The 57,671-nt window shown below is 49.1% G+C and carries 52 protein-coding genes and 1 riboswitch (1 of these 53 only partly in view); of the genes, 25 read left to right on the forward strand and 27 right to left on the reverse strand.

The annotated features are described in order from the left end of the window. Positions 1–60: 60 nt before the first annotated feature. Genes sufD through sufB form a run of 3 tightly spaced genes read right to left on the reverse strand, consistent with a single transcriptional unit; the run spans position 61 to position 3,623 of the window. Positions 61–1,362, reverse strand: coding sequence for a Fe-S cluster assembly protein SufD (gene sufD / locus ACFQRK_RS20325; protein WP_379009957.1), 1,302 nt, complete (start codon positions 1,360–1,362; stop codon positions 61–63). A 17-nt stretch (positions 1,363–1,379) separates the two neighbouring features. Next, positions 1,380–2,144, reverse strand: coding sequence for a Fe-S cluster assembly ATPase SufC (sufC, locus tag ACFQRK_RS20330; RefSeq protein ID WP_379009959.1), 765 nt, complete (start codon positions 2,142–2,144; stop codon positions 1,380–1,382). A gap of 27 nt (positions 2,145–2,171) precedes the next feature. Next, a complete protein-coding gene (gene sufB / locus ACFQRK_RS20335) occupies positions 2,172–3,623 on the reverse strand; it encodes a Fe-S cluster assembly protein SufB (protein WP_379009960.1) in 1,452 nt (483 codons plus the stop codon). A 231-nt stretch (positions 3,624–3,854) separates the two neighbouring features. Between sufB and ACFQRK_RS20340 the strand changes: the two genes are divergently transcribed. After that, positions 3,855–4,325 (forward strand): Lrp/AsnC family transcriptional regulator, encoded by a 471-nt coding sequence (locus ACFQRK_RS20340; RefSeq protein WP_090630636.1) that lies wholly within the window; start codon positions 3,855–3,857, stop codon positions 4,323–4,325. A 4-nt stretch (positions 4,326–4,329) separates the two neighbouring features. Here the strand turns inward: ACFQRK_RS20340 and ung are convergent, their stop codons facing one another. After that, the gene (ung, locus tag ACFQRK_RS20345) at positions 4,330–5,001 is read right to left on the reverse strand and encodes a uracil-DNA glycosylase (protein WP_379009961.1); all 672 of its coding nucleotides are present in this window, start codon (positions 4,999–5,001) and stop codon (positions 4,330–4,332) included. A gap of 186 nt (positions 5,002–5,187) precedes the next feature. Between ung and ACFQRK_RS20350 the strand changes: the two genes are divergently transcribed. Then, the gene (locus ACFQRK_RS20350; protein WP_379009962.1) at positions 5,188–5,724 is read left to right on the forward strand and encodes a DUF2892 domain-containing protein; all 537 of its coding nucleotides are present in this window, start codon (positions 5,188–5,190) and stop codon (positions 5,722–5,724) included. Between the two features lies 1 nt (position 5,725). Here the strand turns inward: ACFQRK_RS20350 and ACFQRK_RS20355 are convergent, their stop codons facing one another. Then, positions 5,726–6,217: a hypothetical protein gene (locus ACFQRK_RS20355; RefSeq protein WP_379009963.1), complete on the reverse strand. Its 492-nt coding sequence runs from the start codon at positions 6,215–6,217 to the stop codon at positions 5,726–5,728. Next, a complete protein-coding gene (locus ACFQRK_RS20360) occupies positions 6,214–6,687 on the reverse strand; it encodes a DUF4293 domain-containing protein (protein WP_379009964.1) in 474 nt (157 codons plus the stop codon). The genes ACFQRK_RS20355 and ACFQRK_RS20360 overlap by 4 nt, the downstream gene beginning before the upstream one ends. 217 nt (positions 6,688–6,904) lie before the next feature. Here ACFQRK_RS20360 and ACFQRK_RS20365 point away from each other — a divergent pair, with 217 nt between their 5' ends. From ACFQRK_RS20365 to aat, 3 genes are all read left to right on the forward strand, one after another. Then, complete coding sequence (locus tag ACFQRK_RS20365; protein WP_379009965.1) at positions 6,905–8,371, forward strand: Na+/H+ antiporter; 1,467 nt, start codon at positions 6,905–6,907, stop codon at positions 8,369–8,371. Positions 8,372–8,447: 76 nt separating this feature from the next. After that, entirely contained in the window at positions 8,448–8,819 is a 372-nt protein-coding gene (gene rbfA / locus ACFQRK_RS20370; RefSeq protein ID WP_379009967.1) for a 30S ribosome-binding factor RbfA, read from the forward strand. 5 nt (positions 8,820–8,824) lie between these two features. Further along, on the forward strand, positions 8,825–9,460 hold the full coding sequence (gene aat, locus ACFQRK_RS20375; RefSeq protein ID WP_379009969.1) for a leucyl/phenylalanyl-tRNA--protein transferase: 636 nt from the start codon (positions 8,825–8,827) through the stop codon (positions 9,458–9,460). A 6-nt stretch (positions 9,461–9,466) separates the two neighbouring features. On the opposite strand, the gene ACFQRK_RS20380 is transcribed toward aat, so the two are convergent. The 3 genes from ACFQRK_RS20380 to ACFQRK_RS20390 are packed head-to-tail and all read right to left on the reverse strand — an operon-like array spanning position 9,467 to position 12,115. Next, positions 9,467–10,741, reverse strand: a complete 1,275-nt coding sequence (locus ACFQRK_RS20380; RefSeq protein ID WP_379009971.1) for an alpha-hydroxy-acid oxidizing protein — start codon at positions 10,739–10,741, stop codon at positions 9,467–9,469. A 41-nt stretch (positions 10,742–10,782) separates the two neighbouring features. After that, positions 10,783–11,535: a segregation and condensation protein A gene (locus ACFQRK_RS20385; RefSeq protein WP_379009972.1), complete on the reverse strand. Its 753-nt coding sequence runs from the start codon at positions 11,533–11,535 to the stop codon at positions 10,783–10,785. A gap of 19 nt (positions 11,536–11,554) precedes the next feature. Continuing rightward, entirely contained in the window at positions 11,555–12,115 is a 561-nt protein-coding gene (locus tag ACFQRK_RS20390) for a DUF5683 domain-containing protein (RefSeq protein WP_379009973.1), read from the reverse strand. A gap of 270 nt (positions 12,116–12,385) precedes the next feature. On the opposite strand from ACFQRK_RS20390, the gene dxs reads away from it, so the two are divergent. The 11 genes from dxs to ACFQRK_RS20445 all read left to right on the forward strand — a co-directional run bounded on the left by dxs (position 12,386) and on the right by ACFQRK_RS20445 (position 33,463). Then, positions 12,386–14,314 carry a 1-deoxy-D-xylulose-5-phosphate synthase gene (gene dxs / locus ACFQRK_RS20395; RefSeq protein WP_379009974.1) on the forward strand — a complete coding sequence of 643 codons (1,929 nt, stop codon included), beginning with the start codon at positions 12,386–12,388 and terminating at the stop codon, positions 14,312–14,314. 16 nt (positions 14,315–14,330) lie between these two features. Next, entirely contained in the window at positions 14,331–15,464 is a 1,134-nt protein-coding gene (locus ACFQRK_RS20400) for an acyloxyacyl hydrolase (RefSeq protein ID WP_379009976.1), read from the forward strand. An 87-nt stretch (positions 15,465–15,551) separates the two neighbouring features. Further along, positions 15,552–17,192 carry an alkaline phosphatase PafA gene (pafA, locus tag ACFQRK_RS20405; RefSeq protein ID WP_379009978.1) on the forward strand — a complete coding sequence of 547 codons (1,641 nt, stop codon included), beginning with the start codon at positions 15,552–15,554 and terminating at the stop codon, positions 17,190–17,192. Positions 17,193–17,274: 82 nt separating this feature from the next. After that, positions 17,275–21,396, forward strand: coding sequence for a two-component regulator propeller domain-containing protein (locus ACFQRK_RS20410; protein ID WP_379009979.1), 4,122 nt, complete (start codon positions 17,275–17,277; stop codon positions 21,394–21,396). A 121-nt stretch (positions 21,397–21,517) separates the two neighbouring features. Continuing rightward, complete coding sequence (locus tag ACFQRK_RS20415; RefSeq protein ID WP_379009980.1) at positions 21,518–24,601, forward strand: SusC/RagA family TonB-linked outer membrane protein; 3,084 nt, start codon at positions 21,518–21,520, stop codon at positions 24,599–24,601. 11 nt (positions 24,602–24,612) lie between these two features. Then, positions 24,613–26,130 (forward strand): RagB/SusD family nutrient uptake outer membrane protein, encoded by a 1,518-nt coding sequence (locus ACFQRK_RS20420; RefSeq protein WP_379009981.1) that lies wholly within the window; start codon positions 24,613–24,615, stop codon positions 26,128–26,130. Between the two features lie 3 nt (positions 26,131–26,133). Continuing rightward, complete coding sequence (locus ACFQRK_RS20425) at positions 26,134–27,186, forward strand: glycoside hydrolase family 130 protein (protein WP_379009982.1); 1,053 nt, start codon at positions 26,134–26,136, stop codon at positions 27,184–27,186. Between the two features lie 16 nt (positions 27,187–27,202). Continuing rightward, positions 27,203–28,465, forward strand: a complete 1,263-nt coding sequence (locus ACFQRK_RS20430; protein WP_379009983.1) for an MFS transporter — start codon at positions 27,203–27,205, stop codon at positions 28,463–28,465. Positions 28,466–28,467: 2 nt separating this feature from the next. Next, positions 28,468–30,213: a hypothetical protein gene (locus ACFQRK_RS20435; RefSeq protein WP_379009984.1), complete on the forward strand. Its 1,746-nt coding sequence runs from the start codon at positions 28,468–28,470 to the stop codon at positions 30,211–30,213. 107 nt (positions 30,214–30,320) lie between these two features. Continuing rightward, positions 30,321–33,017, forward strand: a complete 2,697-nt coding sequence (gene ligD / locus ACFQRK_RS20440; protein WP_379009985.1) for a DNA ligase D — start codon at positions 30,321–30,323, stop codon at positions 33,015–33,017. Beyond that, entirely contained in the window at positions 33,017–33,463 is a 447-nt protein-coding gene (locus ACFQRK_RS20445; RefSeq protein ID WP_379009986.1) for a methyltransferase family protein, read from the forward strand. Before ligD ends, ACFQRK_RS20445 begins: the two co-directional genes overlap by 1 nt. A 3-nt stretch (positions 33,464–33,466) precedes the next feature. On the opposite strand, the gene bla is transcribed toward ACFQRK_RS20445, so the two are convergent. Both bla and ACFQRK_RS20455 read right to left on the reverse strand, forming a co-directional pair. Continuing rightward, positions 33,467–34,222, reverse strand: a complete 756-nt coding sequence (bla, locus tag ACFQRK_RS20450) for a subclass B1 metallo-beta-lactamase (protein ID WP_379009987.1) — start codon at positions 34,220–34,222, stop codon at positions 33,467–33,469. 61 nt (positions 34,223–34,283) lie between these two features. Then, on the reverse strand, positions 34,284–34,607 hold the full coding sequence (locus tag ACFQRK_RS20455) for an MmcQ/YjbR family DNA-binding protein (RefSeq protein ID WP_379009988.1): 324 nt from the start codon (positions 34,605–34,607) through the stop codon (positions 34,284–34,286). A 520-nt stretch (positions 34,608–35,127) separates the two neighbouring features. On the opposite strand from ACFQRK_RS20455, the gene ACFQRK_RS20460 reads away from it, so the two are divergent. Next, a complete protein-coding gene (locus ACFQRK_RS20460) occupies positions 35,128–37,440 on the forward strand; it encodes a hypothetical protein (protein ID WP_379009989.1) in 2,313 nt (770 codons plus the stop codon). Between the two features lie 150 nt (positions 37,441–37,590). Continuing rightward, positions 37,591–38,163: a hypothetical protein gene (locus ACFQRK_RS20465; RefSeq protein ID WP_379009991.1), complete on the forward strand. Its 573-nt coding sequence runs from the start codon at positions 37,591–37,593 to the stop codon at positions 38,161–38,163. Between the two features lie 12 nt (positions 38,164–38,175). Here the strand turns inward: ACFQRK_RS20465 and ACFQRK_RS20470 are convergent, their stop codons facing one another. After that, positions 38,176–39,351: an amidohydrolase family protein gene (locus tag ACFQRK_RS20470; RefSeq protein WP_379009992.1), complete on the reverse strand. Its 1,176-nt coding sequence runs from the start codon at positions 39,349–39,351 to the stop codon at positions 38,176–38,178. A gap of 183 nt (positions 39,352–39,534) precedes the next feature. Here ACFQRK_RS20470 and rlmN point away from each other — a divergent pair, with 183 nt between their 5' ends. Beyond that, positions 39,535–40,599: a 23S rRNA (adenine(2503)-C(2))-methyltransferase RlmN gene (gene rlmN, locus ACFQRK_RS20475; RefSeq protein ID WP_379009994.1), complete on the forward strand. Its 1,065-nt coding sequence runs from the start codon at positions 39,535–39,537 to the stop codon at positions 40,597–40,599. Between the two features lie 30 nt (positions 40,600–40,629). Next, positions 40,630–41,295, forward strand: a complete 666-nt coding sequence (locus ACFQRK_RS20480) for a ComF family protein (protein WP_379009996.1) — start codon at positions 40,630–40,632, stop codon at positions 41,293–41,295. Here the strand turns inward: ACFQRK_RS20480 and ACFQRK_RS20485 are convergent. Further along, a complete protein-coding gene (locus tag ACFQRK_RS20485; RefSeq protein ID WP_379009997.1) occupies positions 41,182–41,880 on the reverse strand; it encodes a VanZ family protein in 699 nt (232 codons plus the stop codon). The genes ACFQRK_RS20480 and ACFQRK_RS20485 overlap by 114 nt on opposite strands. Positions 41,881–41,991: 111 nt before the next feature. Beyond that, on the reverse strand, positions 41,992–42,372 hold the full coding sequence (gene gcvH, locus ACFQRK_RS20490; protein WP_379009999.1) for a glycine cleavage system protein GcvH: 381 nt from the start codon (positions 42,370–42,372) through the stop codon (positions 41,992–41,994). A gap of 67 nt (positions 42,373–42,439) precedes the next feature. Here gcvH and ACFQRK_RS20495 point away from each other — a divergent pair, with 67 nt between their 5' ends. After that, the gene (locus ACFQRK_RS20495; protein WP_379010000.1) at positions 42,440–43,669 is read left to right on the forward strand and encodes an anhydro-N-acetylmuramic acid kinase; all 1,230 of its coding nucleotides are present in this window, start codon (positions 42,440–42,442) and stop codon (positions 43,667–43,669) included. Between the two features lie 18 nt (positions 43,670–43,687). On the opposite strand, the gene ACFQRK_RS20500 is transcribed toward ACFQRK_RS20495, so the two are convergent. From ACFQRK_RS20500 to ACFQRK_RS20515, 4 genes are read right to left on the reverse strand one after another with little or no spacing between them, the layout of a single operon-like run. Beyond that, a complete protein-coding gene (locus ACFQRK_RS20500; RefSeq protein ID WP_379010001.1) occupies positions 43,688–44,362 on the reverse strand; it encodes a DUF2461 domain-containing protein in 675 nt (224 codons plus the stop codon). A 48-nt stretch (positions 44,363–44,410) separates the two neighbouring features. Next, positions 44,411–45,220, reverse strand: a complete 810-nt coding sequence (locus ACFQRK_RS20505) for a phosphatidate cytidylyltransferase (RefSeq protein ID WP_379010002.1) — start codon at positions 45,218–45,220, stop codon at positions 44,411–44,413. A gap of 6 nt (positions 45,221–45,226) precedes the next feature. Further along, on the reverse strand, positions 45,227–45,448 hold the full coding sequence (locus ACFQRK_RS20510) for a DUF2007 domain-containing protein (protein ID WP_379010003.1): 222 nt from the start codon (positions 45,446–45,448) through the stop codon (positions 45,227–45,229). After that, entirely contained in the window at positions 45,429–46,388 is a 960-nt protein-coding gene (locus ACFQRK_RS20515) for a CPBP family intramembrane glutamic endopeptidase (RefSeq protein WP_379010005.1), read from the reverse strand. The genes ACFQRK_RS20510 and ACFQRK_RS20515 overlap by 20 nt, the downstream gene beginning before the upstream one ends. 124 nt (positions 46,389–46,512) lie before the next feature. Here ACFQRK_RS20515 and ACFQRK_RS20520 point away from each other — a divergent pair, with 124 nt between their 5' ends. Together ACFQRK_RS20520 and ACFQRK_RS20525 are read left to right on the forward strand one after the other, a co-directional pair. After that, positions 46,513–47,703 carry an aspartyl protease family protein gene (locus ACFQRK_RS20520; RefSeq protein ID WP_379010007.1) on the forward strand — a complete coding sequence of 397 codons (1,191 nt, stop codon included), beginning with the start codon at positions 46,513–46,515 and terminating at the stop codon, positions 47,701–47,703. Between the two features lie 19 nt (positions 47,704–47,722). Next, the gene (locus ACFQRK_RS20525) at positions 47,723–48,817 is read left to right on the forward strand and encodes a DUF2157 domain-containing protein (RefSeq protein ID WP_379010008.1); all 1,095 of its coding nucleotides are present in this window, start codon (positions 47,723–47,725) and stop codon (positions 48,815–48,817) included. A 10-nt stretch (positions 48,818–48,827) separates the two neighbouring features. On the opposite strand, the gene ACFQRK_RS20530 is transcribed toward ACFQRK_RS20525, so the two are convergent. The 6 genes from ACFQRK_RS20530 to mqnB form a co-directional block, all read right to left on the reverse strand. Then, entirely contained in the window at positions 48,828–49,358 is a 531-nt protein-coding gene (locus ACFQRK_RS20530) for a YceI family protein (protein ID WP_379010010.1), read from the reverse strand. Positions 49,359–49,475: 117 nt separating this feature from the next. Then, entirely contained in the window at positions 49,476–49,892 is a 417-nt protein-coding gene (locus ACFQRK_RS20535) for an OsmC family protein (protein ID WP_379010012.1), read from the reverse strand. Positions 49,893–49,909: 17 nt separating this feature from the next. Next, entirely contained in the window at positions 49,910–51,076 is a 1,167-nt protein-coding gene (locus tag ACFQRK_RS20540; protein WP_379010014.1) for a trans-sulfuration enzyme family protein, read from the reverse strand. 79 nt (positions 51,077–51,155) lie between these two features. After that, positions 51,156–51,596: a DoxX family protein gene (locus ACFQRK_RS20545; protein ID WP_379010015.1), complete on the reverse strand. Its 441-nt coding sequence runs from the start codon at positions 51,594–51,596 to the stop codon at positions 51,156–51,158. A 174-nt stretch (positions 51,597–51,770) separates the two neighbouring features. After that, positions 51,771–52,757, reverse strand: coding sequence for a pyruvate dehydrogenase complex E1 component subunit beta (locus ACFQRK_RS20550; protein ID WP_379010016.1), 987 nt, complete (start codon positions 52,755–52,757; stop codon positions 51,771–51,773). 100 nt (positions 52,758–52,857) lie between these two features. Then, a complete protein-coding gene (gene mqnB / locus ACFQRK_RS20555; protein ID WP_379010017.1) occupies positions 52,858–53,640 on the reverse strand; it encodes a futalosine hydrolase in 783 nt (260 codons plus the stop codon). On the opposite strand from mqnB, the gene lpxK reads away from it, so the two are divergent. Further along, entirely contained in the window at positions 53,604–54,668 is a 1,065-nt protein-coding gene (lpxK, locus tag ACFQRK_RS20560; protein WP_379010018.1) for a tetraacyldisaccharide 4'-kinase, read from the forward strand. The genes mqnB and lpxK overlap by 37 nt on opposite strands. A gap of 41 nt (positions 54,669–54,709) precedes the next feature. Continuing rightward, positions 54,710–55,249, forward strand: coding sequence for a 5'(3')-deoxyribonucleotidase (locus tag ACFQRK_RS20565; RefSeq protein ID WP_379010020.1), 540 nt, complete (start codon positions 54,710–54,712; stop codon positions 55,247–55,249). Between the two features lie 85 nt (positions 55,250–55,334). Here the strand turns inward: ACFQRK_RS20565 and dnaA are convergent, their stop codons facing one another. From dnaA to gcvP, 3 genes are all read right to left on the reverse strand, one after another. Continuing rightward, entirely contained in the window at positions 55,335–56,762 is a 1,428-nt protein-coding gene (dnaA, locus tag ACFQRK_RS20570) for a chromosomal replication initiator protein DnaA (RefSeq protein WP_379010022.1), read from the reverse strand. A gap of 235 nt (positions 56,763–56,997) precedes the next feature. Further along, the gene (locus ACFQRK_RS20575; RefSeq protein WP_379010024.1) at positions 56,998–57,390 is read right to left on the reverse strand and encodes a transmembrane 220 family protein; all 393 of its coding nucleotides are present in this window, start codon (positions 57,388–57,390) and stop codon (positions 56,998–57,000) included. A 79-nt stretch (positions 57,391–57,469) separates the two neighbouring features. After that, positions 57,470–57,565: riboswitch (TPP riboswitch) on the forward strand. 53 nt (positions 57,566–57,618) lie between these two features. Continuing rightward, a protein-coding gene (gene gcvP, locus ACFQRK_RS20580) for an aminomethyl-transferring glycine dehydrogenase (protein WP_379010025.1) crosses the window boundary here: on the reverse strand, positions 57,619–57,671 show its end. Its footprint extends 2,824 nt past the window's final position; 53 of the gene's 2,877 nt are visible here — the last part of the coding sequence; the start codon falls outside the window, past its right edge; the stop codon is at positions 57,619–57,621.

Consider the following 57,671-nt stretch of genomic DNA (forward strand, 5'->3'; position numbering starts at 1 on the left):
TAGTGATTGACCGACGGAATGTCCGATAGCAGGTATATGCAATGTGCTGCTAACAATCGGTTAAAGCCCCTCCTCCACCAGATGCTCCACGTACTCACGCACCGCCGTATTGGCAAAACGGCTGGTTACATCAAACGCAAATGCATGCACCAGGAGGATTCTCGCCTGCGCTTCGCTGATGCCCCTTGCCTGAAGGTAGAATAAAGCTTCGTTGTCAAACTGCCCGATGGTGCAGCCGTGGCTGCATTTGACGTCGTCTGCGAAAATCTCCAACTGGGGTTTCGTATACACAGCGGACTTCTCACCGATGAGCATGTTGTTGTTCTGTTGAAAGGCATTCGTTTTTTGCGCATCGGGGCGCACGAAAATCTTGCCATTGAAGACCGCCGTTGAAGTATCCTGTGTAATGTTTTTATACCATTCGTAACTTTCACAATGTGGGCGGAGATGATCGACGATCGTATGGTTATCCACAAATTGATTGCCGGCGGTAAGCGTTACACCGTATAGGTGGCTTTCTACATCCGTATCACCCAGCCTTACGTTGATGTTATTGCGGACAAACGCAGGCCCCGGAAACGTACAATTGTAATTATTATAGAGGCTGTGCTTTTCCTGATGTATCTCGGTATGATTAAGGTAATTGCTCTGGGAAGCCGCTGTTTGCAAATAATAATGCTGCATCTTGGCCCCTTCCCGCACCACGATTTCGGTTACCAGATTATTCAGGCTCCGCTCCGCTCCGTCGTCGGTGACGAACGATTCCACGATTTCAGCTTCTGCAAATGCACCAACTACGTAGAGATTCCGCACCTGATTAAACACCGGTTGACGTGCAGCAGAGACATGGATGATATGGATAGGTTTCTGGACCTGGCTGTTTTTGCCGGCCTCAATGAACAGTCCCGAGGTAAAGAGGGCGGTATTGAGCGCAACAAACGGGTTGTCGGTTTTGTCGGCAAATTCAGCAAAATATTTGGCGAAGCACAACCGCTCAAACGCCTGGTCTATGGGTAGAATCGTTAATCCCGGTACGCCTGACACGTCATCGGATAGCCCGGCATGGTATTTACCGTCTATCAGTACCACACGGTAGGCATCCAACTGCGGAAGATTGGCTTTGTCCAAATCGAACGCTCCTAAAGGTGGTTCCGCATCCAGCTCGTAATGCTGACTAACGAGCGGCTGGATATTGGTGTATTTCCAGTCTTCGTTTTTAACCGTAGGAAATCCTGTGCTTTTGAAGCGCTCAAACGCCTGTTTACGGATTTCGTCCAACGAGCGGGGTTCAGCCGAGGGCAGATTTCCGCCGTAGGTCTTAATCAATTGACTGTATAATGAATCGCTTACTTGTGTAATCATGATGTTTATGTGGTGGTTCAGACCGCTCCTTCGGCATCCACCGTATCCTTAATCCAATCGTACCCTTTCTCTTCCAACTCCAATGCCAATTCCTTTGTGCCCGAGCGAACAATGCGCCCCTTGTACAGTACGTGCACAAAATCGGGAACAATGTATTCCAATAGGCGCTGGTAATGGGTAATTACAATAAAGGCATTGTTGGAAGATCTCAGCTGGTTTACCCCCCGCGCAACGATACGCAGCGCATCGATATCCAATCCTGAATCGGTCTCATCCAAAATGCCCAATTTCGGTTCCAGCATGGCCAATTGGAAAATTTCGTTACGTTTCTTTTCGCCTCCGGAGAACCCTTCATTCAGGGACCGATTGGCTAATTTGGCATCAAACTCGACCAATTTCTGCTTTTCTTTGACCCGATTCAGAAATTCGCGGGCCTCTAACGGCGGAAGTCCTTTATAAGCCCGTATTTCATTCAGTGCGGTCTTGAGGAAATTAATGTTGGAAACGCCCGGTATTTCCACCGGATATTGGAACGCGAGGAACACGCCTTCGCGCGCCCGGTCCTCAGGCGAAAGCTCCAACAAGTCTTTGTCGTCCAGCCACACTTCTCCCGCGGTTACCTCGTAAGCGTCCCTTCCGGCCAGTACGTTGCCCAACGTACTCTTTCCCGAACCATTGGGTCCCATAATGGCGTGTACCTCTCCTGCTTTTACTTCGAAATCCAGTCCCTTCAGTATTTCTTTATTGTCTATTGATGCGTGTAAATTCTTTATACGTAACATGGGTTTTTTTTCGCTCTTTATTATTCACTATCCTACACTTCCTTCAAGGGAAATGGCCAATAATTTCTGTGCCTCCACGGCAAACTCCATGGGCAATTGGTTCAGCACCTCCTTGGCGTAACCGTTGACAATCAACCCGACGGCCTTTTCCGGATCAATTCCCCGTTGGGTGAGGTAAAACAATTGATCCTCGCCTATTTTTGAAGTGGTAGCTTCGTGTTCCAACTTGGCGGTTTTATTCCGGTTCTCAATGTAGGGAAACGTATGTGCCCCACAGCGGTCTCCGATCAGCAACGAATCACACTGCGTAAAGTTACGTGAGTTTTCCGCGCCCGGGCCAATCTTAACCAACCCCCGGTAACTATTGTGACTTACACCGGCTGAAATCCCCTTGGATACAATTTTACTGCGCGTATTTTTACCCAGGTGAATCATCTTGGTTCCTGTATCCGCCAGTTGTTTATTACGGGTCAGCGCTACCGAATAAAATTCCCCCACGGAGTGATCTCCCTTTAAGATGACACCGGGGTATTTCCAGGTAATTGCCGAGCCGGTTTCAACCTGTGTCCATGATATTTTGCTGTTGTCGCCCTTGCAAATACCACGTTTGGTTACAAAATTGTAGATCCCGCCCTTTCCGTCCTTATCGCCGGGATACCAATTCTGCACCGTAGAATATTTGATTTCAGCGTCTTTGAGGGCAATTAATTCCACGACAGCGGCATGTAACTGATTTTCATCGCGCATGGGAGCGGTACAGCCTTCCAGATAACTTACATACGCACCTTCATCCGCAATGATCAATGTCCGTTCAAACTGGCCTGTATTTTCGGCGTTGATACGGAAATAGGTAGAAAGCTCCATGGGGCAATGGACGCCTTTGGGGATATACACAAAGGAACCGTCCGAAAACACCGCTGAATTTAACGCGGCATAAATGTTATCCGTTTGCGGTACAACCGAACCCAAATATTGCTTAACCAATTCCGGATGTTCCTGAACCGCCTCACCAAACGAACAGAATATAACGCCCTGCTCCTTCAACTTTTCACGGAAGGTGGTTTTGACCGATACGCTGTCAAATACGGCATCTACGGCAACTACACCGGCCAATATTTTCTGCTCGTTCAACGGGATACCCAATTTTTCAAACGTGGAAATCAGCTCGGGATCCACCTCGTCCATGCTATTTAGCTGAGGTTTTGCCTTGGGCGCAGCATAATAGGAGATGTCCTGAAAATCCACATCGGGATGTTCAAAATTTTGCCAGCGAGGCATCTCCATCTGCAGGAAATGACGCAATGCCTTAAGCCGCCATTCCAACAACCACTCGGGCTCGTTTTTCTTGGCAGAGATTAATCGAACGGTATCTTCGGTAAGCCCCTTGGGGGCAATATCCATTTCAATATCCGTCGTAAATCCGTATTTATATTCTTCGAGCGCTAGCTCTTTTAACAATTCATCATCTTTTGTACTCATAACACACCTTTCTCGATGATTAAAATCAGGCAGACCAGCAGCTGCTGAACTTTCGAACTGCAAAGTTACAATTTAAGTGGCAATAAACCTTACATAGAGGTGCCTTCATTTAGGTCGTTGTCCGTTCCTGTCTACATTTTTACAAATCGGTGATAATGAACCGCATTTGATTGGAATCCGATAATCTGGAAAATAAATTGTATTATTGCCAAATATAATTTGGTTACAAACATGCCTTTCCAACCGGACAAAACAGATTTCAAAATCCTGAAGCTTTTGCAGGAAAATGGCCGGATTACCAACCTGCAGTTAGCGTCCAGTATCGGGCTTTCACCTGCTCCGACCTTGGAGCGCGTGCGGAAACTCGAAAATTCGGGTTATATCAAAAGCTATCACGCGTTTGTCGATGAAGAAAAACTCGGGTTGGGTATCAAATCGTTCATTCAGGTGTCGCTTGATTTCCATACACACAATGCCATTCCTGAATTTGTGGAAGCTGTCAAAAACATCAAAGAAGTAACGGAATGCCATCACGTAACCGGTCAATGCGATTTCATCCTGAAGGTTTACGTGAAAGACATTAAGGCTTACGAAGCCGTTATCATGGAAAAAATAAGCAAGATTCCGTATGTGAAGACGTTCCAGACGATGATGATCATGTCCACCAGCAAAAAAGAGCCCATCGTACCGATGGAATACTAACGCATCAAAGCTGCCAGTCAATAGGCTCCAATCCCTGTTCGGTCAAGAACTCATTCGCCTTGGAAAAATGCTTACATCCAAAAAACCCATTGTACGCCGAAAACGGGGAAGGGTGTGCAGCCGTCAAAATGTGGTGTTTACGATAGTCTATCAATGCGGCCTTATCCTTTGCGTACCGGCCCCATAGCAAAAACACGATTCCGCTCCGCCGTGCGGATAGTTCGGCTATGGCTTTATCGGTAAATGCCTCCCATCCTTTTCCTTGGTGTGAACCTGCGGTGTGTGCACGCACGGTCAGGGTTGCATTGAGCAACAGGACGCCACGGTTGGCCCAGGCCGTCAGATCTCCATGGGTCGGAATCTGGAATCCGGGAATATCGGTGCTCAGCTCCTGATACATGTTTCGAAGTGAAGGAGGGATACCCACGCCGCGCGGAACCGAGAAAGATAAACCGTGTGCCTGTCCGACATTGTGATACGGGTCCTGCCCCAAAATGACCACCTTGACCTGATCGAAGGGCGTATGACTGAAGGCGTTGAAGATCAGATTGCTGGGAGGAAATACTGTATGTTCTTTTTTTTCCGATTGAAGAAAACTTTTGAGTTCATGCATGTAAGGTTTTTCGAATTCAGGTTCCAGTACAGCCTTCCAACTGCTTTCTAATTGTACGCTCATATCGCAAAAATACAGTTATTTGTAAAAAGTTTACGCTTCCTTGTTAAAGCGCCCGAATAAACGGATATTTCCGCAGAGTTGTTTCTCAGAGGCGGCGGAGAGAGCGATAAATTTGCTTTAATATGAACGCAAATTTACCTAAGTTTGCACGATTATTGAGCGCATTAAGAATTAAATCAGATCAACATGTCTAATATCGTCCGTATTATCATATCTTCCCTTCTCTTGATCGGCACTATCGCCCTATTCGTGCTCGGGCAATGGGGATGGGGCATATTGGGTGTTTTTATCACGATTCTGGCTTTTGTGACGGTATTTTTCAACGAAAACATGTTGATCGCACAGTTTTACCTGCGCAAGGAAAATATGGCGAAGGCAAACCAATGGCTAAATCGCATCACCCGCTACGAAAAGCAGTTGATCCGCGCTCAGCATGGATACTATCACCTGCTTTTGGGCCTTATGGAATCGCAGAAATCGCCCATGCAATCCGAGAAGTACTTTAAAAAAGCCCTGGCTTTAGGGCTGCACATGGGGCATAATGTGGCCCTGGCCAAGCTAAGCCTTGCCGGTATCGCCATGGCAAAACGCAACAAGCGTGAAGCTACCAAGTATTTGCAAGAGGCCAAGCGAGCCGATAAAAACAAGCTATTAGCCGATCAGATTAAAATGATGAAAGAGCAGATGGGCATGATGGACCGGCAGCAGATCCGATATCGGTAATTTATTCTTCCTTCGCGGATGCTCCGATATAGGCATCCAGAAACCTGCCTTCTTCCCGGCTATCTTCGAACACTATTTTCATTACCTGAATGGCTTCTACCTGGGGTGGAATTGCCTCCGCGGTAACGGTCAGCTTCACGGGTACCTTGGGCTGTAACAGGTAGTGCAGGTAGTTTTGTTTGCCCTCGAAACGCATGAGCACGCGTCCTAACGCAATCGACGAAAAGTAATAGGCATTCCGTGCATTGTCTACCAGCTGCATTCCATAAACATTGATTTTCAGTTCACGCGGTTTGTCTTTCAGGCTGGTAAGTGTTAATGTCACGGTTGCGGTATGGGTAGCAGTGTCAATGAGGAACTGTTCGGCTTCAAACCGGATATCGTCCAGGATCACCACGCTGGAATCCTGCCCCGTGACTTTCGTGGGCCTACTCTGCGCCGACGCAACCCAGAGAGGAAGCATCCACATTCCGATCAATAAGAACCGTTTCATCTTAGTCGATCTGCCGATTTAATCAATTTTTCATCTTTCCGAATGCCACCCATGGCCATAAACAGGAAAATAATGCTGATGGGCAGCAGAAAAAAACCCACGCCGATGTTCCGGGCCGAAAGAAACTGATTCGCCTCCGTCAAAGCCGCGCTCGCAGCCCCATACAGCCAGGCACCGAATAACAAAATAAGCACAATTTCCAGTACAATCAATTGAATTTGCTGCTTGCGGTTCCGGAACTTAAAGAGGATATAAAGGGGAATTATCCCCAATAGAACAGCAGCAATGGTTTGCAGAATAAAAAACTCTTCACGTATCACCTGCCCGCCCATGCCATGATATACCCCGGTTATCTTCAGCGCTTTGCCCACTCCGCTGACGTCCGAATACTGGAGATAAGGAAAAAGGAATAACGCAAACAGCGTGGCCGAAGCCAAAAATAACCAAATACTTTGGATACGTTGAATCATAACATTCTTGATTTACTGGAAGGCAAACTTAGCCAAACTTGCCTATAAATACAACAGCGGAAAAATGTACTTTTACTTCCATGATTGAACATCAACTGCTGCTCGTCCTTGCGCTTTTTTTTGCCATGGCACTGCTATACCTCCTCAGTCAGCGGATCAACATATCGTATCCGATATTTTAGTCATCGGCGGACTAGGAATCAGTTTTATCCCGGGAGTGCCCAATATTACGGTCGATCCGGACCTCATCTTACTTATCTTCTTGCCCCCGCTCTTGTTTGAGGCGGCCTGGTATACATCGTGGAATAATTTTTGGCGTTGGAGACGGTCCATTCTGATGATGGGCTTTGGGCTGGTGTTTTTCACCTCCTTGGCGATTGCCTATTTTTCGGTCAACATCATCCCCGGTTTCACGCTGGCATTGGGCTTTTTGTTGGGTGGAATCATCTCACCTCCTGATGCCGTCGCTGCGACGTCGGTTCTCAAAGGGGTTAGCATGCCCCGTAGGGGACTTACCATCCTGGAAGGCGAAAGCCTTATCAATGACGCAGCCTCACTGACGATTTTCCGTTTTGCCGTGGCAACGATACTTACCGGTCAATTCGTTCTCCAGGAGGCTGTCACCGACTTCTTTGTCTTGGCTGTGATGGGCGTGTTTGTCGGGTTAGTCATCGGCCATCTTCTCTACCTTATTCTTCGCTATTGGGCCAAGTCCTCCAGCATTACGACGCCAATCACGCTGATTGCGCCCTACATTATGTACGTGGTGGCCGAAGAGCTGGAATGGTCCGGAGTACTCGCAGTGGTCAGCGGTGGACTATTCCTATCCTTCCGATCCAAGGACTACCTCAACTACCACACGCGTATGCAAACCAAGGAGGTCTGGGAAACCGTGGGCTTTCTGCTCAATGGGTTTGTCTTTATTCTCATTGGATTGGAACTGCCGGTCATTGTCGAAGGCTTGGGTAACTACTCACTGGAAGAAGCCATACGGTATAGTCTATTGATATCGGCTATGGTCATCGTCATCCGGATTGTCCTTGTATACATCACAGCATTCGTTCCCCGATGGCTGAGCCCACGGGTAAGAGCAAAGGAACGTAGCCCGGGATGGAAACTGCCTTTTATCATCGGCTGGGCCGGCATGCGCGGAGTCGTATCGTTGGCTTCAGCGCTTGCGATTCCGCTAGCACTCCAAAATGGAGATGCCTTTCCCCAGCGCAACCTCATCTTATTCATCACCTTTGTGGTAATTTTGATTACGCTCGTTTTTCAGGGACTTACATTGCCTATCTTTCTCCGCCTGCTGAAAGTCGAGGAAATCGATGACATAGTACCTATCGAAGAACAGATGGAATCTATCCGGTTGCGACTGGCCAAAGATGCGATCGCACATCTGGACAGCAAATACCAAGAAGAAATGGCGGCGTATGAGACCATAGCACGGATCAAAGAGCAATTTGTTAGGAGCGTCCAAGCTACTGAACTAGCCCTTAATGAAGACGGCAAAAAAGAAGAGATTACTTCCGTAAGGAAATTGCAGAAGAAAATCGCATTGGAGCTGATCGAGTTAAGGCGCGCGGCATTACATCATATCGGCGAAGAAAAAAGGTATGACGACGAGGTCATCCGCGATCTGGAGCATAATCTGGACCTCGAAGAAGCCCGGTTGAACAAACAGTAGCCCGGTATCATTAAAAATCCGTACCTTTGTAATTGAGTATTGTTCACCTCTTTTTTAACAGATAGCACCTACAACCATGAGCACAGAAAGTAAAAGACAGCAGCGGTTTGCTGGCGTCATCCAGCAGGACTTGGGGGAGCTCTTCCAACGGGAGGGCGGCGCATGGGCTCCTGGAGCCTTCATTACCGTTACCCGTGTACGGGTCACTCCCGACCTCGCCATCGCGCGGGTCTATCTGAGTTTCCTCAATACCAAGCAGGCAAAGGAAGACATGGCAAATATCAAATCCCACGCCAGTGAAATCCGCTACAAGTTGGGAGCCCGCATCAAAAATCAGGCGCGCATTGTTCCCAATCTCGAGTTTTTCCTTGACGATACCAACGAATATGTGGAGCACATGGATAAACTCTTTGATGAGATAAGCAAAGAACCAAGGCAACCGGAATAAGCCGGATGATCTTCCGATTGGACGAGCACGATCTCTGTTTCCCAAGCCCGGCGCTTGCCGAGCCGGATGGATTGCTGGCCATTGGTGGTGACCTGCGTCCTGAGCGCCTGCTGGAAGCCTATCGCCAGGGTATTTTCCCTTGGTATAGCAATGATACCCCTATCCTTTGGTATTCACCGCACGAGCGGTTTGTTCTCTTTCCTGAGGAGTTAAAAATCAGCAAAAGCATGCGGCAAGTATTGCGATCGGGTCGGTTTACGGTCACTGTTGACCATGCTTTCGATCAAGTAATTTCGGCCTGTGCCGTGCAACCCCGAGTCGGCCAGAATGGCACGTGGATCACTGCTGATATGCAAGAAGCATACATGCGGCTCCACGCCCTGGGTCATGCGCATTCTGTCGAAACGTGGCGCAACGGCAAACTGGTGGGCGGGCTCTACGGTGTGGCTGTGGGCGGGGTGTTCTGTGGTGAAAGCATGTTTAGTCGCGAGGCCAACGCCTCCAAAACAGCGCTGGCGGCACTTTGCCAATCCAATACCTACCGGTTGATTGACTGTCAGGTGTATACCGACCATCTGGCCACCTTGGGTGCCCGGATGGTATCACGAGCGATTTATATGTCGCTACTCATCCAAACCTAAGCGCCCTTACGTGCGCAATACCATATCCGTATCGATTTCACTCACCTTTGAGCAGCCGGCTAAGCGCGCCGTGAGTTCAAAATCATTGAGCAGGTTTTGTATAACAGTCTCCACGCCTTGCTGCCCGGCTATCGCCAGACCGTAAGCATAAGGTCTCCCCAACAGCACCGCGTCAGCACCAAGGGCCAGCGCCTTGAATAGATCGCTGCCGCTACGGATACCGCTGTCAAGAAGCACCGGATAAGGTTTGGAGACCGCTTTTCGGATAGCCGCCAAGGCATCGAGGGCGGGTATCGCGCCGTCCACCTGCCTTCCGCCATGGTTAGACACGACGATGCCATCGGCTCCTGCATCCACGGCCTTATGGGCATCATCTGCACGCAAGATCCCTTTGATGAGAATAGGTAGCGTGGTTTGCTGACGCAGCCAACGAACCTGCTCCCAACTCAATGCAGGATTGGAATAAATATTAACAAACAAACGCACCGCTTCCAACGGCGTCTTGCGAAGGAGGTTTTTAAAAATTCCGCCCGGATAATTCGCCTTGAGCCGCAGCAAATTGCCGATCGTATGCAAGGTCACCCCAGGTCTGGGTGTTCCCGATATTGCGGCGCCTTCTCCTTTGTCGAGCAGCGCTGTAAATACCGGATCGGAAGTATACTGTGCTATTCCCATACCCCGCAAAAAGGGTAAATAGCCTAATTTCAGATCGCGGTTACGCCATCCCAGCAAGGTGGTATCGACCGTGAGAACGATCGCGCCGCAACCGCAAGCCTCGGCCCGCCGTACCAACGAAAGCACCAGCTCATCCGACTTACTCCAATAAAGCTGGAACCAACGCTGTGCAGGGCCCATGTCTTGTGCGCAAATCTCCATCGGTGTACCCGCTTGGTTAGAGAAGATAAAGGGAACTCCTACATTCCGGCAGGCCCGGGCTACTACACGATCCGCCTCGGGGCAGACCAGATCGAGGACCCCGATGGGGGCCAGCAATAAGGGAAACACCAAATTTTGTCCAAATAACTGGGTCGAAAAATCAATCGATGCATCGCCCCGCATTACATGGGGCAAGATGGCGACTTTTGAAAACGCATCCCGATTGGCGGCCATCGTTAGCTCGTCACCCGCCCCTCCCGCTAGATATGCCCATGCTTGCTTGGATAAGCGTTTTTTTGCCGCCTCGCGCAGTTCGTTCGCGTGAAAGGGCACCACGGCACGCCTCCCCGACATGCCCGTTAAGAAAATGGCCTTCTGCCGTCGCGTAGCTTCGATATAGCCCATCTGTCCACCTTCGGTTTAACTGGACTTAAAGGTAGGCAAATTCATGAGGTTTTCCGCTCAGATACCCAAAAATTATTGAAGCCCAACCCGCTCTGCAATTCCAAAAGCTGCTGTTGGAGCATTTCCAGAATGGCTAGGAAGTTGTAAACAAACTGCACCTTATTTTCGGAATTTTTAACGATGGTGCCGAAATCGAGCTTTTTATTGATGGCCACCAACGAGGCAATTGCCTTTTTTTGCTGTTCGATCGTATAAGGGTATTTGACCACCGTGTGCCGTACTTCATTATTCCGTGAGGTGTAGTTGTACATCAGTTTCTCATACACCAGCATCAGCTTGTACAGGTCGAAGGTCGTCAACTCCTCTCCTTGGCCCGCATGTTCGCCTGCCCGGTGCAGATCAGCGGCAATATTGCCCCGCTTGAACTGCATGAGCCGCTGTTCTTCGAGCAAACGCAGTTCTTCCGAGATTTCCTTGAACTGTTTATAAAGCACCAGCTTCTGCACCAGGTCTTGCTTGGGGTCGATTTCATTACCTTCCTCGTCCAATTCCGGCCGGGGCAACAGCATCTTGGCCTTAATACGCATCAATGTGGCTGCGACAAATATAAATTCGCTGGCCAGCTCGATATTAAGTGCCTGCATATGCAGGATGTAATCTAAGAAATCGTTGGTAATCTTGGCAATGGGGATGTCGTGTATATTCAATTCATCGCGTTCGATGAAAAAAAGCAACAAATCAAACGGCCCCTCAAATTGCGGCAGCTTTATTTCATATCCTTCAACTTCCGTCATACGGTCCCAAAGATAAGAACTAGGGCAACATTACTGCAACCCGGAGTCCAACCGCCGTTTGGTTCCATACCGATTGGGTTGCCGGTGATATGCGGACCGAAACATCGTTGTCGACATTCCACTTGTATTTAAACATGGAATGGACATACGCTTCTACTGCGTTCAATGCATACCAACCCACGGTGGTTAACATCATCAGGTCCCTGTTACGCCGGTAGTAATCCTTTCCGTTGACGAAAGCCTGTGTCGTTTGTGCGTCTGCACGCGGATAGCGGGTGCCGACAGGGTAAGCGTCGTTGTATCTGATCCGATATCGTGCCTCGTCGAGGTACATCCGGTAGTAACCGTTATTTTGATTGACAGCCCATATCGCTGCGGCAAGCCCGCCATAGATTACAGGAACCTTCAGCCACCACAGCCCACCGTTCGTATATTGTCCCCAGCCCGGTAAAATCAATGACCGTTTCCAGGTTTTGGCAATTTTGATCTCGGTGATTTTCCGCGTGGAATCCTTGAAAACTTCATGCGTCATCAAACCGGTTTTCCCCGGTTGGGCAAACGCATGAGTTCCCGTCGTCATGACAACTGTTAACCCTAAAAAAACCGGTTTAAGAAAGAATGGCATAATCCTTGGTTTCATAACGATAAAATTGCATTAATTTTTATAAATAGGCAAGAGAAATCCCTTCCTTGATAGCTCAAAAATATTCAGGCAACCGGGCGAGCAACAATTTCTCAAATCGGTTGTTCCTAATTATGACTTGGCAATTATTAAGGGTGTAAGAAATTTACGACACGGGGTCTCAATAATTATTACTTAATTTGTATCGATTTTTCCAAACCGGGCGCTATGGAGATTGAAGCCGGAGAACTGCTTAAAAAAATAAACACCCCTGCGGACCTAAAACAGCTCAGCCAAGCCGAGTTGATTAGGTTGTGCAATGAATTGCGTCAATACATCATTGACACCGTCTCCGTACACGGGGGCCATTTTGCCGCGAGCTTGGGGGTTGTGGAATTGACCGTGGCGTTGCACTACGTTCTCAATACGCCCTACGATCAGCTGGTCTGGGATGTGGGGCATCAAGCTTACGGCCATAAAATTCTGACAGGCAGGCGTGAAGTATTCCATACAAATCGCGTATTGGGAGGCATCAGCGGATTTCCGAAACGGGGAGAGAGTGAATATGACACCTTTGGTGTGGGCCATTCTTCCACGTCCATTTCGGCGGCATTGGGTATGGCGGTGGCTTCCAACTATAAAGGGGAAACGGATCGGCAGCACGTGGCTGTTATCGGCGATGGCGCGATGACCGCAGGAATGGCTTTTGAAGCACTTAACCACGCCGGTATTGAGAAATCCAATCTGCTGGTTATCCTGAATGATAATTGCATGTCCATTGACCCGAATGTCGGTGCACTTAAGGATTACCTGACGAGCATTACCACTTCAAGGTCGTGGAACCGCTTCCGGGATGACATTGCCCATGTACTTACCAAAATCTCTGAAATAGGTCCCGATGCCTTGGGCATCGCCAAAAAGATCGAGAAGAGCATCAAAGGTACACTACTAAAAAACAGCAACCTATTTGAGTCACTCAATTTCCGCTATTTCGGCCCAGTAGACGGGCATGATGTCAAACGACTTATCCAGACCTTGGATGACCTTCGCGGCATTCCGGGGCCGAAACTCCTTCACTGCATCACCGTAAAAGGCAAAGGCTACGCACTGGCTGAAAAAGACCAGACCACTTGGCACGCTCCCGGTCTGTTTGACAAGATTACGGGCGAAATCAAGAAATCAAAGAGCGACAAACCCGTTGCGCCGAAATATCAGGATGTATTTGGTCATACGTTGGTGGAACTGGCGGAGAAAAATGACAAAATCATCGGTATCACACCCGCTATGCCGTCGGGATCTTCCATGAACATCATGATGAAAGCTATGCCAAATCGGGCTTTCGATGTGGGCATTGCCGAACAGCATGCGGTCACCTTTTCCGCAGGTTTAGCCACGCAAGGAATGGTGCCGTTTTGCAATATCTATTCCAGTTTCATGCAGCGAGCATACGACCAAGTGATACACGATGTAGCCATTCAGAATCTCCATGTGGTGTTTTGCCTGGATCGTGCCGGAATAGCCGGTGCCGATGGCCCGACACATCATGGCGCCTATGACCTGGCGTATATGCGGTGTGTCCCCAACTTGACGGTGGCCGCCCCGATGAACGAGGCAGAATTGCGCAATCTGATGTACACGGCACAGCAAGAAGGCATGGGTCCGTTCGTTATTCGGTATCCCCGTGGACAGGGCGTTATGCCCGATTGGAGAAGACCGCTTGACGCTATCGAGGTTGGCAAAGGCCGTAAAATATGCGACGGGGAAGAACTCGCCCTTATCAGCATTGGCCACATCGGCAACGAAGCGGTCAAAGCTTGCATCACGCTCAATCAAGAAGGTATATACCCGGCACATTATGATCTACGTTTCGTAAAACCGTTAGACGAAGATCTTTTGCATGAAATTTTCGGCAAATTCAAAAAAGTAATCACCATCGAGGACGGTTGTGTCCAAGGAGGGATGGGCAGTGCGGTTCTGGAATTCATGGCAGACCACGGCTATCAAGCTACTGTGGTGCGCTTGGGTATTCCGGACGCTGTCATTGAACACGGCGAGCAGCAAGAGCTTTGGGCGTTTTGTGGGTATGATAGCAAGGCCATTGCCCACACCGTTCGAAATATGGCAGTGAGCCGCAAAACAAACACAATGGTGAGTTAGAAACCATTTTACTACCATGAAAACCAATTACGGGGGGTACTTGCGATTCTCGGCGACCGCGATCCTTTGGTTGGCTTTATACCCGGTTCATCTTCGGGCACAGAAAACTTCGTCAATACACGCGATTTCGATTAAACCGACAGTTGGCGCCGATATGGCCCATGCGGTAAAAGGCCCGCGTAATTACCTATATGGATTTCATGTCGGTTACGATCGCGACTTATCTGGAAACAACCGACCTTGGGTAGACCTACTCAACGTCAAGGGGTTATCATTCGGATTTTTGTGGCATAACATGGCCCACATGCGGGAAATGATCGGTGGACAGTCGTACGCACATGGTATGGCTATTGGCATGCTAAGCGAAGTGGATTTCCAACTGGTACAAATTGGATCGCTGAAGTTTCTGTTTACGCCGGGCGTAGGTTTGACATACATTACCGAAACCATTGATACCCAGCCAGAGACCACTACAGTCGGGAGTCACCTGAACCTCGCACTGACCGCTGAGCTGGGACTTGAATTGCCGATAAATGACCGTACCAGCTTTTTGGCTGCGGCCAGCATACTCCACTATTCCAATGGTGGATTAAAAATCCCTAATGGCGGAATTAATACGGTCAATGGTTCAATCGGTATCAAAGCCTCGTTGGGCCATGCGCAGCCTGCAACATCGCCGATTGACCATAGCGATTTCCAACCGATAACCGACGGCAGCGCTGAACTCGTTGTCGGTGCAGGCCGAAGGGGTAAATATCGCACCGACGACGGCTTCTGGCGTACTGGGATTTATGGAGGTTACAATTATTTCTTGAACCAAGGTTTTGGTTTCAAAGCGGGTTTAGACCTCGTATATTACCACCAAGTATTCGATCTGGAAAACTTTGACGCAACCTTTCAGTATTATGGATCGTCGTACGACCGTATTCGCCTGGGGGCTAGCGCCGGTGCGGAGGTAAGACTGGGCCGCTTTGCCGTAAATGGAATGTTGGGCAAGTACCTCCATTACCGCAGTTTCCATGGCATCCAATGGTATTGGACGTCTGCGCTGCGCTACTACCTAACCCCGAATGTCGGGTTGCAAAGCACCCTTTATATGCACCGGATGCAGGCCGATTACCTTAACTGGGCACTGGTTTTCCGAATATAGCTGTATGCAACAGGCTTGTTACCTGTTGCTTTTTATTTCGTATCAGGATTTATTAACTTAGCCGCCCATACCCTAACAGTGAAATCAATGAAATTACGTATAGCAATTTTGGCCTTAGGCCTCTTTGCTTTGCATGCACAGGCACAGCAATCCGTTCCGCGCCCCAAACTGGTCGTCGGTATTATGGTCGATCAAATGCGTTGGGACTATCTTTACCGTTTTTATGACCGTTATGGCGAAGGCGGATTCAAACGCTTATTGAACGAAGGTTTTTCCTGTGAGAATACCTATATCCCCTATGTCCCTACGTATACAGCGATCGGCCATAGCTGCGTGTACACGGGCAGTGTCCCCGCCATTCATGGAATTGCAGGCAACGATTTCATCATCCAGCAAACGGGGCAGCGCATGTACTGCACCCAGGATGATAACGTAAACGGCGTTGGAACGGATCAGGCCGAAGGAAAGCAGTCGCCAAGAAATCTACTCGTATCGACCATTACCGACCAGCTCAAGCTGGCAACCAATTTCCGCGCTAAGGTCATTGGCATCGCCATTAAAGATCGTGGCGGCATCTTGCCTGCGGGGCATTTTGCTGATGCAGCGTATTGGTTTGAGGGAAAATCGGGTAATTGGATCTCGAGCACATTCTATATGCAGGAACTTCCCGGGTGGGTAAAAAAGTTCAATGCGCAGAAGCTGGCCGAAAAATACCTCCAACAGGATTGGAATACACTCTATCCGATCGAAACGTATACACAGAGTATCGAAGACGACAATGCTTACGAGGCGACTTATCGGGGTGAAGAGGCGCCGGTTTTTCCCAAAAAACTGCGCGCCTTGGTCAAAGATAATGGCTTGGGCCTGATCCGTACGACCCCTTTTGGCAATACGCTTACACTAGATTTGGCCAAGGCGGCCATCGACAACGAGCAGATGGGCCGGAATCCGGCAGGCTTTACGGACTTTCTAGCCGTTAGCCTTTCCTCCACAGACTACATCGGCCATCAGTTTTCGGTCAACGCCATTGAGATAGAGGACACTTACCTCCGGTTGGACAAGGAACTAGCTGCTTTCTTCTCCTACCTGGATGCACACGTGGGCAAAGACGATTATACGGTATTTCTTACCGCTGATCACGGAGCTTCCCACAACCCGCTATTTTTTATGGATAAGCGCGGTAATGCGGGTTATTTTGATGAGCGTAACGCCCTGACAGGCCTCAATGCCTTACTGGCCGAAAAATTCGGACCCGAAAAGATCGTCCGTAGCCTCATGAATTACCAGGTACACTTGGATTACGACGCCATTCAAGCGGCTGACCTGGATGAAGAAGACATCAAGGAAACGGCAATTAAATACCTCCGGACACTGGAGGGCGTAGCGTTTGTAACGGATATGGAAAAGGCAGGCTCGTCCAGTATTCCCGAACGCATCCGCGAGCGGATTGCGAACGGATACAATCCCAAACGAAGCGGTTGCATCCAAATCATCCTCGAGCCCCAATGGTACAGTGGATCGCCGCGGGCAAGAGGTACAACCCACGGCACCTGGGCTTCTTATGATGCGCATATTCCCTTCGTAATGATGGGCTGGGGGATTAAACACGGCAGTACCAACCGCGAAACTCACATGACCGATATTGCTCCTACTGTGGCCGCACTGCTCCATATCGAAGAACCGAACGGGAATATCGGGCAACCGGTAGTTGAACTATTGAATAAGTAGCAGTCGAGAAGCAAGCGTAGCGACCGGCTGAAGCGCGGAGCTTGTATACATGTGGATTTAGGAGGAATGTGTAACTTTGACTATGCATTTCCGTTGGATGGTAACCTTCGTCTTGGCTTACGTACTTGCTTTGGCAAGTTGGTTACCCAGCTATGCCCAGTCCAGTGAACCGGCGTACAGCTTATTGCAGCTGGACAACCGCTTTGGTCTGTCCAACAGTGCGGTTAACTGCCTGCTGCAAGACAGCGACGGAATGCTTTGGATCGGTACTTGGGATGGTCTTAATCGATATGATGGGCAGGAGTTTCACGTCTTCAATGTGGGCGGCAGCGATGTCCAACGAGGACTCATCAGCAACATTGTCCGGGGACTGCTCGAAGATCAGGATCATCGCATTTGGATCAGTACGGTCGAAGGCATTTCCCGTTATGATAAGGCAACCGGCACGTTCAGACATTATTTCTATGATGCAAGTCCGAAGCAGGGTATTGGCGAAAATGGCTTTAGCTTAATCGCCGATACGAGCGGTCACTTATTTGCCCGTACACCGACCGAGACATTGATGCGTTACGACGCCGCACGCGACACATTTGTGAACTGCTCGCTGCCCGGGGTTTCCGGCAGCCTTTCGGATTTCTGTGTCGACGCGGCCAATCGGCTCTGGATACGTTCGGAAGATGGCGAAATAGCCGCCTACCTGCCCACCCCTAGGGGCTTTCGTTTGGCCCGTCGCCTTGAAACAGCCGAAATATCTGTGTCAGGCCTGCACACAGCCAATGGCTTCTTATTTTTAAGCAGTTCTGAAGGTTCGCTTTTCCGAATCAATCCACGAACATTGGACCTGGAACAAATTGCCGACCTGGGAAGTGCCATGAGTGCCATCACATGGTATGGCGGTCGCTATTACATCGCGCTGGTTGCGCAAGGCTTACGGACATTCGATGCATCCTTTGCATCCCAGCCCCTGGCTATGGGCTTACAACCGCTGGAAGGGATGAAAATACGCGGATGGGCAGCATCCGGGCAGGAACCGCTGCTTTGGGTTGCGACCGACGGCAACGGCTTTGTACGGGTTTCACAGTACAATACGCCCTTCCGCACGTTATCTCCTTCCAACGCATCGTCTCGCCCCCCGGTACGGGCTTTTGCCGAGGTCGACGGGAATCTCTGGATAGGCACAAAGGGAGGTGGCATATCCGTCCTGTCCGACTTTGTTCCCCAAAACAGCGGCGAAGCCGCTTGGGACAACCGCCTGACCGAAAAGCTGGCCAACCGGGATGTATTCGCCATTGTGCGCGGCATACAGAGCGATCTCGTGTACATTGGTACAGACGGAAGTGGCCTCAGTATATACGACCGGCGCAGGAAACAATTAATCAACTGGACACAGCTGGATGGACATGCCGATTTTCCGCTATTTGGTTCGGTGTATGCCATTCTTGAAGATTCCGACGGCACACTTTGGGTGGGCACCAGCGGCTACGGGTTGCTGCATCTGCGGATTGTCCGGTCGGCACATGGCCGTCTCCGTGCGCAGTTCATCCAACAATACCGGTATCAAAACCCGGGTCAGGGATTGGCTAATGACATTGTCTATTCGTTGTGTTTCGGCCGGGGCAATCAACTTTGGGTAGCCTGTCGCTACGGAGGGTTATCGTTATTAGACAAAACAAGCGGCCGGATTACCAACTTCAAGGCTTTCACCTACGAAGGCAGCCTTAGCAACAACGACGTCCTCTCGCTTTACCGCGATACCCATGATCGCCTTTGGGTCGGTACCAGCTACGGATTGAATGGACTGTCACTTACCGAAGACATCGACCCCGAGCCGGTCTTTCAACGCATGACGTCGACCGAAGGGCTACCCAACAATACCATTCACGCTATCACCTCCGATGGGCTGGGCCAGATCTGGGTCAGTACTAACCGGGGGTTGGCCCGGATCGATCCCGCTAACGGCCAGGTTGTTCAGTTCCAGGAGAACGATGGCTTGCATCGGGCGGAATTCAGCGATGGTGCGGTATGGAAAGATCCACTTGGATTTCTTTACTTCGGCGGAATCTATGGCTTCAGCTATTTCCATCCCCAGCAGATCCCCCAGGATACCTTGCTTCCCAATGCAATCGTTCGGAGTCTGCGGCTCGGTAACCAAGGACTCGCCGACGGCCAATATTTCGTGTTGCACCCCAAAGAAGGGCTGGAACACCAATTTACATTATCGCGCAAAGACAATTATTTTTCGGCAGAAGTCCATGCCCTCAGTTATCTGTACGCGGACAGATGCCAGTTTGCGTGGATGCTGGAAGGGCACGATCAAACGTGGCAATACGACCGTTCAGACGGCCACCTCAGTTATAGCAACGTTCCACCGGGTACATACCGGTTGTTGATCAAGTGGTCCAATGGCAGTGGCATGTGGACCGAAGCTACGCCGGTAATGACCCTGCAAATAAATCCCTATTGGTGGCAGACCTGGCCCTTCCTGTTGACCGCCTTGTTTACGCTGGCTGGCTTTGCCTATTGGTGGTATCTAGGCCGAAAAAACAAACTCAACATCCGGCACCGGTTACAATTGGAGCAAAGCCTACGCGAAAAAGATGAAGCCCTGCACGAGAACCAACTGACCTTTTTCACCCACATCGCCCATGAGCTGCAGACACCGCTCACCCTGCTTGTGGGTGTGGCCGAACAGATGGAGAGCCTGCAGGGAGACCCGGCACCCCGTCCTACCAAGTCGCAGCCCTTGGTTGCACTGCTGAAACAACAAACTTCGCGGCTCACTTATCTGGTACACCAGCTGCTTGAATTTCGTAAGGCCCAGGCCGGACACCTCGCCGCCGATTACCAGCTACAGGATGTTTCAGCACTTCTGCTTCGGCTGGGGGAGGTATTCAGACCCTTAAGCGCACGGCAACAGAATACATACGAATTGCATATACCCGATGGCATGCAGTTCGCCGTGGATAATGACAAACTTGAAAAAATTGTTTTCAATCTCTTATCCAACGCTTTTAAACACGGCGGGATGTTTGAACACGTTACGTTCAACGCGCGTTGGGATACCCGTTTGTCGAGGTTACACCTGCAGGTTTCAAACTCGGGATGCCGCTTGGCGCCGGACGACAATGAGCGCATTTTCGAGCAATTCCAAAGCAGACGTTCCGGAGTTTCGGGCACCCATAGCACCGGCATTGGCTTGGCCTTTACCCGGGAGCTCGTCGGTGTACTGGGGGGCACGATCCGTGCCACCATCGAAGAAGGCTGGATCACCTTCGATGTCACACTGCCCATTCCCGCCAGCGAGCAATCACTCCTCGCGACTGCACCCCATCCGGCCATTGCGCCGATTTATACAGAAATGGCCACACCGGCTACCCACTCGCTCGATTCATCCGCCTACAATAAGGTGGCCTTGCTGGAAAAGCTCACCGAAGCCCATAAAAAATCCGTACTGGTAGTCGAGGACGAGCAAGACATTCGGTTCCTGATCCGAGAAGTACTTAAGGCACACTACATCGTTTACGAAGCCGCTGATGGCGTGGAAGCCATTGGCGTGCTCCAGCAACATCCGCCAGACCTGATTATCAGCGACGTAATGATGCCGGGCATGGATGGTCTTACCCTTTGTGACAAAGTAAAAAACGCGCCCGCTACCTGCCACATCCCCTTTATCATCCTTTCTGCAAAGGGTACGCTGGAACAGCGCAACGAAGGCTACCAGGTGGGTGCCGATGCTTATATCGCCAAGCCCTTCCATGCCAGCCATCTGCTGATCCGCGTGAAAAATCTTTTTGAGCAGCAAGCACGGCTACATAAACGATTCCGGCAAGCCGATTCCATCGAAGGAGTCATCCGTACCGGCAACCCCGAAGAAGAAAGCTTCCTAGAGCCATTGGTTGCTCAAATTATGAACCACCTCGAAGACCCCGAATTGAATGCCAGCGTATTAGAGCAAGCGTTGTCGATGAGCAAAATGCAGCTCTATCGGAAGCTCAAGACCATCAGCGGCATGACGCCTTCCGAATTTATCCGCCACATCCGGCTCAAGCAAGCCACGCAGCTTTTGGCCACCACTACGCTCACCGTCAACGAGATCTTTTATCAAACCGGATTCAACAATCAATCTTACTTCTTCCGCGAATTCAAGAAACATTACGGGTGTTCGCCGAACGAGTATCGATCTCGCATGCAGATTAATGCCTAATCCACTCATTTACAATTGATTTGTTAAGCTGTACATAAAATTGAAACCATAGTACAGCGGCTACTCCAGCCATAGGGTTACATTTGCCGTTACCAATTGTACTGTATTAAATTTATGACGAATGGAACCAATTAATCAACTCCTTAACAAGCTGTCCATGTCACTGTTCGTACTGGTAGTTACGCTGGGTTTTACCTATGCGGCACAGCAACCTATCAATGGGCGTGTGATGGATGAACAGGGCCTTCCACTAGCCGGAGCTACCGTGGAACTAAAGGGGGGCACACAAAAAACGAGTACGGATAATGACGGAGTATTTACCATACCGGCTTCGCCGGGAGACATCCTGCTGGTAAGCTTCATCGGTTATGTTCCTCAAGAGATAACCGTTGGCAACGCGACTACGGTTTCCGTGACTCTGCAGCCCTCGGCAAACGACCTGGATGAAGTGGTCGTGGTGGGTTACACCAGCCAACGCCGCACGGATATTTCCGGTGCAGTGGGCAGCGTGGATATGGCAGCCGCGGCAAAGCGGCGGGTACCCGATATCGGACAGATACTGCAGGGCCAGGTGGCCGGCGTGCAGGTGAGCCAAGCCACCGGTGCTCCGGGTGATCCCATCGATATTCGCATCCGTGGTATAGGTACCATCGGCAGCAATGACCCATTGTATATTATCGACGGTGTACCTTCCACCAATTTCACGTTCATCAATCCGCAGGATATCGAGTCAATGAATGTCTTGAAAGATGCCTCTGCGGCGGCAATGTACGGTGCACGTGCGGCGGCCGGGGTCGTGGTGATTACCACGAAGCAGGGTAAGTCAGGCAAAACGAGCTTAGATATTAACTACTTCAACGGCGTGCAGCGTGTAGCAGATCTTCCCCAGATGCTGAACACCCAGCAATACCTAGCCAAGTTGGAAGAGGCTTGGAATAACGCCGGCTACAGTGGCACCAACCCCTATACCGCCGACAAAAGCCGGACGGATCTCGCCAACACCGATTGGCTGGATGAGCTTTTTGAGACCGGCCATTCACAGAACGTACAGCTTACCGCCAGCGGCGGAACCGATAAAGCAAGATATCTGCTTTCCGGCGGGTATTACCGGCAGAACGGCATCGTCGTATATGACAACGACAAATACGAGCGGGTCAACTTCCGGTCCAACGTCAATAGCGACCTTACGGACCGCCTGCGGGTCGGAACCAACTTGCAGTTATCTTATGAACAGCGCAATCCGCTTTCGTCCCGCGGTGATGCGCCGGGAATTATCCGGCATGCCCTGCTGCGACCTCCGGTGCTGAGCGTCTATAAAGATCCCTCGGATCCAACCTACACAGCGGAAGATCCATTTACCGATCTGCCCTTTTACCAGGGAGTGGGCGCCGACCAGCGAAGCAAATACGAGTTGACATCGAACCCAATCGCTCTAGCATACTTTACCGATAACACCCGTTCGCAGTTTAAGACCTTCGGAAACGTGTTTGCCGAATTCGACGTGCTGCGCGATAAGTCGTTAACTTTCAAAACCAATTTCGGTGTCGACCTCAACTTCAACCACAATAAAGCCTTTTTCCGTAATTTCGGCGATGACGATGGCGGCGGAAATGAGGTCGACAAAGGGTTGGGCCGCCAGAACCGGCCTAATACGCTCAATGAGGACCGTGGCGACGATTTCACATTCACCTGGAATAACACACTTAGCTACGACAAGATCTTCGGCGGCAAACATTCCCTCAATGCCCTGGCAGGGACGGAATTTATCCGATTTACGGGCTCTTCCCTCAATGCCTCGCGATCACGCTTCGAATACGAAGACGATGATTTCCGCTACATCGACCTCGGTGGCACGGAACTCGACTTATGGAACGGTGGCATTGGTTCCGAGTGGGCATTGTTTTCGTTATTTGGCACAGCTACGTACGTGTACGACGGACGTTACCTCCTGACCGCTAACCTCCGCGCCGATGCGTCATCGCGTTTCGGGCAAAATAACAAATGGGGGTATTTCCCTTCCGTATCGGCGGGGTGGGTCATTTCACGCGAAGCATTCATGCAACAGGTAGATTGGCTATCCAACCTGAAATTGCGTGTGAGCACCGGATCGCTGGGAAATCAGGCATCGTTGGGAAATTACGACTATCTGACCCTGTATCGCAAAGATGGCGACAACTTTGTCGTGTCCCGTTACGGTAACCCCGACCTGCGGTGGGAAACCACCATCCAGCACAACATCGGGTTGGATGTGGGATTCTTTAACCATGCATTCAGTCTTTCGGCTGACTATTTCATCAAGCAGACCAAAGATATCTTGCTGCCCATTGACCTGCCGGGTCTGGCGGGCGACGTAGACCCTACCGTAGTCAATGCCGGCGAGGTACGAAATGCAGGATTTGAGCTAGGGATCGGATACCGCAACACTACTTCCGGAGGATTTGGATATGCCGTCAATGCCAACCTGGCCACGTTGACCAATGAGGTTAAAAAATTACACGCGAATCGGCCGAATATACCGGGACGCGTGAGCAACACTACCCTTGGCCAGCCGCTGAATGCCTATTACGGTTACCTGATGGAGGGCATTTACCAAAATACCACGGAAATCGCCCAACACCTCCACGGCACCCCAAATCCAGCTGCGATGCCGGGTGATATCCGTTTTAAGGACCTTAATGAAGACGGCGTGATTAACGACCTCGACCGCACGTTCATCGGCAGCCCCATTCCGGACCTTACCTACGGCGTTAATCTATCGGCCGCATGGAAGGGGTTTGATCTGGCGGTATTGGTTCAAGGTGTTTCGGGAATCGATCGTTATAACGACGCCAAAAAAATCCTGGACTATGACACGCGCCCCTTTAACTACACTACGGCGGTATTAGGGAGCTGGAACGGCGAAGGCAGCACCAACCGCATTCCGCGGGTCAGCTTTACCGACAATGGCAGCAGTCACGTGTCCAGCATTTTTGTGGAAGATGCCTCTTATCTGCGACTGAAAAACGTGGAGCTGGGGTATTCATTCGGCGGCTTATTACAACAAACCGGATGGGGTATTCAGAACATCCGGTTATATGCGTCGGGGCAAAACCTGTTTACGCAGACCAAGTACACCGGACTGGACCCGGAATCGACTGATTTGATGGATATGGGTACGTATCCCCTTTCCCGGGCCTTTCTTTTTGGTATACATGTTACGTTTTAATCAGAAAAACCATGAAAACGATAAAAAAGACTTTCCCGATAAATGCCGCTCTGGCTGGTGTGGCTCTTCTTTTTGTGGCCCTTCTATTGAGCAGTTGCGACAAGTACCTGGACCGTCCGCCCATTGGACTGATCGACGAAGGTATGATTACGACCGATCCATCCATTACTACCGTCAGTTCATTAGCTGATGCGGCTTACATTCCGTTATCGTCCACGTTGAACATCCTCGGCAACTGGGATTGGGACAACGGTCTGGTCATCCGCAACGATTTCGTTATGGAAGATATTGCTTCGGGCGATATGCTCAAAAAGTGGGCGCCAGACGGGGATCAGGTGTGGATGGATCAGATCAGCACGTTCAATTTCACTGCGGTGAATCCGGCGTTCAACGGCACATGGATGTATGCGTTTGAGGGAATCGCGCGGGCCAATCGTGCCATCGCCCAGTTGGAAAATGAAGCATTGATGACCCAGATCGGCATGAACATGGCATTGCGAAACCGGTTATTGGGCGAAATGTACTTTATACGGGCTTTCAACTACTTCGGATTGGTTGTCAACTACGGCGACGTTCCGCTGTTATTGAAACCGTTTACGGATTTCAACGAAATTTATGAAGCGGCCAAACGGGCGCCCAAGGACGAGGTATGGCGACAAATAACCGTTGACCTTGACAACGCCGAGGGCCTGCTTCCTGCGGGTAAATACTCCGATACCGACGCTCGGTGGCGCGTCTCGCACGGCGCCGTACTGGCGTTGCAGGCGAAAGCTGCACTTTATAATCAACAATGGCAAACCGTAATAGACAAAGTAAATGCGTTAGACCAATCAGGTTACTATCAACTGAATGTCAACTATTTCGATGCATTCGACGTCAGCAAAGAATTTTCCGAAAATGAGGTGATTTTTGCGTATGACCACCGACCGGGAGTGGTTCCCCGCCGGGGCAACGGTCTTACGGCGCTGATGGGCTGGGGATTTATTGCACCTTCTGAAGATTTCCTTTCGGAATTTGAAGCCAACGATCCGCGACTGGCCTACACCGTGGATACCGAAAACCGAAACGTCTATAAGTTGCTGGGCGCCACCAACGATGGAAACAAAGGCAACGAGGACGCACCCAATAACCGGATTTATATCCGGTGGGCCGACGTTTTACTGTGGAAAGCCGAAGCTTATAATGAACTCGGCGACTACACGGAAGCTATCGGTATTATCAACGAGATCCGTGCACGGGCGCGTACTACACCGGTCCTTGGTGGAGGTACCGTACCGGCCGGTACACTGCCTGATCGCAACGTGGCCGTAACCGACAAAGCACAGATACAGCAGTGGATTGACCATGAGCGCCGCGTGGAGCTGGGTTTTGAAGGTCATCGGTTCAGCGATCTCCGCCGTTGGGGCACAGCCAAGGCGGTGCTGACCGCCCTGGGCAAAAATTTTCAGGATCGCAATTATCTCTATCCCATCCCGCAGGGCGAAATAGATAAATCGGCGGGCACCATCACGCAAAACCAAGGTTACTAGAAAATGCTGACGAATTCCGATATTTCTATCCGTTTTGAACAAAATCCTCTGTTATCTCCAGCAGATCTTCAGCCCTCTACACCGGGGCTGGAGATTGCCTGCCTACTCAATCCTGGCGTATTCCGGTATCAAGGTAAGACCTGGCTCATCGTCCGGGTTGCCGAGCGCCCTCCTCAGCGGGAGGGTACACTCTCCTTCCCGGTGTTGAAACCCGAAGGCGGTATCGAAATCATTACCCTTCCGGCCAATGATCCCGACTTGGATGCTTCGGATCCTCGGGTAATTAACTTCCGGGGCGTTGATTACCTCACCACACTTTCGCATTTCCGGTTATTGAGTAGCCAAGACGGCATTACGTTCCGCGAAGAACCTGGCTATGGTCCGTTGTGGGGCAAAGGAATTTATGAAACCTTCGGCATTGAAGATTGCCGCGTAAGCCAGTTGGACACCGGGTATTACCTGACCTTTACCGCGGTATCGCCGAATGGCGTGGCTGTGGGGCTGAGCACCACCCAAAACTGGCAGGATTTTATGAGCCACGGACTGATTTTCCCGCCCCACAATAAGGATTGTGCCTTGTTCGAGGCTAAAATCGACGGCTACTATTACGCTTTCCACCGTCCCAGCAGCGTCGACCTCGGCGGCAACTACATCTGGCTCGCCCGTTCGCCTAACGGCATTCATTGGGGCGAACATAAGCTCATCGCGCGTACGCGGAGTGGATATTGGGACAGTCGACGGGTGGGTGCGGGTGCTGCTCCCATCCGTACCGATCGGGGATGGTTAGCCATCTACCACGGTGCCGATGCCAATCACCGCTATTGTCTGGGGGCACTGCTGCTCGACCTCGAAGATCCATCGATCGTCCTCGGCCGTAGCGAGCAGCCCATTATGGAGCCCACTGCGCCTTATGAGACGACCGGCTTTTTTGGGCACGTGGTGTTTACCAATGGGCATGTGGTCGATGGGGATCGGCTGACGATCTACTATGGCGCCGCAGACGAACATGTTTGCGGTGCCCATTTTTCCATTCGTGAGATTCTCGATACCCTCTGACTTAATCCGCTGCAATATGTTCAATAAACTTCGGGCAGAGGCCGCCCATTTCCGGCAGCAACCGCGTAACTTCCGGGTGCTGGTGTTAACCAACCTCATTTATGCATTTGTCCTGCCGGTCATCGATATCTTCGTCGCTGCATACGTAATGCGCAATTCCAACGACCCGGTCAAGGTGGTGGTTTATCAATTGACCATCTATACCGGTATTCCACTCACATTCCTGCTCAACGGGTATTTGCTCAACCGCATCAACATCAAAACGCTGTATTCAGTTGGGATGATGCTCAGCGCGGTGTCCATGACGATTATGATGTCACTGAAAACCTTGGACATTGCCGGTATCGCGGTCGCCGGACTGACCATGGGCATGTCTTTTGGATTTTACTGGGCCAATCGGGATTACCTGGCTCTGGCTATTACGCATGACGGGAACCGCAATTACTACTATGGACTGGAAACCTTTTTCTATACCCTTATCGCCGTATTGGTTCCCATTGGGATCGGATGGTTCATTGAATGGGTGGGCCATACGGGCGGCGAGGCTAATGCGGCCTACCGCATCGTAACACTGGCGGTGTTCATCACAACGGTGATCGCGTCGGTCATGTGTTTCCGCGGCACGTTCAGCAATCCAGCCCGGCAGCGTTTCATTTATTTCAAATTTCACCCGCAATGGTACCGTTTGCTGTTACTCGCATCCCTGAAAGGACTCGCTCAGGGGTTTCTGGTTACGGCACCGGCCATGTTGATTATGCGGTTGGTGGGACAGGAAGGTGCTCTCGGTACCGCGCAATCCGTGGGAGCCATTGTCGCCGCGATCACTATGTATATCCTCGGTCGCCGAACCCAACCGTCACACCGCTTACTCATCTTCGGCATCGGATTGGGGTGTTTCACATTGGCCGCCCTGATCAACGGTCTGCTTTTTAATGCCTTCGGCGTACTGCTGTTCATGCTATTTTTGCTGATCGCCAAACCCTTGCTGGATCTGGCCTATTTCCCGATTCAATTCCGTGTAATCGACATCCTCAAACGCATTGAAAACCGGCATGAATTTGCCTACATTCTCAACCACGAAGCCGGGCTCTATACCGGCAGGCTGCTTGGGGCATTTACCTTCATCGCACTGGCTGTCTACATAAGTGAAGAAGCAGCCCTCCGGTACGCCATTATCCTGATCGCATTGTTACAATTATGTTCTATTTTTGTTGCCAAACGCCTTTTGCGCGGCAACACCGAGCTGAGCAAGCAGTTGCCGGCCGATAAACCCTATTGATTATGTTTCGAAATTCCATCTTTTTATTCATCGCCGGTCTTTGGCTGGTGTCCTGCTTCAAATCTCCGGCGATCCAAGGCACGGCCGTCGCACAACGGCGGCTGCCGCGTATCGACTCCATGGCGCAACTTCCGCAGCCACTCAATGTCATCGATTGGCGAATGATGGCCGAGGCTTATGACAGTACCGTATATGATTTTAAGGCTCAAGGCGAATATTGGCCCTTGATTTGGATGGATAGTACAAACAAGAATTTCGATCAGCCCACGTTGGGATTATACACCGCCATGGGCGATGCACGCCAGGGTTTACAAAACAACAAGGGTATGTTTCATGAATCGCTGGCGACGATGGGCGGCGTGCTGGGAGCGACGTTGGTTGGCATCGATAAACAAAACCAGGATGGCATGAACTACGTGGGCATGCTTCGCAATTACTTCAATAAAGACAACGGGTGGAACATCATGATGAACAACACCGCTCCGGAAGTTGCGCTGCTGGGCGGCGGCTATGGGCGCGACTGGTGGTATGATGTGTATCCCAATATGCTGTTTTACGCAATCTGCGACCGTTACCCCGACGAAGCGGGTTTCGATACGTTAGCATATCGGATTGCCGAACAGTTTTACCGGGCCGATTCGGTACTTGCAGGTAATTACAGCCATACATTCTTCGATTATGCACGGTTGAAGCCGGAATCCAATTGGATCTGTGCGCAGGAAGATGCCGCCGCCGGACATGCGTGGGTATTGTACGCAGCCTACCGGAAGTTCGGCGATCGCCGCTACCTGGAAGCCGCACAACGGGCCCAACGGGCACTCGAATCGCAACCCGAAAACCGCTTTTACGAAATTCTGATGCCGTATGGGGCCTATACCGCTGCACGGATGAACGCCGAACAGAGTACAGATTTTGACGTTCAAAAGATTCTGGAATGGACATTTAACGGCACATCGGTATGCCGCAAGGGATGGGGTGTTTTGGTGGGACAATGGAACGGGTTTGACATCTCCGGCATTGTAGGTAGCACCGTAGACCACGGCGGATATGGGTTTTTGATGAACACCTTTGACACCGCAATCCCGCTGGTGCCGATGGTCCGGTATGACCAGTCTTATGCCACGGCCATCGGCAAATGGATGCTTCATGCCGCCAATGCCGCCCGCCTCTTCTATCCGCAATACATTCCGGCCGGGCATCAGACCATTCCCCAGCTTGCCTCCGTGACCAAAGGTGTCATCGGATATGAAGGACTGGTAAAGGAATCGACATTTGACCGCTATAAACACATTCCGGCTCCTCTCGCCCAAGGCGATGGCCCCAACTGGGTGCCTGGCAAAAACCCCGACGTATCCCAGTTCAGTGTATATGGCAGCGCCCATGCCGGCGTATTCGGAAGCATCATCCACCGTACCGATGTCGAAGGCATCCTACAGCTCGACCTGTTGGCTACTGATTTTTTCAGGGATCGGGCCTACCCCACTTACCTCTGTTATAATCCCTACGGTGAAAACCGGGAGGTAACCCTTTCGTTGCCCCCCGAAAGTGGCGCGGTAGACCTTTACGATGCAGTACAGGCCCGTTTCATCGCCCATAACGTATCCGGCAAGGCAAAAGTGAGACTTCTCCCTGAAGGGGCGGCCGTCTTAGTAGTGGTGCCTACGGGAGCCGAACTCCGACAGGAAAATGGCAAGTTATTGGCCGGTGATGTGGTAATCGATTACCGATTTGGCGAGGCCCTTCAATAGCGGCCTCCCGGTTTATGCATAAGACGAGCTCTTATGGCGAGACGCTGAAGAATACCCGATCCACTTTTCTTAAAACTGAATCGTCCTACTTCTGTTATTAAGAGGCTATGACGCTCGATCAGTACCGGAAAAAGAGGGATTTTAAAAAAACCAGCGAACCAAGGGCAGGTAAAAGTCCCGACAGGAAGCTACTTACCTTTGTCGTGCAAAAACACGACGCTTCAAGGTTGCACTATGACTTCCGCCTCGAAATGGGCGGTGTGTTGAAAAGCTGGGCAGTACCTAAAGGTCCTTCTACGGATCCACAGACCAAAAGGCTAGCCATGCAGGTGGAAGATCATCCCATGGATTATCGGTTATTTGAGGGCATTATCCCCAAAGGCGAATATGGTGGAGGCACGGTCATCGTATGGGATGAGGGCACGTATGAACCGATTGAGCCATTGAAGACCAAGAAAGCGCAGGAAAAACACTTGCTGGAACAACTTCACAAAGGTTCGCTAAAAATCCGGCTGCACGGCCAAAAGCTGAAAGGGGAATATGCGCTGGTCAAGACATCGGGCATGGGCGAAAATGGCTGGCTGCTGATCAAGCACAAAGACGAGTACGCTCACAAATCTGATGTCACGAAAAAGGACAAATCAGTGCTTTCCGGAAAAACCATCGCTGCCGTGGAAAAAAGCAGTGACAAGGTATGGCTAAATGGACGTGAAACGGATGCTAAAAAGCCCAGAACAAACAGGAAAACCGTTAAGAAAACCACGAAGGATGCCGACGAGCATCTTGCGGAGGATGTCGACGAAAGCACCGTACCGAAAAAACTCGATGTGGCTGCCTTATTAAAAAACGCACCGAAATCCTCCGCTCCCGAAAACGTCAAACCCATGAAGGCCACCCTTATTGACGAACCTTTTGATGATCCAGATTGGGTATACGAGGTGAAATGGGATGGTTACCGGGCGATTGCCCGGGTTACGAAAACCGGCGTAAAGCTGGTCTCACGGAATAGCATTCCATTTGACAAATATTACCCCATTCTTGATCTGCTGAAAACATGGCGCATCAATGCCGTAATTGACGGTGAAATCGTCGTATTGGATGACAAAGGGCTATCAGACTTCGGTGCGTTGCAGAACTGGCGGAGTGAAGCGGATGGAAACTTGGTGTACTATGTTTTTGACATCCTGTGGTACGAAGGAAAAAATCTGATGGATTTGCCTCTTTTTGAACGGCAGGCCATTCTGCAGGACATTTTGCCCACCGACGATAAGCGCATGCGTCTGAGCAAGGTGTTTGCCGCACGCGGCATTGAGTTTTTCGACGCTGCTGAACAGGTAGGGTTGGAGGGGATCATGGCCAAAAAAGCCGATAGCAGGTACACCTCCGATCTCCGGTCGAAAGAGTGGTTGAAAATAAAAGTACAGCGGCGTCAGGAAGTCGTGATCGCAGGATTCACACGAAACGAAGGTACCTCCAAGGCATTCAGCGCCCTGGTATTAGGCGTGTACGACGGAAAGACGCTACGCTATGCGGGTAAAGTGGGAACTGGATTTTCAGACAAACAGCAGCAGGATATGATGAAGCTATTCAAGCCGCTGATCACACCTGAAAGTCCTTTCGATACCGTACCGGACGTGGACAAGCCTTCCCGTTTCCGACCCCGCCGCCTGGGTGCCAAGCCAACCTGGTTGAAACCCAAACTGGTGTGCGAGGTCAATTATGCCGAGGTGACCAGCGAAGGGGTGTTCCGCCAGGCTTCCTTCAAGGGCATGCGCGAAGATAAAGATGCCGATAAGGTGGTATTGGAAAAACCGGCTGATGCCGATAAGACTGTGGCAGAGGCAGAAAGCAAGGCACCAACGGACCGACGCACTCTTTTGAACCCGCGGGAAGAAACGCAAACCCGTAAAATCAATGGCAAGGAGCTGAAGTTTACCCACCTGAGTAAGGTATACTGGCCCGGCGAAGGCATCACCAAGCGCGACCTGTTCAACTACTATTACCGCATGGCGGAATACATCCTGCCTTACCTGAAAGACCGCCCGATGTCATTAAACCGCTTTCCAAATGGCATCAACGGGCCTAGCTTCTATCAAAAAGATGTGAAGGGAAAGGCTCCGGAATGGGTTACCAAGACGTTCCCCTATGTGACCAGTGAAGGCGAACACAAAGAATACCTCGTAGGCGATGATGAGGCCACGTTACTGTGGATGGCTTCCTTGGCCTGCATCGAGATGAATCCTTGGTTCAGCCGCATCCAGTCGCCGGACAATCCGGACTATTGCGTAATCGACCTTGATCCCGACAAAAACACCTTTGAGCAGGTAATCCAAGCTGCACAGGAAGTCAAAAAAGTGCTGGACGCCTTGGAAGTGCCCGGATATGCAAAAACATCCGGTTCCACGGGCATCCACGTCTATATTCCACTGGGCGCGAAATATACATACGATCAATCTCAGCTTTTTGCCAAGATAATCGTTAACCTTGTACACGAACAGCTGCCCGACTTCACTACGCTGGAGCGAAAAGTGAGCAGCCGCAAAGGTAAAATGTACCTGGATTTTTTGCAGAATAGACCGGGGGCTACCATTGCCGGGCCGTATTCGTTACGCCCGAAGCCGGGCGCTACGGTTTCCATGCCGTTGGCATGGGATGAGGTAAAGCCGGGCCTGAAAATGAAAGATTTTACCATTCACAATGCCCACGATCGCATGAAGGAAACCGGCGATCTTTTTAGCGGGGTACTGGAAAAAGGAATCGATTTGAAAAAGACGATTAAGAAAGCGCAATCGGCTCTTGAGTGATGAAATCCAAACTAACACCCGACATCTACTTTATCGGTTCAATTGCGCTATCCATTTTTTTTGATTCGATTATCCCTATATGGGAACTCATTCCTGATCGGTATGCCTGGGTAGGCGTCTTACTGATCGCCGCCGGAGCCTTACTAGTTTATGCGACCAATTTTGTCTTGCTGAAAAAGAAGACGTCCACACGACCTTTCGGCAGACCAACCGTATTGATCACCACGGGGCCCTTCAAATGGAGCCGCAATCCGATATACATGGGGATGACCGTTGTCCTGATTGGCATAGCTACGGTATTGGGATCGTTATCGGCCTTTATTTTTCCGATAATTTTTACGGTTTTGGTACATCGGCGCGTTATTCCGGTCGAAGAGTACTACCTTCAAAAACGGTTCGGCGAAGCGTATCTCACCTATAAAACGCGGGTGAAGCGCTGGATTTGATGATCAATCGTCGCGATAACGCTTAAACAGCTCGATGGTGTAATCCAAAAGAGAGGTTCCTCCGGGAGTACCGTGGCCGGGAATGATAAGCTTAGCGTCCGGATATTTAGCCTTCACCTTAATACCGGTCAGTGCCCAGTGACTGACTGTTGCATCTTCCAAATTTCCCTCCGAAGCGCCGAGTTCCTTGACCAAACAGCCTCCAAAGAGGACACGCGCCGCCGGGAAGTAACCGACTACATTATCTTTGGTGTGCCCTTCGCCGATAAAATCCGCCACTACGTTCTCATCCCCGATTTTTAGTTCAAGCTGTCCGGTAAACCCATGTTGGGGAACGGGCGATTGACTTGCCCGAGCGAGTTGTATCGTCAGCTTATTAGCATAAGAAGGAATGCCTTGGCGGTGAAATTCCTCCAATCCACCCAAACAATCCCAGTGAAAATGGGTCGCAACCACCGCCTTGATGTGGCATTCTAACTGATTTTGCACCCATCGAATCAGCACCGCCGATACGCTGTCGGTGGTGGGCGTGTCAAAGATTACGGCTTCACCCATATGCATCGCGATCATGCCATTGCAGGGTACCTTGCCGAAGTCGTTGGTCTCCAGAAAACAGGTATGCATATAGACACCGTCGGCAACCTTCCGGATAATCAGGTCATCGGATACCAGGCTGTCTTTGCTTGTCTCCGCCTGGGCATCTTGTCCACAGAACAGGAATATGCTGAGAAAAAAGGAAAATATGTGCAGCTTTCGCATGATCGTTACTTGAATGTATGCTAGGTTGGGCATGGTCCGCCAATGGCCACAAATCGCTATCTTACTTCTTTTGCCGGAGCACGTCTTCGTAAGCGGACATCAGCGCTTCCATTACCACCTCCCTGGCGACATCGTTCAGATTGAATGTAGTGGCACCTTTTTCGCCCCACTTATTGGGAACGGGATAGATGTTAACCGTATCCATCGAACAAAATAAAGCTTGCTCACTGGGCGTAAGGAAGATATTGGCCGTATTGTCCGCAGCCAGATAGCTGGCAAACATACGCTTTCCGATGACACGGAATCCGGTCCGTTCAAAATGAGGCCGCTGCTCCGTCCCAGGGAAAGACAACGCCATTTTGGTAAATGCATCTCCGCTGATCATGTCGTTTGGTATCTTTTTCCGGCTGATAGCCGTCGTTTATTTCAATTATCTAACGCCGTCTACGCGTTATCCGTGTAGTAACGTGCTGTTTTTCACCCTGACAGTCGCGACACGAAACGTAGAATTGATCAAGAATCCTTTTCTTGGGCGAGCGGCGGTAACCACCCTATCTCTCACTAGACAAACTTAATCATATTCGTTTTTAACAGAAAATTTTATTCACCGTTGCTGGGGTCAGGCCTGGCAGTTGGCTTCTAAAATCGCCTCTCAAATACCGATTTTTAGGTATTGCTTTTTTGTCTCTTATCCCCGAATTTTATTTTGATTTTAAAGTAATCTTCTTGATCACTAAGCGTTTGTTGGTTTGCGAGACCCAGAAATGGGTAAACCCACTGGTCGGTACGTGTACCGGCCAGTTCTTGACGAACCTCTGACCAAAGACTAAGCCGGGATCGGCATATAAACCGACGGCATATCACCCCATGCAGTAATGATAAGTGGGTAATGAATCCAAATTAAAATGAACAGGTTATATAAATTCCTACTGAAATTATACAACACCATCAAGCTTAACCTATTTTATGTTTTGCTGTCGCTCCTAGTGCCAGTCATCCTATGGAAGGTTCAGGTGGGCAGGGATATTGTCGTGAGTTTGGCGGAGCCTCCGCAACACGGCTATGTTAATCTCCCGCTGCTGATCGCCTCGTTTTCGCTATTGGCGCTGAGCAATTGGGCAATCCCCGTGTTGGCAATCGACATCTGGCGGATCCTAACCCGGAGGCATGCCAACCCACAATCGTTGTACAGCGGCCTCATCGCACTGTACAATGGCGACTCGGTAGAAGGTAAGCAACAATTCCCAATACGCTATTTTGCTAGTCTTCCCTGGGTAATTTTTCTCTACGTAACCGTTGTATCTTTTTTTCCTACCCGGCCCTTTATTGGAATAGGGGTCCTTGTCCTGTTGATGGCTGGAATTTTTCTATTGGATTGGCGATACCGGAATAAACGGGTACCGCGTGTCTTTCAACGTCTTTGGGATAATGCGACGGATGGAAATGTTAGGGCGGCCCGTAGCAAGGCGCGCCAATACGTCGCGTCAATGGCGCTGCTTTTTTTGCTTTTCCTTTTTTTGATCGGCTTTATTGGTTATGGACTGCGTTCCAGCCGGATGGGATCGACAGCCTTAATTGTAGGTGCCAACTTCATCGGTATCCTGCTAAACTATGCGTATATGAAATTCGCGGAAAATGTGGATGTAAAAACCATCAGTTTGTCCTACTATGTAAGCAAATACATCCATATCTGTTCGTTGTCCTGCATGCTGTTGCTGGCTGTGCTGCTGCAATCCAGCAATAGTCGCGGGTGGCCGGTCGAAATCGGCTTTTTTTCCCCTATCTTTATTTTGATCACGGCAATCTCCCTATTCCTCTTTTTTGCAGATATCTTCATTACAGCACAACTTAATCTCACTTGGATTCACAATGGGCAACCGTCAGGCCGTCCCGTATGGATCTGGTACAGCCCCCTGATTCGGATCGTTGCGCTGGGTTTCATATTCCTGTTCTTCTTTAACTCCGTTAATTCACATCGCATCCGCAAACAGTTCATCCATTCCGGTCAGGTGTTCACTACAGATGTCAGACCTTCTCTGACCGCATACTTCGACCAGTGGTTGCAAGATCGAGCGGCCCGTGCCGGGGACACGCTGGACGTATACCTTGTATCCGGACAAGGGGGTGGGTCGCGCGCTGCCGTGTGGCTTTTTATGGCCATGAACTACCTAGACAGCTTAAAAAGCACGCCTTCCCATCGGTTTGCCGAAAATGTGTTTTCCATATCTACTGTCTCCGGATCAACGTCCGGTGCGGCGATGTACCTGGCCGATCGTTACCTGAACGTACCCGCAAGGCCAGCATCCGTAGCCCCGCGTATGAAAACTCTGTACGCCCGGAATTACCTGAGCAGCTCCTTTTGGGGCGCATTGATCGGCGATGGTTTCGAGGGAATCAAATACGAGGTTTCACGCCGATTATGGGGGAGTCAACAAGCATTTCCAAAAGACCGAAATTACTTTTTCCAGCAAGAGGAGATACGGGGCTATACAGAAGCCACGCCCGCATTGGATGCGGACCAAGCTAACGCCTTTTTCAAAAGCGACTATCTCTCGCCCTACCTGACTAGAAAGAACACACCATCAGGGTTGATGAGCGACTCGATGAAATTCGACACGGCCTTGCCGCTCTTTTTTATCAATTGCGCTATCGTGGAAACCGGACAACGCGGTGTATTCGCTCCGGTAAATCTGGAGAGCTTCAGTCTGGGAACGGACCTATATGCGCTATTTAGACAATATCATCCTGACTATCAAATTCCTCTGATCGCCTGTGTAAACCAAAGCCAGGCCTTCCCGATTATCAATGCATACAACTACCTGGATGGAGCGGGTCGGCTGATCGACGGCGGAATCTATGAGAATTCCGGCACAACAACCACACTTGAAATCTATGAAACACTGCGCCGTCATCAAAATGCCAAACCCAATGCACCTTTCAAAGTGCGGTTTATTTGTATCAACATTGTGAATACCAACATGGATGCCGCAAAAGACGAAGTTCGCTTTCGCCCAGCTTCGGTACTTAACACGCTCACTGCGGCCTTCCAAAGTCCGTTTGGCGGACACGAGCAATTCAGCTATCGGAATATCTTACGGCGAGTAGTTGCTCCCGATACCGCATATTCCTTTCCTTTGGATAAGCCCGTGCCCCTCACACGTATGTTACCTGCGGCAGCAATTGACACGATGTACGTATCGCTGCGCGCGATGAAATAACAAGCATACCGTCGAAGCGACTCGATCAACCGGTTTGTCGTACTTGCCGCACGCGAGCGGATGCCTGCGGAAATATGGGTAAGATTGCCAACTTACAAAAGTTTGGTTACCTTCGCAAAGTCGGGCAACAGCTTTAGCAATGGTACACAATTGAAGACAACAATCGCAAAATTGATTTCTACGCTTGGTCATCCGTTTTTGACCGTTCCGGTGTTTGTCGTTTTTCTGTTGTTCAGCATCGAATCGGCCCGACAAGCCACTTACCTTTCCCTACTGATTATTGGCGGTATTTTTGTCCCGATCGGAATCACTACGTTGCGGGGGGTACGTAAAGGAAGGTATACCAACCTGGATGTATCGGACCAAGCCCAGCGGCAAAAATGGTTTATTACCACAACGCTCCTATTGTTCGTGGTTACGTTAATCATTTGGTTAACCAACCAGGACAGGACGTTACGGTTAGCGGTAACATGCGCGTTGGTTCTGCTGGTCATGGCCCAAGTGGTTAATACCCGCGTAAAAGCTTCCATGCACCTGGCTTTCCACGTTTTTCTCGGCTTTTTGATTCTCCATTTCAACGGGATTGCAGGGATTGCCTTTTTGCTATTTGCTCCGCTGCTCGCGTGGTCGAGAATTCATCTGAAACGCCATGTATGGAAAGAAATCGTCGTCGGTGTTATCCTTGGAGCGGTATTGGGAGCTGCCTTTTGGCTCGTGAATTAAATTTATTAATCTCTAAATCAGACGCACGACTTCCGTGTCAGGTGTGATGGTAAGCCCATCGGTTTCCGTAAGCAGATTAAGTCCGGGCGCTTTACCGATTTCCAATGATCCGTATTTTCCGGCAATCCCCAGAAACAGAGCTCCATTGAGCGTAGCCCACTTGATTGTTTCGCTAAAAAGAAGTTCAGGAAAATGTTGGTGCAAAGTTTTCAGTTCGGACAGGATACAAAGACGATCATTGGAAGCGAGGCTGTCCGTACCCAAAGTGATTTTATGACGATAGGCCACAAAATTTCTCAACTTTGGGAGAACACCTTCGATATACAGATTTGCATTGGGGCAAAAACACCAGGAGACATTTCGTTCGAGACGTTCGATAAAAAAAATATCCTTGGGCGAGGTGTACGTGTTGTGTACCAATAAAACCGGTGTCTCAGGTGATATATAGGACATAAAGGTTTGCAGGGAGTTCCGCGCCTGAGCCCTGAATCCGGAAATGTCCCGGCCAAGCGCTTGATAGAAATCTAAAAACTGGCCAACCTTATAGCGGAACAGTCGATTTTCCTCCTCGCTTTCCTGATTGTGCACACTGAGGGATTTATTTGATCGAATGGCCTCCTCGTTGAGCAGCCGAAACAACTCCTTGGACACCGAGTAGGGTGCATGCGCCGTGATAGAAACCGCTTCATTAGAAAAAAGATGACGGATTTTCCGGGCTTCAGCCAGTTTTTGGGAGGCGGTATCGGGTTCGAATCCGATAACTTCTATAAACGTATGATAGTGAATGCTGCTACGGGCTTTTACCGCAGCCGACAGGTTTGTATTTGCATGATCTCCAACTGCTACAATTCCATTGTTATAAAGCTGGGCATCGGCTGCTTCCATAGCCTTTTGGACTAGGCGCTCGTCGGCCGCACGCAAAGAAATAACCCGCTGAAGAAAAGGAACCAGCCCGGTACCTTTGGGAATAACTCCCAACATATGCGACAGTTCCAAGTGACAATGTGCATTGACAAACCCAGGTACTATAATCCCTTCTTTCCGGTTGATCGCCCGACCCTGAAGGTTGGGGTGGTTCGGGAGATAAACCCCTTCAATGACGCCGTCTTCCGTTACTTCGACAACGCCATTCTTGATGGCTTCGCTGGTAACGGGCACGATATAATCCGCAGAAAAAAAAGTGTTCATAGCATGCTCGGTTTTCCTGTCCTTCGGAAGTTACCTCCAAAAGCGATGTCCATGGTATAGCCAACTATATATCGCGTCATTCAGGCTAGGTTTAATTTGAAAAACAACCAATCGCAAATATGCGTTTTTTTTGGTGTTTAACCAAAAAGTTTAACAAAATGGAAAAAGCCGTATCTTTGTACCGTGGTTGAAGGAAAATCCAAAATTGATATTCGCAAGCTGACCCAGGATCAAATCCGCGGCCATTTGGCTTCCATGGGAGAACCCGTGTTTCGGGCCAAACAAGTTTATGAATGGCTTTGGAAGAAGTCGTGCACCGATTTCGACCACATGAGCAATCTAGGCAAATCGCTGCGTGATTTATTGAAACAGAGTTTTGCGATTAACGCGGTTAGCGTAAGGCAAGCGCAGCATAGTGCAGATAGTACGATCAAAAGCAGCTTTGTGTTGTATGACGGCAACATTGTGGAGGGAGTGTTGATTCCTGCACCCGACCGGATGACGGCCTGCGTGAGTTCACAGGTTGGCTGCAGCCTCACTTGTAAATTTTGCGCAACGGGCTATATGGACCGTAAACGTAACCTCAACGCCGACGAGATCTATGATCAGGTAGTGCTCATTGGCAAGCAAGCCCAAGCGCATTATGGGCAACCGCTCACCAACATCGTCTATATGGGCATGGGGGAACCTCTGCTCAATTACGCCAACGTACTTGCATCCATTGAACGCATTACAGCCGTAGACGGATTGAATATGGCCGCGAAGCGAATTACGGTATCCACTGCGGGGATTGCCAAGATGATCAAAAAACTGGGTGATGACCAGGTTCGTTTCAACCTTGCCTTGTCCTTACATGCGGCTAACGACCGGAAACGTAATGAAATTATGCCCATCAACGAACAGAATTCATTGCGGGCGTTGGCGGAAGCACTGAAATATTATTACGCGAAGACTAAAAATCCCGTTACTTACGAATACATTGTATTCAACGGATTCAATGATGACCTTACTGACGCGCAAGAATTAGCTGCGTTTTGTAAGCATCTTCCCTGCAAGGTAAACATCATTGAGTATAATCCGATTGCTTTTGCAGACTTTGAAAACGCATCTGCGGATAAAATAGATCGTTTTGCCGACCATTTACGTAAAAAAGGCATTATCACAAACATCCGACGGAGCAGGGGCAAAGATATTGATGCAGCATGCGGCCAATTAGCTATTAAGGAAACGGAAAAACCATTGGCCTAAGAAAAACCGTTAGTGTGAGAAATACAGATCATGATCAGCCGCTACCTAACCGACCTAACCTCGCTTTTTTTTCCAAGAACGTGTGCAGGCTGTGATACCCCGCTGGTTTATGGGGAAAAGCTCATTTGCACATCCTGCTGGTATCATCTGCCATTTACTCTCTTACATAACGGGACCGACAACCTTAGTACGGGGCAATGCGCTTCGTTCTTTTCATTTCTGGATTCCTCACGTGTGCAACGGATTATTTACCAGCTAAAATACCGAAACCGCCCTGAAATTGGCAGCTTTCTTGGTGAGAAGTACGGTATCCTGCTGTGTGAAATACCGCCTTTTAACGAGGCCGATGTGATCGTACCCGTGCCCTTGCACCCCATAAAACTTCGTAAACGGGGATATAACCAAAGTGCCTTTTTCGCTCTGGGACTTTCGCATTCCATGCAGAAGCCCCTTGCTGAACGGTGTTTAGTTCGACATCGGGCCACGCCAAGTCAAACCACGAAAAATCGATATCAGCGACACGAGAATATGGAAGCCGCCTTCCGGCTTAATGAGGCGGAAGCACCTGTCGGAAAACATGTGCTATTGGTTGACGATGTACTGACCACAGGAGCGACCTTGGAAGCCTGCTCTACCGTTCTCCTGATGGGCGGAGCGACTCAAGTAAACGCCGTCACCATCGCCAAAGCTTTGTAGCGACGTGCGATGGGCAGTGAGCGGCGAATAACGATGAACAGGCGGGCACTTGCATCCCTTGCGAAAAATCCCGCACGCCGACAAATTCACCATGACTACCGCACCGATTGCAAAAGGAATTACACGGGTATTTACGCGATACGAGTTGTGTAGTAATAGATAAGCAAACACACCCATTCCCGTACCTACCCCGTCGGCAAAAAGGTCCCAAACCTCAGCAGAACGGTACGTGAATATTTTCCATTGCAAGAACTCTGTGAACAGCGCAAACAAAGAAGAAAAAATAATGACGCGGATCGTAATTCCCCAAGACGGTCGGGATGTACCCGCTTGCCGGATGGCCCCATAATACAGCAACACCGTGAAGACAAAAAAGAAACCGCTATGAACCAGTTTATCGATTCCAGGGAATTTTGGGACACTGTCAGTGCTCTCAGATGGGATGCCGCACAGTATCAAGACAACCACTGCCCATAGCATCGCCCAACCATAATGCTTCATACGCTCTGTTTTGACTGCTAGGCATCCATTATAATGCCAAAAAAACGCTCGGCTTGTTGGTTGACAAATACCCGCGTTCTTCATCAGAAAATAAATTTGTTCCTAAAGGCCTGATGGAGCCTGCATTTTCATTTGCACCGTTTGTTTTAAGTGGCAATGAAGCTTTCGATTCCGCAGGGTTCATCATTCGTATTCTTAGGCAGATACCTGCGCTTCGTAGTCGGCGGCTGAAAGTAGTCCCGCAACATCTGCTGTATCATTCAATTTTACGCGCACCAACCAACCTTCGCCATAAGGGTCTTGGTTAACCAACTCCGGCGAACCATCTATTTTTTCGTTGACAGACAGCACGGTAGCCGATACGGGCATGAACAAGTCCGATACGGTTTTCACTGCCTCTATCGTGCCGAATACCTGATCCTGAGCCACCTCCTCACCAATTGTGTTTATATCGATAAATACGATATCGCCGAGCTCACGTTGAGCAAAATCGGTAATGCCAACAACGGCTTCATCGCCTTCAATACGAATCCATTCGTGATCTTTGGTGTATTTTAAATCTGTCGGAAAAGTCATGGAAATATAATTTGATGTGTACGATCTTCTAAACAAGATTAAACTTTCCCAAAAATAGAATTATATCATGAAACTGCAAAATAGCTACCTTTATTCCCGAATGAATAAGTGGATCGAGAAATTATACGCGATTGCCGAGGGTAAACAACGCGTGATTGTCGGCCTGATGTCGGGTACTTCCCTTGACGGGCTGGATATTGCCCTTTGCCGTGTCACCGGAGAAGGTATTGACACAAGGCTATCCCTACTCCGATTCGACACCAAACCTTACGATGACTTATTTCGGAACCGTATCCGGGAAATATTTGCCAAACGAACGATCGACCAACAGGTATTCAGCGGATTACATGCATGGGTCGGTCAGGTACACGGCGAAATGGTTAAAGAAACGTTGAATGACTGGGGCGTTCACTACAGAGACGTCGACCTACTCGCCAGTCATGGACAAACGGTTTATCACGCTCCCCAAACCTTCACCGGTAACCTTGATTATCCGAACAGCACCTTACAGATCGGCGATGGCGACCATTTGGCTGTGACTATCGGAATCATTACGGTGTCCGACTTTCGGCAGAAGCACGTCGCTGCAGGTGGGGAAGGAGCTCCTTTGGCTGCCTATGGCGACTATTTATTATTCACGGCCGAAAAAGAAACCCGCGTATTACTCAACATCGGTGGCATTGCCAATTTTACGTTCCTCCCCGCATCCAATTCCAAAAAAGCCTGTTTCGCCACGGACGTAGGGCCGGGAAATACCTTAATGAATCAATATATGCAGATGAGACTAGGTATGGAGATGGACGAGGATGGTCGTATCGCAGCCGCCGGAACGGTCTGTAAACCCCTCCTTCAAACGCTGCTCAGTCATCCTTTCTTCGATCTTCCCTTTCCGAAAACCACCGGCCCCGAGTTATTTAATCTTCGTTACCTCTTCGAAGCACAGCAAGTTACTAGAACGGCGGATCTCCCCGAAAAAGACGTAATGGCCACACTGTGTGCTTTTTCGGCAACCGCTATCGTTGCGGCTATCCGGCGGATACTGCCCCTTGCCGGCGTTCCGCGAATCTATGTAAGCGGCGGCGGGTTGCATAATCCGACACTGATGCAACAGATCAAGGCCGGGCTTACCGATTTCTCGATTGCCCCCTTCGACCGGCTTGGATTGCTTCCGGACGCTAAGGAGGCTGCGCTGTTTGCAATATTGGCGAATGAAACGGTAGCAGGCAATGCGGCAAATGCCGAAGCGCTCGCTAATGCTCCTGCGGTATGCATGGGGAAAATTAGTTTTCCCGAATAGTCAGCAAATGTGGGCGCTTTATTCGTGGCCCAACGCCTGATGAAGGAATAGCTTAAACCGGTACATCCGGCGGAACGCCTGAAGAACCCTGTTCAGCCCGTCCGCATTCGATAGCTCAGTGTCTTTGAAGGATTCGAAGGCCGTAAAACTCTTCAGTTTGATCCATTCTATGTAAGGATGGTCCTCATCATATCCTGCCGGTGCCCGTTTCAGTTTATCCTGTAAATCCAGTCGACAATGTGCTTTAAAGGCTGCCTCCTCCAGGATGTCCGAAAGCTCGGCGCCGTTATAGTCAATTTCCTGTCGGATGGCCGCCAAATGATCCTTTTCCGGTCGCCAATACCCACCGGCGGCAAAGCTATTACCGGGTTGGATATGAAGATAGTATTCCGGACCGTTCAGTTTACGGCCCGCGGTGGATATACCAGCGCCAAGCCAGGTCTTATAAGGTGTTTTATCCTTGCTGAACCGCGTGTCGCGATAAATCCGGAACAAACACTTCGATACGGGGATATCTTCCGAAATGTACCGGTCACTTTCGGCAAGACCTGTTATGATTGCTTGGGTAAAGTCTTTCATATTCTGCCAGGCCTTTTCATAAACGTCACGGTTTTGTTGGAACCATTCTCGATCGTTGTTTTCCTTGATAGCCGCAAGAAAACCGAACGTGTCCGGATGTATGGATAATTGCATAACTCTTATTTTTTAAAATTAGCCGACGCTTTGCAATGACATGAAACCTTAAGCAGACATGAAGATCTTAAGTAACGCGAATACTGCTGGAGCAGCCAACAACAATCCGTCAAAGCGGTCGAGCAGTCCCCCATGTCCCGGTAACATCGCTCCCGAATCCTTTACCTGTTGGCTTCGCTTAAGCATGGATTCGACCAAATCGCCAAACGTGCCGAATATCGAAACAAACAATGCCATGCCCGTCCATTGCCAAACATTCAGGGCAGTAAAATAATGGCCCAATATCAGCGAGACAACCAGCGCAAGGAGGATACCCCCGATAAGCCCTTCCCAGGTTTTTTTCGGCGAAATCCGTTCGAAAAGTCGCCGCCTTCCCAGAAATCTTCCCACAAGATAAGCTCCTGTATCATTACCCCACAGAATCAACATGAAACCCAAAGGAAGCCGATAGTCGTAAGTACCGCTGAGAAAACCCAACGAGAAAAACGCCAAAAAAGGTAAAACGACATAGATAACACCTAAAAAGGTGCACGCAATGCTTGCAAAGGGTTTATCTAACCCCTTTTTGTAAAGCGCAGTAATAAATATAACAGTGGCTAGCGGGACGATCCCAAAAAGGAAATTAGGCGAAAGATCACCTAACTGATACCCTGCATACAGTCCGAATGTAAGCACTCCTAACGAAACGCCGAGCAAGGAATCGGGTTTATCATGGGCACCCGCCACAATCCGATAAAACTCATAAAGGCAGCAAGCGCTCAGTACCACAAAAAAACCGGCGAATAGATAGGCATTCAGTACGATCGAAGCAAGGACAACAATAACAAAAAAAAGGGCAGTAATTGCTCGTGTTCTCATGGCTGCTTATCCTTCTTCATTAGCCCTGTAATCGCTATCCGCCAACAACTCCCGCGCAAGTGACTCATTCGACTGATGCACGTACAATTCAATCTGGCCAAACCGATAAGACGAATCTTGCTTATTGATGATCACGGCAGGTACCTCATGCGCTTCCAGCATTTGTTTGATAATCTCCGCCTCAATGGGGTTGGGAGTTGCAAACAATTTAATCCAGTGTTTTTCCATAACTCCGTGTGGTTTGTTGGGTAGCGATTTTATGGTATTGGTACAGCAGGACAACGGTAAGTACAAAACTCATAAAATAAAGATAATTGGGAACTTGCTGTGAAAAGTCCAATTCGTCGAGCGACTTTCCTTGTCTTTTTAAGTAAAACGCCGCAATGGTAGCGGTGGCGTTGTTGATAAAGTGAGCCAACACAGGAAGCCAGATACTTTTTCCCCAAAATAACAAGTATCCAAATAGGGCTCCCAGTAACATCCTTGGCAGAAAACCATAAAATTGCAGGTGGATGGCACTGAAGATAATGGCCGTTATCCAGATAGCCGTGTGGGGACTTTTAAACCAACGTGTAAGGATACCTTGAACACAGCCCCGAAAGAGGAATTCCTCGCCCACCGCGGCGATAACCGCGACGACAATCAAGCTGGTTAGCAGTCCGGAATACGTTGTGTCAGACAATAGCAGATTCGTCAATCGCTCCTGCTCTGCCTCCTTGGCCTTCATCCAATTTTCTATTTCCGAGAGTGCCCCTGGAAGCCGCATCTGCTCATTTAACTTAATGGCTTGTTCAAAGATGGGGGCAGCGAAGAACATAATGGCAACCACCATGAACCACAGAGAAGGGTTCACGCTTGTTTTAAAGTCCAAATAGGTATGTCGCCGCTTTTCGGCAATCCCCAACAATAGTGCGGGCAAAACAAACATGCCGATGCTCGACCCAGCCTGTACGATTTTCAGGAATCCCACATTGCCCGTGCTTACCGACAACGCATCCCCCAGATTTCCCGCGGAAATCCCCATAGCGAGCAATCCTATGAAAACGGAAATTGCTCCCAGCACAATTGCCCCCGAGAATGCCAATAGCAAGAGCAGAATCAGCGATTTAGCGGGGTGGTTTGCTTCTTGATCGGAGGCACCTCCGTGGATAGTACGTTGTTCGATCATCAGGCGTTTTTCAATTTGGGGATGAAGATACGGATTGCAGCGGACACTAGGAAACGTGCGGTGATGTTGTGTATGACCGCGAGAAAGCGTAAGTTTGAAATTAACTTACAAATAACGGGCTCACATGAAAGCCTCCTTATTTCTGCTTCCATGGGTAATGACCAGCTGGCTTTCAGCAGTCGCTCAAGAAGAGTATGTCTCCGCTCCCTCACAAACCCTTACCATTGTTCCTTTTTCACTGGCTGCCGAAAGTGTAATCCTCATAAAAGCAACCCTGGTTGGCCATGCGGATACGCTGACATTTATTCTGGATACCGGTAGCAGTGGCATTTCGCTGGATTCCGCGACCGCTGGTTCACTCGGGCTGACACCCGTGGCATCGGAAATAAACATAAGGGGGATCGCTGGCGTGCGGAAGGCAGAATTTATTTACAATAAAAAGCTAAAATTAAATGATTTGACGGTCGACAGCCTGAATTTTCACATCAACGACTATGAATTTTTATCGTACGTCTATGGTGTACGGATAGACGGCGTGATCGGTTACTCCTTGCTGAGTAGGTACATTCTGAAAATCGATTACGATATCCGTGAGATCGAGATTTGCTCTCAAGGAACCCTCCGATATCCCCGGGGGGGACACCTGCTGAAGCCCTTTATCCGGACACTTCCGGTTCAGTCGGCGCGTATCCGCGACCATCGAAAAATAACCTCCCGCTTTTTGTTCGATATCGGAGCCGGCTTATCCCTGGTGTTGTCGGAGGATTTCGAGCAGGACAGCCTGGTTCTTCGCAAGAAGCGCAAGCGATTTCCCATACAAGCTCACGGCGTAGGTGGAAAGCTGACAATGGATATGACACTCGTAAAAGATTTCCGGTTGGGGCCGTACCGCTTCCGCAAAGTTCCTACGATGGTGTTTGCCGATGAATTTAACGTGACATCCTATCCCTACCTTGGCGGATTAATCGGCAACCAGATCCTCAAACGCTTCAATGTGATTTTCAACTATCAGCGGCGGGAGATTTACCTGAAACCCAATACGCTGTACCGCGAGCCTTTCGAGTATTCTTATTCCGGCATGGAACTTTACTTTATGAACAACGTGACTGTTATTGGCTCAATCGTCAAAGGTTCTCCTGCAGAACTCGCAGGACTTAAAGAAGGGGATGTCTTGATTGCCATCGATAACAATGCGAGCCAAGATTTTATGCAGTATAAAAAGGCACTGATGTCTGCAAAAAAGCAGGTAAAGTTGATCATCCGGCGCGAAGAAGAGTTGATCGAAATTCCCCTAAAGCTATTGAGTGTTTTGTAAATTTTATAAATTGTCTACTGTGAAAAAACTGGATGTCAACAGGCATGAAAAGGAAACGCTGGATGAGGCCATTCGTTATTGGCAAGAACACGGTTTGATTGAAAAGACACAGGCCATTGAACTGGGTAACTCCTACGAGCTGAAAGGGTTCGATTGGAAGCGATTGGCGCAATATGCCTTTTGGGTGGCGCTATCGTGTGTGGTCCTTGCCTTTCTTTCGTTATTTGCGGATAAAATGGTGTTGCAATGGATCGAGAAGCTCTACGATACACCAGATGCCGTAATTTGTATTTTCTGCTTCGCGTTGGCCGTATTGTTTTATGGATGGGGATTCAAAAACAAACGCAAACATCCACAAAAAACATTTAGCAACGAGGCGCTTATGGCATTGGGTGTTTTTGCTACCGCCACATGTATAGGCTACCTAGGCAAAATCATAGACAAGGGGTCGGGCCATTTCTCCTTGCTATTCCTTGCGTCGGTGGTTATATATGGCCTGCTATCGGTTAAATTGACATCGAAACTCATTTGGATATTCACACTGATTAGTTTCGGTATTTGGTTTGCTACGGAAACGGCTTATCATAGCAATTGGGGGTTCCGGTTCTGGGGTATGAATTACCCCCTTCGTTTTACCCTATTCGGGGCAATCGTTACCGCATTTGCACTCCTCTGGCAACAGCACATTAAGCCGATTGCCCCTTTTCAGTCAATCACCTACATTATTGGCCTCGTTTATTTGCTCGTGGCCTTATGGCTGCTCTCCATTTTTGGCAACTACAGCGATCTGGATAAATGGGCCGAAATACGCCAATGGCATATTTTCTATTGGGGCTTATTATCTACGGCCGTATCGCTTGCCCTGGCTTGGTATGGGCTCAAACGCGGCGACTATATTGCACGGGAATTTGGCATTGTCTTTTTGATCATTAACCTATACACACGTTTTTTTGAATATTTATGGGACAGTCTTAACCGAACAGTTTTCTTTCTATTATTGGCCGTTTCGTTTTGGTACATTGGCCGTTGGGCGGAGCGCATTTGGAGTAAAAGCGAAAAAAGAAAGCCCTTTAAGTCTGCCGTTCAACAAACTTACAAGGGCCCGGAAAAATAAGATGCGACGATTACTGTTTTACGAACTGTACACTCGCTTGTATTTTCACCTCATCGCTGACAACCACGGCACCCGCTTCGGTCACTGCGCTCCAGGTAAGGCCGAATTCTTTACGGCTGATTTTGCCGGATACTTCAAAGCCGGCCTTAAAATTACCATATGGATCCATCACCGTACCACCAAATTCCACCTTGAAGGTAACGGGCTTTGTCACATTGCCAACCGTTAAGTCACCATTGAGGAGAAACTCATCACTACCTTTTCCTTCGATAGACGTTGAGGTGAATGTGATCTGAGGATATTGTTGAGCATTGAAGAAATCTGCCGATTTCAAGTGCTCATCCCGCTGTGATTGGTTGGTATCAATACTGGTTGTATCGATACTGAAATCCACTTTACCCGTGGTAAAGTCCGTTTCATCATCCGTTACAACCGTTCCGTCAAAGGAACGGAAATAGCCGGTAACGGTTGTAATGACCAAATGCTTTACTTTGAATGCTACCTCGGAATGGGTAGGATCTAATTTCCATGTCGTTGCCATAAGCCTTAGTTTTTATATACAACACAAAAATACTTGTCAATGTTTAAACATTCATTGAACTAAGTTAATTTTTTGGTCGCTTAGCTTTTCCCCGGGAGCCCCTTTAGAAAACAACAATTAATGGATTTCGATGGAGTATGTGATGTTTACGCCGCCCGCAGCCAGCATATCGTGTACGGAACAGTATTTCTTTACGGCAAGTTCGGCTGCCTTTTCAGCTTTTGTTTGATCGATATCTCCTATTAAGCGAAAGGAGATGTGGATATCCGTGAAAATGTTGGGAATCGCCTCCCTGCGCTGGCCTTCTACATCAATTTTAACGTCGTCGATCTGCTGACGTTGCTTTTTAAGTATATTGACCAGATCCAAAGCGCTGCAGGAACCCAGTGCCATCAGCACCAGCTCCATGGGACGTACCCCCAAGCCTTCGCCGCCGATGCTGGGTGAGCCGTCGATGTGTACTTTTACATTCGCGGAATCACCGGTCCCCTCGAAGTGCACCGCATTATTTATTCGTTGAAGAGATATGTTCATAGCGTTTTTATTGACTACTACACGTTATCCAGAGCCTGCGTAATGTCCGTAATGATATCCTCCACGTCTTCCAATCCTACTGATATACGTATGCTACCGGGCTGGATGCCGAGCTGCAAACGCTCCTCCTCTGCTAATTTTGAATGGGTGGTAGAGGCCGGATGGGTCGCAATGGTACGTGAATCACCCAGGTTTGAGGTAATACGGGTCATCTTCAATGCATCGAGAAAGCGCTTAGCCCGGTCAAATCCACCTTTAATGACAAAGGTGACGATTCCCCCTCCGGCTTTCATCTGCCTAGTGGCCAATTCGTATTGGGGATGGGATGCCAGGTAGGGATAGCGCACGGCTTCCACCTCCGCATGGGCTTCCAACGCCTCGGCGACACGCAGCGCATTGCTACAATGACGGTCCATCCGCAAGCCCAGGGTTTCCAGACTCTTGGACAGCACCCAAGCGTTGAACGGCGACAGGGATGGGCCGGTATTGCGTATAAAAAACATTAATTCATCAATCAATGCCTTTTTCCCTACAACCACCCCTCCCAGCACACGGCCCTGGCCATCCATGTATTTAGTTGCCGAATGACTCACGAGGTCAAACCCATATTGAATGGGCTTCTGTAGGTAAGGCGTCGCAAAACAATTGTCAACGTTGAGAATGATCTCCGGATATTTTTCTTTGAATTTACCCAACCATTCCAAATCGACTAATTCGAGACCGGGGTTGGAAGGGGTTTCTAAAAAGATCATTCGCGTATTGGGTTGAATGGCTTTCTCCCAATCTTCTGGTTTGGCAGCGTCTACATAGGTAGTGGTAATCCCCCATCGGGGAAGTAGCTTAGTAAGCAATTGGTGTGTGGAACCGAATATCGCCCGACAGGAAACAATGTGATCACCGCTTTTGAGCAATGCGGCAAACGACGCGAATACAGCAGCCATACCCGATGAAAAAGCCAACCCCGCTTCAGCTCCTTCCATGGCACACACTTTATTGATGAATTCCGTGGTGTTCGGATTTGAATACCGGGAGTATACGTTTCCTGTCTCCTCTTCGGCAAAAATCGCCCTGCCCTGTTCGGCGTTGTCAAAAATGAAGCTGGAAGTCAAGTAAAGAGGTACGGCATGTTCCCGGTAGGGAGAGCGGTCGGCCTGCTCACGGATGGCCTTTGTCTGTTCGTTCATGTCCAAATTTCGTCAGACAAAATTAGCCAAAGTTGCGGGGATATGCAAATTCTCGCAAAGGCGCAAAGCACGTGGCTTTCTAAGCGTCTTGACGTCTTCCTCGCATCTGGTAGTCCAATGAATACGGGCCCGATCCGATCACAAAAAATACAAGCAATAAAACCAGGACCACGAGCGAAATCCACAATTCGGAGTTGAGAAATGACAGCCCGCGTGTAATGTTGACCAAAAAGACGGCTCCGACCAACACCGGCAGCTGAAATCCAACAGCGACGCGTGTGAGCAATCCGATGGCAATCAGTATTCCGCCTACCAAATGTGCGAACGCAACATAATGCACAACTCCCCAGGTATAAATCTGTACAGGGGTCTGTTCAATCAAGCGCCGCAACGACTCTGTATCAGCAAGGAAAGTAACGCCTTTAAGAAAGATAACAACGCCCAATACAATACGGAGTAGATCCAACCACCGGGGATGATGTGCGTCACCCCAATGTTCAATTCGTTCGATGACATTCATATTGACCTCCTTTCAGGTTAAACGGGTAATTTTAATCGGTATGTTACCATTATTGGCGTCCGTAAATCGCCCCTCTCAGGCAACGTTAACCGGACGTTAATCAGAGGAATAAACAAAAAAGCCTGTCTTTTGTTTGAGACAGGCCGATGTCAAAAAAAACAGACTGTATGTAACCTATTTTTTGATATACATTACTTCTTTAACCGCTTTCACTACCCGATCTATATTAGGCAAAGCAGCTTGAAGGAGCGTAGGAGCATAAGGCAGGGGCACATCTGCGGAAGTAATCCGCACAACGGGAGCATCTAAGTAATCAAACGCGTCACGTTGTACTTTATAGGCGATTTCTGAAGATATTGACGCCAATGGCCATGCTTCCTCTACAATCACCAAGCGATTTGTCTTTTTTACCGATTGGATTATTGCTCCGTAATCGATTGGACGTACCGTACGCAGGTTGATAAGATTTACATCTATTCCCTCTTTTGTCAACTCTTCCACCGCGGGCTGTACAACACGGGGCAGCATTTTTCCAAATGTTACGATGGTAACGTCCTTCCCTTCCTTCACGGTATGGGCTTTCCCCAGTTCGAGGTAATATTCTTCTTCCGGAACTTCGCCTTTATCGCCATACATCACTTCGGACTCCATAAAAATGACTGGATCCGGATCGATAATGGACTGTTTCAGCAGCCCCTTCGCATCGTATGGGTTTGCCGGAACCACCACCTTGAGCCCGGGCGTATTGGCATACCAATTTTCAAAATTTTGGGAGTGCTGGGCAGCCAATTGACCGGCATTGCCCGTAGGGCCACGAAATACCATTGGAATGGGAAATTGGCCTCCGCTCATAGAATACATTTTTGCGGCAGAGTTGATTACCTGATCAATGGCAACCAATGAGAAATTGAACGTCATGAATTCAATGATGGGTTTCAGACCGTTCATAGCGGCTCCGATACCGATACCGGCAAAGCCAAGTTCGGCGATAGGCGTATCAATGACCCGTTTGGCACCGAATTCTTCCAGCATACCTTGGCTCACCTTATAGGCACCGTTGTACTCCGCTACTTCTTCCCCCATCAAAAAGATCTTCTCATCTTTACGCATTTCTTCGCTCATGGCTTCGCGAAGCGCTTCTCTGAATTGTATTTCTCTCATCCGTTGTATATCGTGTCGTTATTTTCCAGCACGCAAACCTACTACAAATTATTGATATTTTAACCACTTCTGCGTGTCAAATTTTTGTGTTTTAGCGCCATTACGGGTTGAAAAATGCCTGTATCCAGCCATTAAGGTTTTCGATCGCGCGTGGGATTTCCCAGCCAGCTTTGTTACGGCGTTCGACATAATTTGAAACCGCGCGCACCTGCATGGCAGGTATACCCAACTGATCAGCAACATAAAAGACCGCCGCTCCTTCCATACTCTCGGTCTGCGGATTTAACCGTCGCACAATTTCGGATATCGTCACTGCATTACCATGTACCTTGTTGACCGTAATGCCCTGGCACTTGAGTAACCCGTTCAGCGCTGGGCACCCTTGACGGATTCCCTCAAAGGTATGCCGTCCGAGCCCCAGTTGCTCGCTGTCTAGAAAATCACCTCCGTCTTCCGCACCTAGTTCAGCAAAGGTATCTCGGTATATGCATACCACCTCGCCTAACGGAATTGAGCGATCAAAACTGCCCGCAATCCCAACATTCAGTATCAGATCATAGTGGGCAGTAGCCAGTTTGTTACCCAACGCAAAGGCCGTGGCAACCATGCCGGCCCCGGTTATGAGCACGTCTGTTCCCGCCCGCTGCCATTCCGGAATTCGAAGAAAGGGACCAACTTCTCCTTCTGTGGCCGCAATAAGCAATGTATTCATTCGCTTTTGACCACGAATATACGGAAAATCAGCCCATTTAGCGAAGTTTTCATCAAGCGTTGATTGCTTTTTAATAGATCGTGAGACATCGAAAAGCTTGCTTTCATTTGCAAACTTTTCTAAGTTTGCCAACGATGGCTTACCTGCGAGCGCTGTTGCTGCCTTTTTCATTACTATATGGATTAGCCATATGGATACGCAATCGACTTTACGATTGGGGATGGATGAAAGTCACGGCATTTGAAAAACCTGTCATCGTTGTCGGCAATCTCGCGGTAGGCGGTACGGGAAAAAGCCCGATGACCGAATACCTTATCCAATTGCTCTCTCCGCATTACAAAGTGGCCACCCTAAGTCGGGGCTATGGTCGGAAAACGCGTGGATTTTTAGCGGTTAAAGCGGACGACAACCCCGCTACCAGTGGCGACGAGCCCCTTCAGTTTAAGCGCAAATTTCCGTATATAACCGTGGCCGTATGTGAAAGCCGTGTTGCGGGTGTAAAGCGGCTGATCGCTGAAGGCCATGAAGTCATCCTGCTGGATGATGCATACCAGCACCGCGCATTGCGACCCGGCCTAGCTATCCTGCTTTTTGACTACCAGTCGGTCGATAAGCCCAAATGGTTGCTGCCAGCGGGCAATTATCGGGATCATTTTTCGGAGCGCCGGCGCGCCGACCTCATAATTGTTTCAAAAGCTCCTATGTTTTCCGACGAAAACAAAAAAATAAAACTCCGGCACCTACTCGGCGAAAAGCGAAATGTACCGGTCTTGTTTTCCGCCATAGGTTACCGGCAGCTCACCCCCCTGCGTCCCCATCCGGAAATGCCCGGGGCTATCCTTGAAGCAGACCTTTCTGTTCTCCTTCTGTTGGGCATTGCCAATCCGGCGCCCTTACACGAATACATTGCCGCAAACACCGGGGAAGTGGTCGAGTTGCGCTTTTCCGATCACCACTCGTATACGCCGGCCGATGTCCAAAACCTGATTCGCCGATTCGGCGAAATAGCGAATCCCCATAAACTTATTGTAACCACTGAAAAAGACGCCCAACGTCTCCTGATTCCTTCCCTCGTTAATTTGTTGGCCGACCTCCCGATCTATGTCATCCCCATTCAGGTGGTTTTTGACCCCCCGGATGAACGACTCTTCCAACAAACGGTGTTAACCTATTGCCGTGAAGCACTGGCAACCGGCTGACCTGCAAATTGAAAGTCGTGAATAAAGGTTATTTTTGCGCTATGAATGCAAATGATGAAAAGCCCCGCTTGATAATCGATATGGATGAGGTGCTGGCGGACACCTTACATAAATTTTTATTCCTTTATAATCGCGATTATGGAATCCGCATGGACATTCATCAGGAACCGGGAAAGGAACTGCATGAAAATCTTCCCGAACATCTAAACGGCCAATGGGAAATATATGCCCATCAAAAGGGTTTTTTTAGGGACATTCCACCGATGCCGGGTGCAATCGAAATCGTAAAAGCCTTGCAGGCTCGCTATCACGTTTACATTGTATCGGCTGCAATCGAATTTAGAAATTCACTGGAAGATAAATTGGATTGGTTAGCGGAGCATTTTCCCTTCATTCCCTGGACAAATATTGCCTTTACAGGCGATAAAATTATCGCGGCAGACATCATGATTGACGATCGAATAAAAAACCTGGCTCACTTCCCGGGTCGGAAGTTGCTCTTTTCCTCCCCTCATAATTTGCTTATTACCGGATATGAACGGGTAAACAATTGGCAGGAAGTAGCCAAATTGCTGCTTTAATTATACCGAAATGCCACAATTGTACCGGAATGCGCCCTAGGAAAAAGCAAAGGCGGCCATTTTCCGTCGACCGCCTTTTGCCCTCTCAACTGGTCTTTAATTTCTTTTGGATATCTTGCACATATGCCTTGAATTTTTTGTCCGTTTCAATCAGGTCTTCAACGGTCTGGCAAGCATAGATAACGGTGGAATGGTCACGGCCTCCAAAAAAAGCTCCAATGGATTTCAGCGAGGTTTTCGTATGGTTTTTGGCCAAATACATCGAAATCTGCCGTGCCTGGACAATCTCCCTTTTCCTCACCTTTGATTTGACCATTTCAACAGGCACCTCAAAATAGTCACATACCAACTTCTGAATGTAATCCATCGAGATCTCCTTATGGGTATTCTTGATGAAATTTTTCAGCATGGATTTGGCCAGGTTAAGATCGATCTCCTTTTTGTTTAAGGTGGCTTGAGCTAGCAAAGAAACCATCGCACCTTCTAACTCCCGGACGCTGTTATCGATTTGATGGGCGACATATTCAATCACATTGTCGGGCAATTCGATCCCGTCCGTATACATTTTTTTCTTCAAAATGGCCATCCGCGTTTCCAGATCCGGCACCTGCATGTCAGCGGAGAGCCCCCATTTAAATCGGCTCAATAGGCGCTCTTCCAGTCCTGCAAGATCCTTGGGCGGCTTGTCTGAAGTGAGAATAATCTGTTTGCTCGATTGATGCAAATGATTGAAAATGTGAAAGAAGATGTCCTGTGTCCGTTCCTTACCAGCAAAATTATGCACATCGTCCATGATGATCACGTCCATTGCTTGGTAAAAATTGACAAAATCGTTAATGGTATTGTTTTTCAGGGAATCAACAAATTGTTGGCAGAACTTCTCACAAGATACATAGATCACCAGTTTATCGGGCAGGTTGCGTTTAATTTCGTTACCTATTGCCTGAGCCAAATGGGTTTTACCCAATCCCACACCTCCATAAATCATCAGTGGATTAAATGATGTACCACCTGGCTTACTCGCCACGGCAAAACCCGCGGACCGCGCCAATCGGTTACACTCCCCTTCAATGAAATTATCAAAGGTGTAATGCTGATTCAATTGGGGGTCCACCTGCAACTTTTTGAGCCCCGGAATAACAAATGGATTTTTAATATCCTTATTGAGCGCAACAGGAATGGGAATAGACTGCTTCTTTGCCTCAGCTCCGTTTCCGCTCGAAGGAATATTGGTTGTATAGGGATTGCTGGTAGATGATTTCTCAACGACAATATTGTATTCCAGTCGTCCATTTTCGCCGAGATGTTTTTTAATCGTCTTGCGAAGCAGCCCCACATAATGTTCCTCAAGCCATTCATAGAAAAACAAACTCGGTACTTGAATAGTCAAAACGTTGCCTTCCAATCGTACAGCCTTAACGGGCTCAAACCAGGTCTTATAACTTTGTGCCGGAATATTATCTTTTATGATTTGCAGACAACTATTCCATACACTCGTGCTCGTTTTTTCCATTCGCTAATTCTTAATAAGTTGATTTACAATAAATGATCGAAAAAATGTTGATAACTTCTCCGTGAAACGAAGATGGCAAAAAAAAATCAGCTAAAAAATTAAAAATTAAAATATCAAATACACCCCTATTAATCAATGAATTAAGTGGGTTTTTTTGTAAAATTAGCCGCATAGAGCAACGTGCCTAAAATTTGTCAACATTCCATTTTCAATGCGATTTCATACATGAAAAACATCACGCATTTTTTAGGATTTTCGCCGATTTCCTTCCGGCTGTCAGCCAGTTTATAGCCAATACAATCAGCAGGATCAATAGCCCTCCCACTTCCCGTGTCTCCTCAATCCAAGGTTTGTCGGCTTTCATGCTTTGTACCAGGTCGCCTGTGTGATGATGCTGGAACCAATCGAGCACGCCATGTTTAAATATGAGGTAATAGCCAGCAAAACCCAAATAAACGACAACACCAAGCGCGTAGGTCCAAGGGAGATATCTGCCTTTTGTTGCCATGTAACATATCCAAGCGCCATATAAATAAATCGGTATCCAGATGTACGGGTCGGCATCGTTATACTGAAGGGCTGCGCTGATTAGAAATAGAATGCAAAATAAGATGTTAAAAATTTTCATAATCGGTAGGGTAAAAGCAATTAATCAAATTTACATAAAAACTTTGAAAACTTTTTGACTACTTGTTTGTCTTCTCAGTAAGATGTGCGGGGAGTGCTTGAGCCAATCAGGCTGAGATTACATCCCAGAACCTGATCTGGATAATGCCAGCGCAGGAAAGCACATTACGTACAACAAATGTTGTACAAACCCTATTCCGGCTATGGCTGGAATAGGGATTTTTTTTTGTTAGGCTATTTCCTCATAAGCATCCATAGGCGGGCAGGCGCAGATAAGCATTC

The organism is Parapedobacter sp. GCM10030251, from assembly GCF_042666505.1.
Taxonomy (GTDB): domain Bacteria; phylum Bacteroidota; class Bacteroidia; order Sphingobacteriales; family Sphingobacteriaceae; genus Parapedobacter.

Bases quoted from the DNA above. Each gene is read 5' to 3' on its own strand.
- ACFQRK_RS20565 (WP_379010020.1), top strand. From the start codon at position 54,710: ATGAATGCAAATGATGAAAAGCCCCGCTTGATAATCGATATGGATGAG.
- ACFQRK_RS20390 (WP_379009973.1), bottom strand. From the start codon at position 12,115: ATGACGACGGGAACTCATGCGTTTGCCCAACCGGGGAAAACCGGTTTG.
- ACFQRK_RS20350 (WP_379009962.1), top strand. From the start codon at position 5,188: ATGTCTAATATCGTCCGTATTATCATATCTTCCCTTCTCTTGATCGGC.
- bla (WP_379009987.1), bottom strand. From the start codon at position 34,222: ATGCGAAAGCTGCACATATTTTCCTTTTTTCTCAGCATATTCCTGTTC.
- ACFQRK_RS20540 (WP_379010014.1), bottom strand. From the start codon at position 51,076: ATGAACGAACAGACAAAGGCCATCCGTGAGCAGGCCGACCGCTCTCCC.
- ACFQRK_RS20505 (WP_379010002.1), bottom strand. From the start codon at position 45,220: ATGAGAACACGAGCAATTACTGCCCTTTTTTTTGTTATTGTTGTCCTT.
- pafA (WP_379009978.1), top strand. From the start codon at position 15,552: ATGAAATTACGTATAGCAATTTTGGCCTTAGGCCTCTTTGCTTTGCAT.
- ACFQRK_RS20410 (WP_379009979.1), top strand. From the start codon at position 17,275: ATGCATTTCCGTTGGATGGTAACCTTCGTCTTGGCTTACGTACTTGCT.
- ACFQRK_RS20435 (WP_379009984.1), top strand. From the start codon at position 28,468: ATGTTTCGAAATTCCATCTTTTTATTCATCGCCGGTCTTTGGCTGGTG.
- ACFQRK_RS20470 (WP_379009992.1), bottom strand. From the start codon at position 39,351: ATGAACACTTTTTTTTCTGCGGATTATATCGTGCCCGTTACCAGCGAA.
- ACFQRK_RS20340 (WP_090630636.1), top strand. From the start codon at position 3,855: ATGCCTTTCCAACCGGACAAAACAGATTTCAAAATCCTGAAGCTTTTG.
- ACFQRK_RS20575 (WP_379010024.1), bottom strand. From the start codon at position 57,390: ATGAAAATTTTTAACATCTTATTTTGCATTCTATTTCTAATCAGCGCA.
- ACFQRK_RS20495 (WP_379010000.1), top strand. From the start codon at position 42,440: ATGAAACTGCAAAATAGCTACCTTTATTCCCGAATGAATAAGTGGATC.
- ACFQRK_RS20355 (WP_379009963.1), bottom strand. From the start codon at position 6,217: ATGAAACGGTTCTTATTGATCGGAATGTGGATGCTTCCTCTCTGGGTT.
- dnaA (WP_379010022.1), bottom strand. From the start codon at position 56,762: ATGGAAAAAACGAGCACGAGTGTATGGAATAGTTGTCTGCAAATCATA.
- gcvH (WP_379009999.1), bottom strand. From the start codon at position 42,372: ATGACTTTTCCGACAGATTTAAAATACACCAAAGATCACGAATGGATT.
- ACFQRK_RS20485 (WP_379009997.1), bottom strand. From the start codon at position 41,880: ATGAAGAACGCGGGTATTTGTCAACCAACAAGCCGAGCGTTTTTTTGG.
- ACFQRK_RS20455 (WP_379009988.1), bottom strand. From the start codon at position 34,607: ATGATCAGCGGAGATGCATTTACCAAAATGGCGTTGTCTTTCCCTGGG.
- ligD (WP_379009985.1), top strand. From the start codon at position 30,321: ATGACGCTCGATCAGTACCGGAAAAAGAGGGATTTTAAAAAAACCAGC.
- sufB (WP_379009960.1), bottom strand. From the start codon at position 3,623: ATGAGTACAAAAGATGATGAATTGTTAAAAGAGCTAGCGCTCGAAGAA.
- ung (WP_379009961.1), bottom strand. From the start codon at position 5,001: ATGAGCGTACAATTAGAAAGCAGTTGGAAGGCTGTACTGGAACCTGAA.
- ACFQRK_RS20380 (WP_379009971.1), bottom strand. From the start codon at position 10,741: ATGGGCTATATCGAAGCTACGCGACGGCAGAAGGCCATTTTCTTAACG.
- ACFQRK_RS20445 (WP_379009986.1), top strand. From the start codon at position 33,017: ATGAAATCCAAACTAACACCCGACATCTACTTTATCGGTTCAATTGCG.
- mqnB (WP_379010017.1), bottom strand. From the start codon at position 53,640: ATGAAAAAGGCAGCAACAGCGCTCGCAGGTAAGCCATCGTTGGCAAAC.
- ACFQRK_RS20415 (WP_379009980.1), top strand. From the start codon at position 21,518: ATGGAACCAATTAATCAACTCCTTAACAAGCTGTCCATGTCACTGTTC.
- ACFQRK_RS20360 (WP_379009964.1), bottom strand. From the start codon at position 6,687: ATGATTCAACGTATCCAAAGTATTTGGTTATTTTTGGCTTCGGCCACG.
- ACFQRK_RS20545 (WP_379010015.1), bottom strand. From the start codon at position 51,596: ATGAATGTCATCGAACGAATTGAACATTGGGGTGACGCACATCATCCC.
- ACFQRK_RS20420 (WP_379009981.1), top strand. From the start codon at position 24,613: ATGAAAACGATAAAAAAGACTTTCCCGATAAATGCCGCTCTGGCTGGT.
- ACFQRK_RS20515 (WP_379010005.1), bottom strand. From the start codon at position 46,388: ATGATCGAACAACGTACTATCCACGGAGGTGCCTCCGATCAAGAAGCA.
- ACFQRK_RS20425 (WP_379009982.1), top strand. From the start codon at position 26,134: ATGCTGACGAATTCCGATATTTCTATCCGTTTTGAACAAAATCCTCTG.
- ACFQRK_RS20530 (WP_379010010.1), bottom strand. From the start codon at position 49,358: ATGGCAACGACATGGAAATTAGATCCTACCCATTCCGAGGTAGCATTC.
- ACFQRK_RS20430 (WP_379009983.1), top strand. From the start codon at position 27,203: ATGTTCAATAAACTTCGGGCAGAGGCCGCCCATTTCCGGCAGCAACCG.
- ACFQRK_RS20460 (WP_379009989.1), top strand. From the start codon at position 35,128: ATGAACAGGTTATATAAATTCCTACTGAAATTATACAACACCATCAAG.
- lpxK (WP_379010018.1), top strand. From the start codon at position 53,604: ATGGCTTACCTGCGAGCGCTGTTGCTGCCTTTTTCATTACTATATGGA.
- sufC (WP_379009959.1), bottom strand. From the start codon at position 2,144: ATGTTACGTATAAAGAATTTACACGCATCAATAGACAATAAAGAAATA.
- ACFQRK_RS20480 (WP_379009996.1), top strand. From the start codon at position 40,630: ATGATCAGCCGCTACCTAACCGACCTAACCTCGCTTTTTTTTCCAAGA.
- ACFQRK_RS20520 (WP_379010007.1), top strand. From the start codon at position 46,513: ATGAAAGCCTCCTTATTTCTGCTTCCATGGGTAATGACCAGCTGGCTT.
- ACFQRK_RS20550 (WP_379010016.1), bottom strand. From the start codon at position 52,757: ATGAGAGAAATACAATTCAGAGAAGCGCTTCGCGAAGCCATGAGCGAA.
- aat (WP_379009969.1), top strand. From the start codon at position 8,825: ATGATCTTCCGATTGGACGAGCACGATCTCTGTTTCCCAAGCCCGGCG.
- ACFQRK_RS20500 (WP_379010001.1), bottom strand. From the start codon at position 44,362: ATGCAATTATCCATACATCCGGACACGTTCGGTTTTCTTGCGGCTATC.
- ACFQRK_RS20385 (WP_379009972.1), bottom strand. From the start codon at position 11,535: ATGACGGAAGTTGAAGGATATGAAATAAAGCTGCCGCAATTTGAGGGG.
- sufD (WP_379009957.1), bottom strand. From the start codon at position 1,362: ATGATTACACAAGTAAGCGATTCATTATACAGTCAATTGATTAAGACC.
- ACFQRK_RS20535 (WP_379010012.1), bottom strand. From the start codon at position 49,892: ATGAACATATCTCTTCAACGAATAAATAATGCGGTGCACTTCGAGGGG.
- ACFQRK_RS20400 (WP_379009976.1), top strand. From the start codon at position 14,331: ATGAAAACCAATTACGGGGGGTACTTGCGATTCTCGGCGACCGCGATC.
- ACFQRK_RS20510 (WP_379010003.1), bottom strand. From the start codon at position 45,448: ATGGAAAAACACTGGATTAAATTGTTTGCAACTCCCAACCCCATTGAG.
- dxs (WP_379009974.1), top strand. From the start codon at position 12,386: ATGGAGATTGAAGCCGGAGAACTGCTTAAAAAAATAAACACCCCTGCG.
- rbfA (WP_379009967.1), top strand. From the start codon at position 8,448: ATGAGCACAGAAAGTAAAAGACAGCAGCGGTTTGCTGGCGTCATCCAG.